The sequence below is a fragment of the Lactobacillus gallinarum genome (assembly GCF_002160635.1).
In the GTDB taxonomy this organism is placed as follows: domain Bacteria; phylum Bacillota; class Bacilli; order Lactobacillales; family Lactobacillaceae; genus Lactobacillus; species Lactobacillus gallinarum.
In genome coordinates this window covers 1-57,671 of record NZ_NFKZ01000002.1, presented here as the reverse complement: position 1 = coordinate 57,671, position 57,671 = coordinate 1, and the positions used below count along the sequence as shown (strand labels likewise).

Below are 57,671 nucleotides of genomic sequence, written 5' to 3'. Positions count from 1 at the left end.
GCTTATGGAAAACTACATTTTCAGGAACACCCTTACTGCGGGCAGTTCTAACGTAGTCTTCAACCTTGTTATCAACAATACCTGTTCTCAAGTACTGTACAGTACCAGTAGTAGCAATCAAGGCATACAAGATAGCTGGAAAAATCATGTGGTAAAGTCTACTGCCAAGTACACCCCAGAATCCTGAGGCGTTGGCTGAAACTGAACCTGAAATTGGGAACCAACCCAAGGTAAAGCCGAAGAGCCATAATCCTAAGATATAGAATACGAAACCCGGTGTAGCTAAAGTAATGTAGTTAAAGATTTGTACACCAGTATCTTGCCATTGGTCTTGGTGACGACCAGCAGTAATACCAAGAGGAATCGCAATACTATAAGTTAAGATAGTTGTCAAAAGTGATAACCAGAAAGTATTATTTGCACGGTCTGCAATTAATGATGTTACAGGTACGTGTTGAATATAACTTGTACCAAGATCACCATGGAATAAGTTGCCTACCCATCTAAAGTATTGAACATACCATGGATCATAAAGACCAGCAGCTCTTCTTAAAGCTTCGATTTGTTTAGGGTCGGTGTTAGGGTTAATTGATCCACTGAATGGGTCACCTGGCATCATCTTAGCAAGCAAGAAGACCAACAGACTCAAGATAATCAATTGTGGGATCATGATTAACAAACGCCGTAAGATTGTTTTCCACATGCTTAATCACTCTCCTTTTCTTCTCGTTCTTTGAGTTCAGCTTCTTGAGCCATATCTTCAGGCAATGCTACCCAGTGCTTAGGTGCAACCTGTTGCAATGGATATACACGTCCGTCCTTGTCATACCATTTGCCTTGGTTTTCCTCGAATTCTTTTTCTACTTGTTCACGGTGTTTCTTATGTTCTTCACGATGTTCAACGTCAACTTGAGGAATAGCAGAAAGAAGTCGCTTAGTATAAATGTGAATTGGGTGCTTGTAAATTTCTTCACGACTACCTAATTCAACCAAACGACCACGGTGCATAATAGCTAAGTTTTCTGACATGTGCTTAACAACACCTAAGTCGTGAGAAATGAAGAGATATGCAATGTTGTATTGTTGTTGAATATGCTTCATGAAGTTCAAAACCTGAGCTTGAACTGATAAGTCCAAAGCAGAAGTTGGTTCGTCGGCAACAATTAATTTAGGGTTAGTAGCAACGGCACGAGCGACACCAATTCTTTGACGTTGACCACCAGAGAATTCATGTGGGTACTTGTAAATTGCATCACTAGGCATCCCTACGATGTCAAGCAAGTCCTGTACACGATCACGTTCTTGATCGGTAGTCAAATTTTCAAAGTTTCTAATTGGTTCAGCAATGATGTCTTCAATTCTCTTACGAGGGTTCAAACTTGACATTGAATCCTGGAAAATCATTTGAACATCTTTGTTATAATCAAGCTTCTTACGATTGCTTGCCTTAGTGACGTCCAAACCCTTATACATGATTTGTCCGCCAGTAACTTTTTCAACCCCAACGATTGCTTTACCGGTAGTTGATTTACCAGAACCAGATTCACCAATCAAACCGTAGGTTTCACCTTCGTTAATTGAGAAGTTTACACCATCAACGGCACGAACATAATCTGTAATTCTGTTCCAAAAGCCGGAGCGAATTGGGTAATAGACTTTTAAATCTTTTATTTGGATAATTTCTTTTGCCATAAATTACTCCCCGCTTGCTGCTGTTGCTTTTTGCGTACTGTCTTCATCCTCAAAGTGGAATGTCTTCCAGCAGGTACATCTTACCCAGTGACCAGGTGCTACCTCATGAACACGTGGCTCCTCCTCATGGGCACTTGCAGGAATCCAAGGAATTCTTGCAGCAAATCGATCACCACTACGTGGCATATTCTTAAGAGATGGTACAGTACCCTTGATAACATGAAGGTCTTCATCAGTATCATCAGATTGAGGCATTGAATTAAGAAGTGATCTTGTATATGGATGAAGTGGATTTTCAAAAATTGTCTTAACATCTGATTTTTCAACAATTTGTCCAGCATACATAACCGCAACTTCATCAGCAGTCTCAGCCACAACGCCCAAGTCGTGGGTAATCAAGATAATACCTGAATGTGACTGTCTTTGAATATCTTCTAGCAAGTCCAAAATTTGAGCTTGAATAGTTACATCCAAAGCAGTAGTTGGTTCATCAGCAATAATTACTTCTGGCTTACATGCAATAGCCATCGCAATAACTACACGCTGACGCAAACCACCTGAAAGTTCATGTGGGTACATCTCGTACATTTCTTCAGGTCTAGGCATTCCTACTTGATTAAATAATTCAATAACTCGTGCGTGACGTGCTTTTTCATCCATATCAGTATGGTAATAAAGAGTCTCAGCAACTTGGTCACCAACACGCATTAATGGATTTAAACTAGCAAGTGGATCCTGAAAGATCATCCCGATCTTATCTCCACGAATCTTGTTGAACAATGATTCATTCAAACCAACAAGGTTCAATTCATTATAAAGAATGTCCCCTGTAACTTTAGTATTTTTATGGTCGTACAATCCAATAATACTTGAAGCGATAGTACTTTTACCACAACCAGATTCACCAACAATGGCTAAAATCTCGTCGCGCTTTAAAGTTAAATTAATATCGTCCGCAGCATCATAGAACTTCCCTTGCAAACGGTACGCCGTATGCAGGTGCTGTATATCTAGTAATAGATCACTCTGCTTTTCCAAAGGTCATTCCTCCATTTATAGCTTCTTTTATTAAAAGCTGTTTAATCTTTTCTATTTATTTTCTAATTATAAACACAAAGCCGGTCGTATGCAAATAACGACAGGGCTTTTTTTTAGGAAATTAACCTTGATGTGACTTAATATATAATACAGCGTCACCAACAGTCTTAATTTTCTCAGCTTCGTCATCAGGAATTTCTGAACCAAATTCATCTTCAAGTTGCAAAATAAATTCAACTAAGTCGATAGAATCAGCGTCTAGATCATTTGTAAAATTAGTATTTTCAGTAATTTTATCTTGATCAACATTAAAATTATCGGCAATTAAGGTTTTAATTTTATTGAAAATTTCTTCTTCTGTCATACAAATTCTCCTTTTTAATAAACTATTGTACTATTTTGTAGCGAATTCGTCTTTAAAATCTTGCACCAACTTTTCTTTAATCATTTTATCAACTTGTTTTAAAGTGAAATAAATTGGACGTTCATTAGAGCGGCCGTGAGTTTTAACCACTGGTGCATTAACTCCAAGCAAAACTGCACCGCCATACTTAGCTGTATCAAACTTTGATTTAAGACTTGATAAAGAGCCCTTTACCATCAAAGCTCCCAATTTGGTCATAACACCACCGTTTAACAAGCTATCTTTTAGCAAATGCAAGATTACGCTTGATGTACCTTCAATATTTTTAAGAACAGCATTGCCAGTAAAACCGTCTGTAACTACTACATCAGCTTTGCCTAGTAATAATTCATTCCCCTCAATGTTACCTTGGAAGTTAAGGTCACTATCTTTTAATAATTCATAGGCAGCTTGGTGAACCTCATCTCCTTTATCACTTTCAGAACCATTATTTAATAGCATGATGCGAGGAGTTTGAATGCCACGAATTTTTTCAGCATAATATGATGCCATTTCTGCCCATTGAAGTAAATATTCAGGTTTGCTCTTAGCATTGGCACCTACATCGACCATATTAAAGCCATCATCACTATTTTGAACTGGTAAGGTTGGCATTAAGCCTGGACGAGTAATGCCCTTAATACGACCGATGATAAAAATACCACAGGCTAATAATGCACCAGTATTACCTAAAGAAAGAAGAGCATCGGCCTTTCCTTCTTTAACAAAGTTTGCTGCTACAACCATTGAAGAATCTTTCTTTCTTCTAATTGCCTTAACGGGTTCATCTTCATCGGCAATCACTTCGGTGGTTGCAACTACGCCCAATTGATCATTAATTCGATCAGCAGGAATTAAATTACGTAATTGTTCTTTATCACCGAATAATAAAAACTTAGTTTCAGGCATTTCATCTTTTGCCTTTAAAACAGCTTCAACGATTGCTTCAGGCGCATTATCTCCGCCCATCGCATCAATAGCAATTGTTCTCAATATAATTCACCACAATCTTTTAAATTCTATTTTGTTCTAATTGTTTATATTCTAGCACTTGGTTAAGTGTCTGATGATCAGCTAATTTCGGATCTTGCTGAACTAATTCTCGTGCCACTTTTTGCGCAACAACCAAGGTATTGTAGTTATTAACTACATCTCCCACGCGAAATTCAGGCAATCCAGATTGAGCTTTACCAAAAAGATCACCCTCGCCACGCATTTTAAGGTCTTCTTCTGCTAATTTAAAGCCATCATTGGTAGCAGCAATTATTTTCATTCTTGCTTTACCAGAATCAGTTTTCGGATCAGCTATAAAAACGCAATAACTTTGCGTCTTACCACGTCCAATTCTTCCGCGAAGCTGATGCAGTTGACTTAATCCGAAACGATCCGCATTATAGATGACCATCATATTGGCATTAGCCACATCGACTCCAACTTCAATTACGCTAGTTGTAACCAAAATATTTATTTTTCCACTAGCAAAAGCGGTCATAATTTCGTCCTTTTTAGGACCGGGCATTTGACCATGAAGCAAAACCACATTTTGATTAGGAAAATCATGACTTAACTTAGCATGTAATTCCTCCGCATTCTTTAAATCCAATGTTTCAGATTCAGTAATCAGCGGCGTAACAGCATATATTTGAAAACCTTGTGCAAGTTGCTCCTGCATTTTCTGATAAACATCTTTCATCTGACTACTAGTCTTCCAAGATGAAATGATTGGTTTTCTACCGGCAGGCATATGATGAATTTCAGAAACAGTCATATCTCCATATACTGTTAAAGCCAGCGTTCGAGGAATTGGAGTGGCCGTCATAGCTAGAATATCAGGCTGATCACCTTTATTAATTAAAGCCTGTCTTTGTCCAACGCCAAAACGGTGTTGTTCATCAATGATTACCAAGCCTAACTTTTTAAAAATGACACTGTTCTGAATTAAAGCGTGTGTGCCAATTACTACATTAATCGTGCCATCAGTTAATTCACGATAAATTTCTCTACGCTCGAGTGTTTTGGTATTACCTGTTAATAGAGCAACTCTTACGCCCAAGGGCCTCAGTAATTCATCAATCTTTTTAAAGTGCTGTGTAGCTAAAATTTCAGTTGGCACCATCAGAGCTGCTTGATAACCCGCAGTAATCGCCGCAAAAATAGCATAAACTGCAACAACAGTTTTACCAGATCCTACATCCCCTTGTAACAGACGACGCATTTGACCTGATGAATGCATATCAGCAAAAATTTCATTAACAACTTCTTTTTGATCGTCTGACAATTCAAACGGTAAAGAAGAGGTCAATTGAGCTATTTCTTTTAAATCATAATTTTTAGGATAGCCTGCTTGTTTGCCATCATGGCTAGCCAAAAGAGCTAGCTGCAATTCAAAAATAAAAAATTCTCGAAAGATTGCACTTCTTTTAGCTAGATTTGCTTCAGTACTATTTTTAGGATGATGCATTTTTTGAATAATCTCTTGATCAGTCAACAAACGATATTTTTCTCTAATGCTCTGGGGAACAATATCTTGTACTTTATCTAAGAAACTATCTACCGCTAAATTAATCAAATTAACTAGCTTTTTTTGTTTAACATGACGATTAACAGGATAAATTGGCGCCATGCCACTATCCTTTTCTTTTACTGCAACAAATTTAAAGGCAGAAAGACTTTGACGAGCAACATTATATTTACCATAAATTGCTACTTCTTCGCCAATTTCAATCTTGCTCTTAAGCCATGGCTGATTAAAAAAATTGACCATGATTACATCATGGTCAATTCTCATTTTAAAACTTAGGCGACTCTTCTTATAACCAAAACGACTAACAAAAGGTTCGGTGGCTACAATTCCCTTTAGCATTACTTTTTGACCATCCATGATTTGATCTAAAGGCAATGTCTGCAATTCGTCATAACGAAAAGGAAAATAAAAGAGCAAATCATAAATACTATAAATGCCTAAGCTACCTAGATCAGCCGCAGTTTTTGTTCCTACACCTTTTAAATCCGTTACAGGAGCAAATAATGCGTTTTCTATCATTTTTTATTCAACTGATACTAAGAAGTGATATACAGGTTGACCACCATCATGAATTTCAAATTCAAGATCATCATGACTGGCTTCAAGAGCTTCAACAACCTGTTGTGCCTCATCTTCGCTTGCATCACGACCATACATAATAGTGATAATTTCTGAATCTTCATCAAGCATCTTTTCGATCATTTCGGTAGTAGTATTGATCAAATCAGCGTTATCAACCTTAATATTACCGTCGATGATACCAAGGTAATCATTCTTGTGAATTTCTACGTCGTCAATTTCAGTATCACGAGTAGCTTGAGTTACTTCACCTGAAACTACAGTGTCGAGATCTTCTGACATAGCTTCAACGTTATCATCAACGGAAGCATCTGGGTTAAATGAAAGCATTGCAGTAAGACCTTGTGAGATAGTCTTGCTTGGTACGATACCTACTGGAATGTCACTAACTTCTGCAGCTTGCTTAGCAGCCATCACGATATTACCGTTGTTTGGCAAAACAATTGCCTTCTTAGCACCTGACTTCTTGATTGCATCAATAAAGTCTTGGGTTGATGGGTTCATTGTTTGACCACCAGAAATAATTCTGTTTACGCCTTCGCTTTCAAACAATTTTCTAATACCGTTACCAGAAGCTACGGCAATAACAGCAAAGTCAACTGATTCTTGTTGTTCTTCATCTTGATCAACGATGCTTTCGTGTTGGATACGCATGTTGTCGATCTTGATCTTGCCTAATTGACCGAATTGACTACCGTACTTGAAGACATCACCAGGGTGTTCGGTGTGAACGTGAACCTTAGCAATTTCACCATCAGATACAGCTAAAAGTGAGTCGCCCAAACCTGACAAGTGCTTTCTGAATTCTTCCAAATCGAATTTCTTCTTGTTTTGCACGTCAGCATTAAGGTCAACCATAATTTCAGTACAGTAGCCGTTCTTGATATCTTGAGTAGCTAGTTGACTTTGTACAGAAGATTGGTGGTGCATTGCGTTGATCATTTCATCCATTTCAGTTTCGTCAGGTTGATATTGATCAGCAAAGTTTTCACCAAGAAGACCTTCTAAGAAGCCTTCATAAATGAACAAAAGTCCTTGACCACCTGAGTCAACAACACCAACTTGCTTCAATACTGGAAGTAAATCTGGAGTTGATTTAAGAGCCTTCTTAGCACCTTCAACAACTGCCTTCATTACTTCAGTAACATCATCAGTGTCATTAGCCTTAGAAGCACCTTCTTGAGCAGCAACACGAGCTACAGTCAAAATAGTACCTTCGACAGGTTTCATTACTGCCTTATAAGCAGTAGCTACACCATTTGAAAAGGCGTTAGCCAATTCTTGTGCAGTTAAGGTCTTCATGCCTTGAGTAGCTTTGTAAAAGCCGCGGAACAACTGTGAAGTAATAACACCACTGTTACCACGTGCACCCATCAACATTCCTTTAGCTAAGCTTTCAGTCAAATCACCAACATTGCTGCTAGGATTTTCAGAAACGGCTCTTGCCCCACTTTCAATAGTTAAATTCATGTTGGTACCAGTATCACCATCAGGAACTGGGAACACGTTCAATGAGTTAACAAACTCAGCGTTCTTACCAATTCTGTGGGTGGCAACACGCACCATATCTCTAAATTGCTTACTATCTATTTCATTTAAAACCACTATTTAAAACCTCCGCTTACGTTATTCGTCAAGTACCTTTACACTTTGAACGATTACATTAACGGCTTTAGTGTTAATTCCTAATTGATTAGAAAGATTAAATTTAACACTATCTTGAACATTCTTACTTACTTCAGAAATCTTAAGCCCATAGCCTACGATAATGTACACATCAACAGTGATTTCGTTATCTTCTGACTTGACAACAACACCGCGCTTATAGTTGGCACGATTAAGAATTCCATCGAATCCATCACGAATGGCATTTTTTGAAGCCATTCCCACAACGCCATAATTAGACGTAGCTGCGCCACCAACAACAGTTGCGATTACACCGTTTGAAATATCAATCAAACCATCTTTTGTCTTGATCTTAACAGCCATGTTCTTCCTCCGTCTTATTATCTACATATACGATTATTATTTTATCATAGTACTGCCGTAATCAATAAATAAAATACGTCCTAAAAAAAGTTGAATTGCGACAAAACATATGATAACCTAATTAAGTATGACACCATATATAAAGGAGGTTTAGCAAATGGCTAAAGATTACGTAACAGGTAAGAAGACCACATTCGGTAACAAACGTTCACACTCATTGAACTCAGCTCGTCGTGCTTGGAAGCCAAACCTTCAAAAAGTTCGCATTCTTGTTGACGGTAAGCCAAAGCGCGTATGGGTTTCAACCAAGGCTTTAAAGTCTGGTAAAGTTACTCGTGCCTAATAACCAGCCTTGCAGATTTATCTGTAAGGTTTTTTGTTTGCTAAAAATTTTGTACATCAAAAAAGGACAGCTGAAAAATCAGTTGTCCTTTTTTGAATTATTTCATAATATTATGATTTTTATCATCATCTGAAATTTCATCAGCCATTCTCTCCTTAATTGGAGTATAGGCATATTCAGTAATCATTTCGCCCAATTTAGTTGGCAAGCCCAAGTCTTGGTAAGTAACGTTTCTAGCAAGGCCATTAATAGTTGCTACTTCCTTCTTCTTTTTCTTATCAAAAACGTGAACATGGTTTTTGTGCATTTAATTTTCTACATTTTGTTTTGCGCGATCAAGTCTTGCTTCATAGCGACCATCTTCAAAAGCGGCCACATTCTTTTCAAAATCAATATATTTCATAATTAATCCTTGATTCTTTTTCCTCTGTTTTAAACCAATCATTAAAGATTATGAAAGCGATTAACATCTTTTGAATAAATCGCCGCAAGCATCCCTTTTTCAAAATTAATTTCAAATTGAGAAGTATTCGGCAAAAATTCATTTGAAGAAAACACTCGTGGATAATCTCCAGAATAATGGTGCAACTCATAACGGGCACCTAAAATATTAAAATCTTTAATTGCAGTTAAAGCAGCAAAACCAATATATGGGTACTCTGATACTTTCTTTATTACATGACGTCCCGGATTGAAAAAGACAATTTCATTTTGCTTATCCATTATTGAGACCTGTTCAGCGAATTGTCGCAGAGATGGATCGAGCAGCATTAATAAATTAATTAAAAAATGATCTATTCTGCCCCCTGTTGCACCCAAAATATTTAAATTATCAATCTGATAATCATCAAAAACTGTATGCAGCATCAATTCAGAATCAGTCAAATCTTTAACCGGATTTGAATAACGAATATCTCTTACATTACTTTCAATTTCCGCTAGATCTGCTTTTTTTAATGAGTCAAAATCCCCCAGCGCTACATCAGGAGTTATTCCTAATTCTTCTAAGTACAAAGAACCACGATCTACTCCAACAATAAGATTATTCGTATTTCTTGCATCTTTAAGTATTTCTTTGATGTTAACAGGCCACAAATCTGTTGGTCCACCTAATAATGCATATGCTTCCATTACTTAATAATTTTTTCTAATTTATGTACTTGATTTGCAATATTACCATTTTCATATAAATAAGAGCCAACTACAAAGACATCAGCACCTGCATCTTTGGCAATTTTAATCGTACGGTCATTAATGCCACCATCAACTTCAATTGCCATGTTTGGTCCTACAATTTCTCTGACTTGCTTAATCTTCTCAGCTGAATCAGCAATAAAGCTTTGACCACCAAAACCAGGATTGACGGTCATGACTAAAACTTGTTTAATTTTTGGCAAAAATTTTTCGACAACGTCAGCTGGAATATCCGGTTTAATTGCTAAAACAGCCTCAACTCCATTAGAAGCCAAATAATCAAGCCAATAATTCAGCTTGGATTCACTCATCGCACCATAATGCAGCTCCATGATATCTGCTCCGGCTTCAACAAAGGCTGGAATAAGATCATCAGGATTATTACTCATAAAGTGAATCTCAGCATCTGTCATGGGAAATTCACGTTTAAAATCACTAATTAATTGTGGTCCAAAAGATAAATTTGGCACAAAATGTCCATCCATAATATCAATATGGAAACGATCAATGCCTACTGCAACAGCATCTTTAATATTTTCTTTTAAATTTAAATTATCTGCGTTCAAAATTGATGGCGCAATAATCATTTTCTTCTCCTATCATTTTAAATATTCGGGTAATCGGCCTTCACTAATTTCTGTCCGCATTGCCAGATAATCATCATAACGATGAGGCATTATTTGGCCTTCTTCAAGCAATTTTTTAACTTCACAGCCAGGTTCCTTTAAATGTTGGCACCCTCTAAATTTACATTTGCTGCTAGCACGTTTAAATTCAACGAAATAGTTACATAATTCATTCAATTTGATCGGTGTTAAATCAATCGAAGAAAAACCTGGTGTATCAGCTAAGAAACCTTCACCTAATTTAAATAATTCGACTTTTCTAGTAGTATGCTTACCACGGTTTAAACTAGTAGAAATTGCTCCCGTTGCCTGATTAGCATCCTTCTTCAACTGGTTAAGTAAAGTAGATTTACCTGCACCAGATTGTCCTGCCAATGTCCAAATTTGCCCTGCTTTAATCATTTGAGGAATTTGAGCTTCTACATCATGATAATCAGTAAACACTGGATAACCAATTTCTTGATAATATGATAGTTCTTCTTTAATTTTAGCTAACTTGTCACCTTTTAATAAATCGCTTTTAGATAAATAAATAGTGACTTGTACTTTTTGCCAAGAAAAGAAAGTTAAAAAGCGATCCAATAATTCTAAAGAAAAATCAGGTTCAACCGCAGAAATAACTAACAATACATGGCTGACATTTGCTACAGCGGGACGACCAATTCTGTTGAGTCGCGGTAAAATCTTTACCAAGTAACTCATACCCTGATCATCTATTTGAATTTCTACATGATCACCTACTGCAGGTTTTTGCTTTTTTTGACGAAAAACGCCGCGAGCACGCGTTCTAACGATACCCGCAGCAGTTTCCACATCATAATAACCAGCAATTAACCCGACAACGGTTCCTTCTGCTAGTTTCATTTATTTTGTCACCTTTTCATTCAAAACAGTTTCTCCGTTACGAACTACGCGCAACTGGCCTTTTCCATCCTTAATTGAAAATGGAATTGAGAAACTCATATCACGTTTAATATATAAGTCACGATAGATATTACTCAAGGAGTGATCATCATCTTTGATATAAATCTGAACATGGTCGCCTTTACTATTGTCTTCCTTAGTGTAAGTTTCTCCACTTTTACCATCGAATTTATCATCCTTTTTCAGATCGCTGCCAACATAATTAACAGTAAATGTCTTCGTAACAGTAGTATCTTTTTCTTCTTTTGGACCGCGTGAAACTTTAATGGTTACCGTAGATCCACGATCAACCTTAGTACCCGCTTCCGGCTGCATTGAGATAACCAAACCTCGCTCAATTTCATCAGAATATTCTTGATTAATCTGTAAAGTTAAGCCATGTTCCTTAGCATAATCTTGCGCACTCTTTAATGAGTAATTGTGCAAATCTTTTAAGGTAACGGTATTTATCTTTGGCTTTATCTGTTTTCCTCGAGAAACCACCAAAGTAATTGTAGTCTGCGTTGGTTTTACTTCTACACCAGCAGCAATACTCTGAGAAATGATGTTGCCTTTAGCCATTTTATTTGAATATTGATCTTCTCTAACAACATCGAAGCCTTGATTTTCTAATTTTTCTGCAGCTTCATCGTAATTATCCCCGACTACATCAGGTACCTTTACCATGCTGGTACCACTAGAAACAATTAAAATGATAGCCTTTCCTTGATCCACTCTATTACCGGCTGCTGGTTTAGTACCAATTACATGACCTTTTTTAATGTCATCAGACTGGCGTCTAATTACTTTTCCCACTTGTAACCCGGCGGCTTCTAACCGTTTTTCAGCACGCTTTTCAGTTATATTAGTTACATCAGGAATATGAACTTGACGTGGTTTATTATTATTGCCACTTAGTGCGAAAATCATAATAAAAATAATTAATCCAGCGGCAATAACTGAAAAAATCCACCACCATTTATGACTTTTAACATTTTGCCAAAAGTCTTTTTTCTTTTCCTTTTTATCAGGTTTATTTTCCTCTTCAGATTCTACAGTCTGCTCTTTTTCAGGGGCTTTAAAACCTGGCAGAACGATTGTTTTATCATTATTGTTACCATGATTAGGCACAAAAACCGGCTCATCTGCTCTTTCGGGATCTAAGCTACTATCTAGGTCAGCCTGCATGGCTTGTGCTGTAGCATATCGATCTCGTGGATCCTTAGCAGTTGCTTTTAACACAACATTTTCTAATGCTTGCGGAACACTTTGATCCTTCTTTCTAATAGAAGGTATTGGTTCCTGCGCGTGTTTTAACGCAATTGAAACAGGAGTATCACCATTAAACGGCACAGTGCCTGTAATCAATTCATACAGAATAATCCCTAAAGAATAAATATCGGACTGCTTAGTAACCAATCCGCCTCTAGTTTGTTCAGGTGACATATAATGAACTGATCCCATGACAGAATTAGTCTGCGTCACAGAGCTCTGATTCAAGGCAACCGCAATACCAAAATCAGCAATCTTAATATTGCCTCTCTTGTCCATCAAAATATTTTGTGGTTTAAGATCACGGTGGATGACATTATGTTTATGAGCCAAAGCAACTGCACTCAGAATTTGATCCATAATGCGAATCACTTCATGCAAATCCAAAGGAGCATTTTGACGAATATACTCTTTCAAATCTGGACCATCAACATATTCCATTACCATATATGGCAATCCATGATCAGTTCCTACATCAAGAACAGAGACAATATTAGGATGACTTAATTCACTAGTGGCTAAAGCCTCTCTTTGAAAACGAGCTTGTGTTTGAGGTTCATTTTGTAAATCTAACCGTAATATTTTAACTGCTACTTTACGTTGCAGAATAATATCTTCAGCCAGATAAACATTGGCCATACCGCCTTCGCCTAAAGTATCAATAATGCGATAACGTTCACCAAGCAGATAACCCTTATCGATCACTGCTCTCGTCCTCCTTATTCCAAATTAGGCAAACGGTAATATTATCACCACCACCTAATCGATTGGCTTCACTAATTAATTTATTGCATCGTTCTTTTAAGCTTAATTCTTTTGTAGCTAAAACTTGTTGTATTTGTGGATCACTGAGTGAGTTCGTTAATCCATCAGTACATAGCAAAATGATGTCGTCATCATCAAGCTTAATTTCCTTAACTTCAGGATCAATTGTACTAGATACACCTAGGGCTTGAGTAATAATGTTCTTTTGGGGATGATGCTTAGCCTGTTCCTTAGTAATTTGCCCCATTTTGACTAGCTCATTAACTAAAGAATGATCTTCAGTTAATTGGACAAACTTTCCCTCGGAATAACTATAAGCACGTGAATCGCCCAAATGAGCTATCAACGCATTATCCTTAAATGCAAAAGCTAAAACAATTGTCGTACCCATTCCATTTAAGTCAGGAAATTTATCAGCTGTTTTTAAAATTGTTTCATTTTCAGAATTTAATTGCACATCTAGCCATTTTCGAGCAATATTAGCATCAGTAAAATCTGTTATGCCAAAATTATGTCCTAGGTGAGTGACAGCCATTGTAGAGGCCACATCGCCGCCTTGATGGCCACCCATACCATCACAAACAATTGCTAAGGTAATTCCCTTACGATTCTCAAAAACTTGTACAAAATCTTGATTGCTTTTTCGTACCTTGCCGATACTTGAAGCGTATGCTGTTTCAATCAAAAATCTAACCTCGTAATCTAAATTTTGCAATGAAAAATCCATCATTGCCATCTTGATCAGGCATTATTTTTAACATTCCTGTCTTGGACTCAAGCTTGCTTAATAAAAATGGTTTTAATTCAAAATCAGGATGAGTTCGCAAGAATTGCTTAACTACTTCTTCATTTTCTTCCATTGAAATTGAACAAGTTGAGTATACTAATTCTCCCTCAACTTTTAACAATGTGCTAACAGAATCTAAAATCCCTAACTGAATTTTTTGTAAGCTCTTCAAATCTTGCAAACTCTTGGTATAACGAATCTCAGGCTTGCGTCTTAATAGTCCCAAACCTGAACATGGAGCATCAACTAAAATTTTAGTGAACTCACCTGCATTAAACATTTCTTGCGCTTTTCTAGCATCACATGCCTTAGTTGTTACTTTGTCCGACACATGCATGCGGCGAGCATTTTCTTTTACTAGACGTAATTTCTTTTCATGAATGTCTAGTGCAGTTACATCACCAGTGATATTTTCAGCAATCTGGACAGTTTTCCCGCCAGGTGCACTACATGCATCTAAAACATGTTCAGCTTGATTTTTATCAAAATCAAAAGCTTCTACCACTAAGCTAGCGGCTTCATCTTGAATTGTCAACTCTCCTTGTTCAAATAAATCACTTTCGCTAATGCCACCATGACTTAAAACGGCGTCATTAAGAGATAAATTTGACCATTTCGGTTGATATCCTTCTTTTGTTAATTGATCAAAAACTTGATTTTTATCTGCTAGTGATGAAATTCGCACACTATTTTTGGCTGGTTCATTAATACTGCTTAAAACTGATTTTGCTTTTTGCATTCCCCAATTGTCAATTAAATACTTAACTAACCATTTAGGAACGCTTTCTTTAATACTTAAATATTTAACGGTATCCTTTTCATCAGGTAAAATCACACCGCGTCTAATAAATGCACGCAAGATTCCGTTCACTACTCTATAGCCTGAAGAATGATGTTTGCCAAACTGTTTAGCTAGTTTATTAGCTTCATCTAGTACAGCACGGTTAGGAACCTTGTCTAAGAATATTATCTGATAAAGTGACATCAACAAGAGCGGCTTCAAATATTTTTCAGTGATTTTTGTTTTAAGCAAACCGGTCAATTGATATTCCAAAAAAAGGCGATATTGAATCGTTCCGTAAACAATTCTAGTTGCTAAATTTTGATCAGCAATCGATAAATCAGAATGCTTTAAACTATTGTTCAAACTAATATTTGAATATGAGCCATTTTTTAAGACTTTAATTAAAGTATCTAAGCTAATTGCACGGGCACTTTTATTTGTCGACAATTTCTTCTCCTGGGGCAAATTTACTACCTTGACCATTTAAAAAGTTCTTAATATCCATTTTCTTCTTGCCGCTTGGTTGTACCTCGAGCAAGTTTAAAACAGTACCATTAGCAAAGCTAATTGCAAAGCGGCCCTTATTAGCTACTACGCAACCTGGCTTTAAATCAGTACTATCCTTAGCAACTTCTGCTTTCCAAACCTTGAAGCGCTTGCCTTCAAGCATCATATAAGCACCTGGATCTGGATTAAGAGCACGGATCATATTGTTAGCTTCAGCAGCTGTCATAGTAGGAACGATGCGTTCTTGTTCTTTAGTAATATTAGGTGAAAAGACTACCTTATCTGGATCTTGAGGAATCTTTTTAACGCTGCCATCAATAATCGAAGGTAAAGTCTCCAAAAGTAAGTCTCTACCTACAATTGATAATTTATTAAATAAAGTTCCCGCATTGTCATCTGGCTCAATCTTAATTGCTTTTTGAGAATAAATATCACCAGCATCCATTTTCTTTACCATTTCCATAATGGTGATACCAGTTTCTGCATCCCCATTAATGAGTGAATATTGAATTGGTGCACCACCACGATATTTTGGCAAAAGTGAACCATGGACATTAACAGCAGCAATTTTTACTGAGTTTAAAAACTTAGTTGGCAAGAACTGACCGTATGCGGCGGTGACGATTAAGTCAGCATGCATATCAATCAATTGTTGCATTTCTTCTGAGCCAGACAATTTCACTGGTTGAAAAACAGGTAAATTATGCTTTTCTGCAGCAATTTTAGCTGGGGTCTTAGTGATCTTTTGTTTACGACCAACCTTTTTATCAGGCTGCGTTACAACAGCCTTAATTTCATAATTATTTTTGATTAAGCCTTCTAATACTGGAACTGAAAACTCTGGTGTTCCCATGAATATTACTGATGTCATTAAAACAACTCCTTACATTACTCTTTCTGGTTCATTATCGATAAAAATACTTAAACCATATTTCTTAGCTTCTTGAGCAGAATCTTGAACATGGTGCAATAGTTTATTTAAATTTGGTTCTTTTTTATATTTTACCAGTATTTGGTAATAATATTGATTTTTTACTCTAGAAATTGCACTTGGCGATGGTCCTAAAATTATTACTTGATTATTTAAATGCTGCAATAAATATCTTTTTATCTTGAATGCTTCTCTAGCCGCATTTTGCTCTTTTTTAGCAGCAACTGATATTAATACTGTATAAAAATATGGTGGGTAATTGCCAGCATGACGCATATGCATTTCATAACCATAAAATCTTTCATAATCCTGCGTTTGTGCCAATTGAATGGCATAGTGTTCTGGATTATAAGTTTGAATTAAAACTTCGCCTTCCTTGTCAGCACGACCTGCACGTCCTGCGACTTGCGTCAGCAACTCAAATGTTTTTTCTGATGCATTATAATCCGATAACCATAATCCCGTATCTGCGTTAATTACGCCAACTAAAGTTACATTTGGAAAATCTAATCCTTTAGCAATCATTTGAGTTCCTAACAAAATATCCGCCTCATGGTTACCAAATGAATCCAAAATCCGCTTATAACTGCCTTTTCTCCTAGTTGTATCAACATCCATTCTTAAAATTCTAGCTCCTGGTAAAAGTTCTTCAAGTTCTTCTTGAACTTTTTGGGTTCCAGTACCTAAAAAACGGATTTTTGAACTTTGACAATTAGGACACCGAGTAGGAATTGGCTCTGTATGTCCGCAATAGTGACATTGCATGCTATTAGTATCTTTATGCAAATTAAGTGAAACATCACAATTAGGACATTTCAAAACAAAACCACATTCCCGGCAAAGCATGAAATTAGCAAATCCTCGCCGATTAAGCATCAAGATGACTTGCTCTTTTTTCTCTAGTCTTTTCTTAATTGCATCGACTAATTCAACAGACAAGTCAAATTGCCCACCTGCAAATTGAACATGCTTAAGATCAATCAAATTAACTTTAGGTAATTTTTTATGATTTGCACGTTTAGTTAAACGTAATAGATGATATACATCTTTTTGAGCACGTGCTCGACTTCCTAGTGATGGAGTAGCACTTCCTAGTACTAATGGACAATGGTGATATTTACTACGCCAGAGTGCCACATTTTTAGCATTATAACGAGGATTGGTCTCTTGTTTATATGATGATTCATGCTCTTCATCAATTATGATTAATCCAATATTATCTAGCGGAACAAAAACTGCACTTCTTGCTCCAACTACTACTTGAATTTCACCACGACGAATTCTACGCCATTCGTCATATTTTTCCCCTTCAGATAAAGCACTATGTAAAACGGCCACTTTATCACCAAAACGTGCCTTTACTTGCTTTACCATTTGCGGTGTTAACGAAATTTCTGGCACTAGCATCAAGGCATTTCTTCCTTGAGCTAAAGCTTGTCCAATTGCATGCAAATATACTTCTGTCTTCCCACTACCAGTAATTCCTTCAAGTAAAAAGGTCTCTGCATTACGCTGATCAATTGCGCTATTAATTTGGTCCAACGCAGCCTGTTGTTCATCATTTAAAGTCACTGGAACTGGCTTTTTTTCATCTTCAAAACCAGCTAAGGGATTACGATAAACTTCGACAGCTTTTCTTTTTAACCAACCTTTTTTAACAGCTGAATTTAAATTAGCAGCCGATAAGCCTAACCCTTTTATCAAATCACTTTGACTTTTAGGATAATCATCTTTATTTTCAATAATATCCATCATCAATTGCTTTTGCTTAACCGCATTTTGACGCAAAGTATTGTAAATCTTGGTGTATTCTGCAGAATCTAGCGCTAATTCATACTGATTTTCTTTTTTCTCTTTAGCTCTATTTTCTACAACATATTCTATTTTGGCATCATCATTTTTCAGCAATTGATGAACTTTTTTTATTTGCTTCAGATCCGTCATTTTAGCTAAATCAATGGGATTACCTTGAAAGAACGGCATCTTTTTAGCTTTTTTATTTGCAGGTACTAACAGTTTACGATAGCCTGCCCGCATTACCCATGGCAACATTGCTTGTAAAATGGTAATTCGATATGAAAAAATATTTTGTGCCAAATTTTCAGACAATTTTATTAATTCTGGTGTAAGTGGTGGCATTTCATCCACTGTCACTAAAAGATCTTTTAACTTACCTGTAAATTGACTTTTTGCCTCTATGCCTACTACAAAACCTTGCACTTTTCTTCGACCAAACGGTACTATTACTCTTGAACCAATTTTGACATCTTTTTCTAATTCAGCCGGAATATGATATTCAAAAATACGATCTGTTTGCTTGGTTGCAACATCAACAATAACCTGAGCAATCATCTAATCACCTGTAAAAAAGACCTCCACCCAAAGGATGAAGGTCAGTAAATTAGTCTTCGAGGTTAACCTCGGCATGAGCTGGGTCAACCGTTACTTTACCAGCGGCAATTTCTTCAAGTGCCTTACCAACTGCCTTATCACACTTGAAATGATCTAAAGTTGGTGGATCGCCAGCTTCAAGTTCATGTGCTCTCTTAGCAGCAAGTACAGATAATGAATAACGTGAATCAACACGTGACAACAATTTATCAATTGATGGATAAGTAATTCTCATGATTAATCCTCCTTGACCATCTTACGATAGTCATCAATTACACGCTTAACACTGACATGCTCTGCATCAACAATTGCCTTGATATGGTCTACTGCATTAGCAACTGTATCATTTACAACTGCATAATCATATTCTTCCATTTCCAAGATTTCATTTCGAGCTTGTTTAATTCTACCACGAATTACATCTTCTGACTCAGTACCACGATGTTCTAATCGCAGGTGCAATGTATGCAAATCTGGTGGAGTTAAAAAGATGAACACGCCATCAGGCATTTTCTCACGGACCTTAGCGGCACCGTTAACGTCAATCTCCAATAAAACGTCTTTGCCATCATGTAACATCTTTTTTACAGGACCTAATGGCGTACCATAATAATGTCCAACGTAATTATTATATTCTAATAACTCACCATTTTTAATAGCTTCTTGAAAACGTTCTTCACTTACAAAGAAATAATCTTTTCCATCGACTTCGCCGGGACGAGGCTTACGAGTAGTCATTGAAACTGAATACTCAAATGGAAAGACTTTGTTTTCAACAATAGCACTTTTTACAGTTCCTTTACCAACACCTGAAGGACCCGAAAGTACTAATAACAAACCTTTATCTGCCATGCTGAACTCCTCTTAGTAACTATTAATATATCTAGTTTGCACTAAAATCAATAGTTTTTCAAGTTTTCTCTTTATGTAGTTCAACCGTAGACGTCTCAAGGCATCAAAAAAGTAGACTGATAGCCTATTTTTTGCCTCAATCTACTTTTTCAAAAGTCTCACAAACTACTTCAGTATTTTCACTAAAAATAGTGTTTAAATTTTCTCGACATTCCCATGCAAAAAAATTTTCATGAATTTTTCGCCAATAATCATATGAGCGATCTCCTTCACCCTCTAAATATGCATGTTCAGCAGAAACATTTTTAAATGGCATAATTTCCACGGTTTTATTTCGAATTACGCACACTGGTTTATTTTCTCCATTTAAAACAATAGCATATTGACCGACTGTGGGAACATCTTCATCTGGATCATATACGCTTGTAGTAGCGGTTTTAATGCCACGATTAATTAAATCGCTTAATACATCAGCATCTTGGCTATTTCCGCCAAATGCATAAGCACCTTCTAATTCTCCCGGATTAACATGATGTTTTTGACAAAAATCCATCCAAAACTTATTGATACTATTCATCTTTAATACTCTTAATCAAATCAGCAGCGTTCTTTTTAGCCGCATCTGTTACATCTTGTCCTGCCATCATTTGAGCAATTGCAGTAATAGTTTCTTCCTTGCTTAAAGGTCCTATTTGAGTAAACGTAGAACCATCTTTTACTTGTTTTGCAACTAAATAACGTTGATCACCTGCAGCTGCAACCTGTGGAGAGTGGGTTATAGCAATTACCTGCTTGTCTTGACCAATAGAATGCATCTTTTTACCGATTGCGGCAGAAACACGTCCTGAAACACCTGTATCAATTTCGTCAAAGATCATCGTTCCAACAGGTTCAACATGACTAAAGATAGCCTTCAATGCCAATATTAATCTCGATTGCTCACCGCCTGAGACAATTTTTACTAACGGCATTAGATCTTCACCTGGGTTAGGTGCAATCAAGAATACAATTGCATCTGTACCTTTAGCCGTAAAAGTTTTGGTTTCTTCAAAATTAATAGAAAAGCGGGCCTTTTCCATATAAAGATCTGCTAATTCTTGTTTTATTTGCTCTTCTAGTGAATGGGCAACTTTTTCTCGAATTAGGTGCAATTGTCTAGCTTCTTTGGTCATCTTTTCTTCAACTTGTGCCACTTCTGCTTGCAGCTTTTCTTCATCTAAACCGCCAGTTTCAAACTGACCAAGTTCTTTTTGCACTTTAGCGTAAAAAGCAAAGACATCTGCCAACGTTGGACCATACTTTTTCTTCAATGAGTTCAACGTATCTAAACGATTAGTTACATATTGGAAACGTTCTTCATCAAAATCCATCTGATCCATCAAATTAGACAACTCACTACGAGCGTCGTTTAAAGCATACACTCCGTCATCAACAGTTTTAGCAAAATCTTTAAATTTTGAACCAAATTCCGTTAAATCTGTCGCTGCATTTTGTGCATCCCCTAATAACGTTGCAATTCCGTGCTCGTCATCATCGTACAGCTGCATAAAATAATTGGCAGTATCTGCAATTTTTTGATAATTATTTAATTCGTTAAATTCTTCCTCTAATTTTTCATCCTCATCAGGATCTTCCAAATTAGCAGACTCTAACTCATCATTTTGAAATTGAAGAATATCTTGTTTTTGGGCCAATTCTTGTGCATCTTGACGCAAATGACGCAGTTGATTAGTTAACTTTTGCCAATGGCGATAATCCTCTTGATACGCTGATAATTCTTCTTTAAAAGAATCAGATGCATAATCATCAACTAAATCAATTTGACGATCTTGATCCATTAATATTTGCTGATCATGCTGACCATGAATATCAACTAAATAATTGCCGATTTCACGTAAAACATTGATAGTAGTTAATTGACCATTAATACGTACTATATTTCTACCCTTGATGGCTAATTCTCGGCTAATCACTAATTGATCGTCATCATGAGGCAGACCATACTTTTCACAAAGCTCCGCAATCTTTTCTTTTTGATTATCAAGTACAAACAAACCCGTAATTACAGCCTTTTGTTCTCCAGAACGGATCATCTCTTTTTGACTACGGCTTCCCATCAATAATGAAACCGCATCAATGATTATTGATTTACCAGCACCAGTTTCACCGATAATCACGGTCATTTTTTCTTGAAAGCGAACTTTTAAGCTTTTAATAATCGCAAAATTTTTAATATCTAGTTCAACTAGCATTTTTCCACTCCTAGAGACTATTTACAGCACGTTCTACTACTTCTGCTGGGGTACTTGACCACAAATTACGACCACCGTTAGCTTCGTCTTTTTGCAAATGAATCAAAAATTCAATGTTTCCTTTACCACCTTTAATTGGTGAATAATCAACATCTAAAACATTAAAACCAATTTCCATTGCCTTTTGCATAGTATGTTCAATTACATTTTTATGGACTTCATGATCGTGAACAATACCATGCTTACCAACGTTTTCTGGACCTGCCTCAAATTGTGGCTTAATTAGACAAACAGCATCACATTGATCCTTTAGGATTTCATACATTGGCGGCATGATCAAATCAAGTGAAATAAACGAAACATCAGTCATCGCAAAATCAGGTAAGCCTTGATTAAAATCTTCAGGTTTAGAATAACGGAAATTCTGCTTCTCCATTACTACTACACGTGGATCATCTCTTAATTGCCAAGCTAATTGATTGTAGCCTACATCTAACGCATAAACCATCTTGGCCCCGTTTTGCAGAGCAACATCGGTAAAGCCACCAGTTGAAGCTCCAATATCTAAACAAATCTTATCTTGTAAGTCGATGTCAAAAACCTTCAATGCTTTCTCAAGTTTGAAACCACCACGAGAAACATATTTTTTACCATCATCTTTGACGTAAAACTTCTCGCCTTCAGGGAACTTAGTTCCGCTCTTATCAATTCTTTGATGATTATGATCTGAAACTAAGCCCGCCATAATTGCTCTTTGCGCAGCAGAACGAGAATGAAAGATTCCTTGTTCAGCTAATAAAACATCTGCTCTTTGCTTTGCCATTTACAACACCTTTTGATATAGATTCAAAAAACCAGCTAATACTTCTCCATTCAAGCCATGCAAATCATCTTTAGCTTGATCAATCAAATCCTTTAATTCCTTCCGGCTTTGATTAATTCCCAATAAAGTTAAAGTATTATTTTTGCCTTCTTCTTTATCCTTATGAGTAGCTTTGCCGGCTTCTTCACTTGTCTCAACCACATCAACTAAGTCATCATAAATTTGATATGAACGACCAAATGCTTTGGCAAAATCGATTAATTTAACTTGTTCAATATCGCTAGCCTTAGCATAAGTAGCTGCCATTTCCACACTGGCTTGAATTAAACAACCGGTTTTTAGCCATTCCATCTTGTTGATAAACTTAGCGTCATCAGCCACACTTGCATTATTAGTGGAATCAATATCAAGATATTGACCACCAACCATACCGTTAGGCCCAACTGCCTGTGTAATGATGGCAACTAACTTGGCAGAACGACTGCCTTCTGCTATCCATTGAATGCCTAATGGTAAGAGTGCATCCCCAGCTAAAATAGCCTCAGCTTCACCCCATTTTTTATGACTAGTTAACTTACCACGACGATAATCATCATTATCCATTGCAGGTAAGTCATCATGAATCAAGGAATATGTGTGAATTAATTCAATCCCACAAGCAATTCTAATTTCAGGCTCTTCTATTTTGCGTCCTAATGTATTCAAGATTGCCAAAAACAAAAGGGGTCTTAATCTTTTACCACCAGCCATAACTGAATAAGCCATGATCTGACTAATTTTCTTGTCATCAACTTCTGAAGCTAAATGTTTAGCTAGATAATCATCAATTACTGGTGTCCAATCTTCTTTAAAATATTCAAATGCTGTCATATTAATCCTCTGGAGCTGCTGCATTATTTGGATCTAGTTCATGTTCAGTACCATCACTATCAATCAACTTGGCTACAGTTTCTTCTGCACTAGTCAACTTTTTATCTAGTTCACGACTAATCTTTACTCCTTCTTGAAATTCCTTTAAAGCATCTTCAAGTGGTACATTTCCGTTTTCAAGATTAGTGACAATTTTTTCTAAACTATTTAATTGTTCTTCAAAATTATTTTTCTTTGTTGGCATATTTATTTCCTTACCTCTGTAACTGTCGCTGTAACTTGTCCATCTTTAAAATGAAGATTTAAATGATCATCTTTTTTAATTTGATTAACTGAACTAATAGTTTCTCCATCTTCATTAGTAGTATAAACAAAGCCACGTTCTAAAGTTTTAAGTGGACTATAATCATCAAGTTGTTGAACTACTTTACTAAAATCACTACGCTTACTCTTTAGATAATGACGCATATTGTCATTTAACTGTTTAGTCAAAAAATTTTCTTGTTGTTTCATTCCTGCAATTTGCTTATCAGGACTAACGCTGAGCAAACGCTGTTTTAATAAACGATAATTTTGCAAAGAATTATTCACTTTATTTTGAATACTATTTTGCAGGCGCTGCTTTAATAAATCAACTTGTTGAATTTGTTGATCATAAAGTCGGGTAGGTTCTCTCATAATTACAGAGTTTTTAATTCGATTTAAACGATCTCGTTTTTGGCTAATATTATTTTGCATTCCTGCAATTAACCGACTCTGTAATTGATGAATTCCTGCCAATTCATCTGCCAAATTAGGCGTCGCATACTCAGCGGCTGCAGTTGGCGTAGCCGCCCGTGCATCAGCTACTAAATCACATAAAGTAGTATCTGTTTCGTGTCCTACTGATGAAATAACCGGCATTGGCATTGCATAAACTTGCCGTACTACTTCCTCTTCATTAAAAGGCCACAAATCTTCTAGTGATCCACCACCACGACCAATAATCATTACATCATATTTATCGCCTTGTGCAGCAATCTGGCGCATGGCTTTAACTAATGAATCAGCCGCAGTATCGCCTTGTACTTGTGCTGGGAATAGATCAATTTCCGCATGAGGAAAGCGGCGGTTAGCTGTCACCATAATATCATGAATAACAGCTCCAGAAGCACTAGTTACGACTGCGATCCTATCAGGAAAACGTGGCAGTTTTCTTTTATGCTCTGGATTAAATAAGCCTTCCTTAGCTAATTTAGCTTGAAGTTGCTTTAATTGTTCATAAAGCGCTCCAAGTCCGGCCGGTTCCATATTCTCCGCATAAAACTGATATGAGCCCTGTGGTCCATAAACGCTAACATAGCCAACTACATATACCTTCATTCCTTCTTCAGGCTTGAATTTCACCTTATCAAAGTAGGACCGAAACATCACCACATTAATTTTAGACTTTTCATCTTTTAATGAAAAATACTGATGTGAATTTCGACGATAACGAAAGTTAGACAATTCACCTTGCAAAAACACCTTATGCAAGTAAGGATCATTTTTAAATTTTTGCGTAATATAATAATTTAAATCTGTAACCGTTAAATACTTATTATCGGTCATTTATTTTGTCTCCTAGTCAATTTAACTACTGCTTCCATCAAGAATTGCACAGTTAAGGGACCTACACCACCTGGAACAGGAGTAATATAACTGGCCTTTTCTTTTACTTTATCAAAATCTACATCACCGACTAATTTACCATCAACGTGGTTCATACCAACATCAACCACAACTGCACCATCTTTAACCATATCTGCTTTAACTAAAAATGCCTGACCAGTTGCAGAAACTAAAACATCTGCCTTTTTAGTAATTTCACCCAAATTCTTAGTTCTTGAGTGCGCAATCGTAACTGTAGCATTTTGTTCCAACATTAAAGCTGCTAAAGGCTTACCTACAATATTGCTGCGGCCAATAATTACAACGTTTTTACCTTCAAGTGGAATTTCATAATGCTTAAGTAAAGCAATGATCCCTTCGGCAGTAGCTGGTTCTACAAAATGGTTACCCATCCAAAGATGACCAATATTAGCTGGAGTTAATCCATCTACATCTTTATTAGGATCAATTCTTTCTAGCAAGGCATCCGCATCAATTTGTTTAGGAGCTGGCAATTGTACCATTAAACCATTGATTGCTGGATCTGCATTTAATTTATCAATTAAAGCTAAAGCTTCTTCTTGCTTTGTATCAGCCGACATTTGATAGATGTCTTGGATAATACCCATTTTTTCAGCACGACGCTTTTTAGTTCGAACATAGATTTTGCTTGCAGGATCGTCCCCAATATTTATTACGCAAAAATGTGGCGTTATTCCCTCATCTTTTAATTTCTTAACCTTTTCTTTAAGATTTTGACCTAATAAATTTGCAAATGCCTTACCATCAAGAATTTTTCCCATTATTTTTTCTCCTTATTACTAAAAAATAGCCGGCAAAGCTGCCGGCTATTCAATCGTTATTAAACAAAGTTTGCTAACATACCATTAATAAATGGTTTTTCTTTTGGCTCAGCAAATTCGTCACATAAATTTAAAGCTTCATTAACTGCTGCCTTAGGATCAATTTCATCACTATTCTTAATTTCAAAAAGTGCAACTTCCATAATAGCAACAACTATTTGACTTACACGTTCAAGACGCCAGCCCTTTTTCAAATGACTAGTTAATTCAGACTGCAAATCTTCACGATTTTCAAGTACGCCTTCAATTAGTTTCTTTGAATAGGCAGAAAGCTGTTTTAAATTAAGAGTTGCGACGACTTTTGCTTCCACATCTTCAGCAGTTAAATCTGGCTCTTGATTAGCCAAATATACTGCTTGCATAGCAACTTTTCGACTTTCGTGTTGGTTCATTATCTCTCTATTCATCCTCCGGAAACAGCTCTGAGGTGGTTTGACTTTCTTCAGCGTCATTTTCATCTTCTGGGAAAGCTAAGCCTACCACATGAACATTGATTGACTTAAGTTCAAGGTCAGTCATTTGTAACAATTGAGCCTTCAATTCCTTTTGAATTTCCATTCCCACTTTAGGAACATTAACGCCACTTTCAAGGTAGACATAAACATCAGCAATTAATTTATTATCTTCGTCAACTTTTACGTTAACGCCCTTACCGTGATCTTCACGGCCAAGAACCCAATTAAGTCCTGACTTTAAGCTACCACGCATTCCAGCAACGCCATCAATTTTTTCAGCAGCAATCCCCAAAATAACTTCTAGAACACTTGGATCAATTTTAATTTGTTCGCTGTTTTCTTCACCACTTAAGAGAATTTTTGAACTATCTGCCATTTTGTTACCTCAAAAAACTACTTATTTGCACGTGATACGTATGTACCATCAGAAGTGTTGATAGTTAATACGTCACCTTCGTTAATAAAGAATGGTACGTTAACTACCAAACCAGTTTCCATAGTAGCTGGCTTACCACCACCTGATGAAGTATCACCCTTGATGTTTGGTTCAGTCTTAGCTACCTTCAAATCAACAGTATTAGGTAATTGAATACCTAAAGTTTCACCTTCGTGCATGATTACGTTAACTACCATGTTTTCTAACAAGTAGTTAGCTTCATCCTTGATTTGTTCATTTGGAATAGCTAATTGATCGTAAGTTGAAGTATCCATGAATACGTAACTTGAACCGTCATTGTACAAGTATTGCATTGACTTAGTTTGAATATCTGCAGTTTCAACCTTTGCAGTTGAACGGAAAGTATATTCTTGGACAGCACCGGTTCTCAAGCTCTTAAGCTTTGAACGTACGAATGCACTACCCTTACCTGGTTTTACGTGTTGGAATTCAACAATACGCCATAAATCGTTATTGTATTGAATAGTTAAGCCATTCTTGAATTCGTTTACTGAAATCATTGTCATAATAAGTCCCTCATTTCTACAATTATTATCTTACCAATCTTAGACCGTTTTGGCTATAACTTCGGCCTATTAAAATATTAACTATAATGAAATTAACTCATCTTTAGGCAAAGTAGATAAAGTTTCAGGCGCTTGATCATGAATCAAAATATCATCTTCGATTCTAACGCCGCCTTTATCAGGTAAATAAATCCCTGGTTCAACAGTGTGAACCATATTATTAACTAGTTTAGTTGTCCTAAAAGGCAGAGCAGGTTGACATAATTCATGGATTTCAAGACCAATTCCGTGACCAATACCATGACCAAAGTATTTACCATAACCTTGCTCAGTTATATAATCACGAGCTGCCTTATCAACATCGTGGCCTGTATTTCCTACAACGGCTGCTTCAATACCTCGGCGCTGTGCTTCATGGACAATATCATAAATCTTGTGCATTTCCTCATCAACGTCACCTAAGGCAACCGTTCTAGTAATATCAGCTGCATAACCATGATAAAAACTACCAAAATCAATGACGATCATATCGCCTTCTTCAAGTTCCTTGTTACTAGCTACGCCGTGAGCCCAAGCCGAGCGCACACCTGAAGCAACAATTGTCTCAAAGTCTGGGCCGTCTCCACCATTTACTTTAAAAAGATAATCTAGTTTAGCACCAATTGCACGTTCCTTTACGCCAGGCTTGATCATTGGCAAAATACCTTTGAAACTTTCCATTGATATATCAATAGCTTTGCGTAAAGCAGCAATTTCAAGTTCATCTTTTACATTTCTGACACGTTCGACTAGTTCTTCAACCATTTCAAAATTAAGATCTGGATTTAATTCCTTTAATTTTGAAAATTCACTAGCTGAAACAAATTCACCTTCTACCAAAACCTTTTTGATATTCATTTTCTTAAGGGCTTTAGTCAATTCTTCATAGTCACTTGAATGTTTCATTATTACATTCATTTCACCTGGAGCTTGCGCCTTAATTTGCCCTGCAAAACGTGAATCTGACAAAAGAATTCGCTCACCACTGGCCGTCAATATTAATTGTGCCTCTTCGCCAGTAAAATTAGTAAGATAACGATAATTAGCTTGATTAAAGATAATCATAGCATCTGCGTTATGTTCCTTAATCAAAGCTGTAACTTGATTAATACGATGGTTAATTAATGTAAGTAATTCCTCTTTATTTTCCATAATCAGATACCTTCTTTGCGTAATATATTTATTAATTATACTAAATCTGCTATGGAAAATACCATAAAAAAAGACGGGTGGCACTAGCTACCCGCCTTATTTTATATCTGAATTACTTAGCTTCTTCAGCTGGGTATACAGAAACTTGCTTCTTGTACTTGCCAAGACGTTCAAACTTAACAACGCCGTTAACAAGTGCAAATAAAGTGTCGTCTCCACCTTGACCTACGTTCTTGCCTGGGTGAATCTTAGTACCACGTTGACGGTAAATAATAGTACCTGCGTGGATAGTTTGACCGTCACCAGCCTTAGCGCCTAAACGACGACCAGCTGAGTTACGACCGTTGGCAGTAGAACCGCCACCCTTGTGGTGGGCAAATAATTTCATACCTAAAATATTCATAATCATTTCACCTCTGAATTAAGCTTCAATCTTTTCAACTGTAACCTTAGTGTAAGGTTGACGGTGACCATACTTGCTGTGTGAGTGCTTCTTAGGCTTGTACTTGAAAGTTACAACCTTCTTTTCCTTACCTTGCTTTTCAACTTTAGCAGTTACCTTAGCACCATCTACTAATGGAGTACCAACCTTAACGTCGTCGCCATTAGCAACAAGGATAACTTCGTCAAAAGTTACTGAGCTACCTTCTTCAGCATCAAGCTTTTCTACAAATACGCTGTCGCCTTCTGCAACTTTGTATTGCTTACCACCGGTCTTAATAATTGCGTACATTTGTACACCTCCGAAAAAATACTTAGACTCGCCGAACTGAGGTGCTTCTTACTCAAGAAGACTTCTAACCCCGAGCCGTGCGGTTGCAGATGTGGAGGTCTCCACAAATACAACTCTTATAGTTTACTACCTAAAAAAGAATTTATCAATAAAAACAAAGCAGATATTAGTTATCTTTTGCTTCTTTATAGTCAATTGTTTGTGTTCCCTCGTAAGCAGGTAATTTATTTTCCGCACGATATAGTGCTCTTTCAAATGACCTATAACCTTTTGATGACGAAACTGCAAATTTCACCCCATATTTTGAAGCAAATTCTTGAATATTCCAAGTCGCATCATGAGCAGCATATGCTGTCATCAAAATCACAATATCAAGATCTTTAATTTGGCGTTCCATGACCTTCTTTTTACCTTCAAAGGCATCAATTGGAATCGGAATGCCATTATAACGATTAACTATTCCCTCTAAAACTCCTTCGTTTTGATTATCACCAATTGCAATACCTACTCGTTGATAGTGCAGATTCATATCTAATTTAGTTAATTCTTCTGCTGCTTTATCTTTGCTCTTGTCTTTCTTCTTATAAGAAAGGTCTGATTGTTTAGGTGGATCTACTTGATAAATCCAGCGAATTTGTACGGCATCAGCAGGATTTTTCTTAATGCGAACATCCCCAGTATACCAAGCTAAATCAACAATTGAGCCATCTTCCAAATGAATATTTTCACCTTGATAATAGCTTGAATCTACTGGAATGGTTATTGCCTTACCTCTGATGCGTAATTTTTGTCCTTTAATATTACGCGTAATTGCCAATTGTCCAGTTCGACCTTGCACAACCGCATAACGAAATTCCTCAATCGGATCATAATCTCGCGTACGTAATTTGCGATAGCCAACAACACGTAAAATTTCAGCTTCAAAATGAGGATTCTCTCGATCTTCTAGTGCTTCTACAATATCTCCGCTTTTCAAATTAAGCGAATGAATTTGTGATTCCTTAATGCGATAAACAATTTGACCATCATCATTAATTAAATTGCAACCAGAAAGTGCACGGATAACTGTATAGCGTCTACCTTTACGATAATCACGCTTAGGTTGCTCTTTAGGCTTCATCGCATCTTCAAAAATCTTTTTATTGATTGCCTCTTTAGTAGTCTTTGACTTTTGAATCGCTTGGTCTAGTTTGCCTAAAACATTGCCATAACGTTTACCCACACCAGGAACAAAAGTTAATTTATGTAGAGCTTCCAATGAAGTTTTCTTAGCTTTTTCATTCCCTGGTGTTTCGATTAAATTAGTTAATCCCATCAATAGTTGCTTAAATTGCTTCAAATCTGCATTTCGTTGGGCAATTGATTGAGTATTGGCATTTTTCTTTGGAGCGCTTTTTACTTTTGGTTTGTCCACATTTCCGCCATCAGCCATAGCAATAATTGCTTTGATGGCATTTAAACTGTTGGCTAAACTTTTGTCGTCTGCCTCCGTTTTATTTAAAATTACTTTGATATTATTACGATAATCGTACATATTTTCACCACTTTTTCAATTTAGCTATATTGTTTTATTTTTACTTACTTTAAGTATATATCAAACCTTTTGCTTTTTAAGTTAAGTCTCACTATAATCTAATAAAAATGATATTGAGACAACGAGGAGGACAATTATGGCTAAAACTCATCCCGAAGACTTAGACTGGAATAAACTCGGCTTTAAGTATCACGATTTGCCTTATCGCTGGGTTGATGAATTTAAAGATGGTAAATGGCAAGGCGGCCACTTAACCCAAGACTCATCAATTACCTTTAATGAAGCAGCTGAAGAACTGCACTATGGCCAAGAGGTCTTTGAAGGACTTAAAGCTTATCGCAGAAAAGATGATGGCATTAATTTATTTAGACCTGAACAAAATGCTAAAAGAATGGCTAACTCTGCAAAACGACTATTAATGGAGCCTTATCCTGAAGACGAATTTATTAAAGCCGTTAAGGAGGTTGTTAAAGCTAACCAAGACTTTGTTCCTCCTTATGGTTCTGGCGGAACGCTCTATATTCGCCCATTCATGATGGGGATGCAGCCAATTGTCGGCGTGTCACCATCTGAGACTTATCAATTTAGAATTTATGCCACTCCAGTCGGAGCTTATATTAAAGGACTTAAGCCAATGCCTTATGAGGTCAGCGATTACGACCGTGCAGCTCCAGCCGGTACTGGCCAAGCAAAAACTGCCGGTAATTATGCCAGCAGCTTAATGCCATCATTAATTGCCAAGAAAAATGGATTTGCGGATGCTCTTTATTTGGATCCTAAAGAACACAAATACATTGATGAATTTGGTGGTGCCAATTTCTTCGGTATTACTAAAGATGGTCAATTCCAAACACCTAAATCAGATTCTATCTTGCCATCTATTACTAAGCGTTCAATTTTAAAGATTGCGGAAGAGCTTGGACTTAATCCAATTGAAACAAAAATTCCAATCGATGATGTTGATCGCTTCGTTGAAGCAGGTGCAATGGGAACGGCCGCAGTTATTTCACCAGTCGGCTCACTTACCTACCAAGGTAAAAAGCATGCCTTCGGTGACGAAACCAAAGTAGGCCCAATTACACAAAAACTTTATGATACGTTATTTGGCATCCAAGTCGGCGATTTAGAAGACAAATATAATTGGATAGTTAAGTTAAGTTAAATTAATTTTATCAAGGATTTATCTCGATATTTTATCGAAGTAAGTCCTTATTTTTTATCCAAATTTTCATACAATGGCGCCAAGTCCATAATTGCCTGTGTAATAAAGTCTTCCATATTAACATCATGTTGCTGATCTCTAAAAATAAATTTCCCTATCAAAAACGTTGCATCTTTGAGATCTGATTTAAATTGTGTCTGAATATCGCTTTGCTTTAAATAATCATTTAATTTTGTATGCTTATCAAATTCAGAAGACATTTCGCCATTCCAAATATACCAGTCTTGCAAATCAATTTGCTTACTCCAACTAGGAATGTCAGCCAATAGTTTATTATATTGTTCAGGAGCCATTCTTCTTTTTTCACTCTTATAATGCTGAAACATCAAATACACTTGCAATTGTTTCTTATCCAGCATTACGCCAATACAAGGATTAGCATCTGCTAAGTCTTGCAAACGATATGAAGCCCAGTAATGATCGCGCAAATTCCAACCATTAGTCCAGCTCTCTACATGAACTTTAGCAAATTCGCCCGCTGGCATTTTTTTGCTACAGCCTGATTAACAGCCTTCCAAGTTTGCCATACGCCTTTAAATTTGTCCTTTAATTCTGCCACTTCTGCTTCAGTGTGCTGCATTTTGATCTTCTTAAAAGAAAATTCTGGTTGATCAAAAATTTGAAACATTTCATCAGTTAATTGCGTCATATTTATCCCCTAATTCTAAAACGAAAAAATAATCTTTCGCCGATGCAAAAGATTATCTTCAAATTATTAAGCCCTCCATTCTCCGCCTTGACCGTATGAATGCTTACCTAATTCATTAATAATGACATGAATATGTTCCTTAGGAGCGCCTGTATTTTTATGAACGGCTTCAGTAACATCCTTCATTAAGTTAGTAATTTGTTCGTCAGAACGACCTTTAATTAATTCAATGTGTACAAATGGCATAATTCATCCTTCTTTCTTTTTTCCTTTAATTATACAAGTTTTTTCATCGCTTTGTTTCTAAAATTCTCCGATTAAAAAGCACCTCCGCCGCTGCCGCTACCTACACCGCCGGAGGAGCCACCGGAAAAGCCGCCACTGCCGCCAGATGAGGACGACGAACCATAAGATACACCTTCAGAAAAACTACTAGTAAATTTTCTTTCAAAGCCATCACTACCCGTACTATAGAAAGAACTGCCAACGATGAAGCCAGTCGCATTCAATTCATCTTCAGAGAATTCAAGTCTTAATTGCTTTAAAACTTTTTTCGACAAACCAAAGGCAACCGCGTATGGCATAATATCTTCCCATAAAATCAGGTCACCGATATCTTTCATTTTAAATCTGCCAATGTCATCTAGCATCTTTTCAAATCCACGCACTTGACCAGTTTCAAGCGCGCCTTTTTTTGTATACAGACTAATCTTATTATTGCCGATAAAGAAAGCGATAAATTCAATGATAATTAGTAAAATTCCACCACCAACAACACTAGCTGTAGATGAACCAAGTTGGAATATTGCAATCGCCCAGGCAGCAATACTAATCATAATTCCTATGATAGCTAGACTACGATAGTGACTTCTAACCATTTTTAATCCATGATCTAAAAATCCATCTTTTTCGGTCTGTTTATATCTTTTCTTGCACCAGCTATCGAATTTTTTGCCTAATTTTCTGGAAGTATAATTCCTTAATCCCTTGGTTGTAAAAGATTTTCCATCTCCTACCTGTTTAAAGAGAAAATATAACAAATCATCATCTAAGATACTTTCATCTACAATAGAAATTCGATAATTGGTCTTCTTTAAGTGCTTTGTCTTAAACTCCTCAATTTTAATTTTCTTTTTACCAGCAAGTTGCATTAAATATGCTGTAAATGCCTTTGTATCTGGCCAGGTAGCATTATCTAAAACCTGAGCAGTTACTGGATCCACATTAGGAATTTCATAATTATGAGCAAGATCCCGCTCCTTTTTAGGTTTAAAACCTAATTTTTTACCAAAGAATCCCTTGATAATAACTGCTAACCCACTAATCAAAGAAACAAAGGCTAAGCCCCAACCAAAGTATGATTTTCTTTTTCTTCTTTCATTAGCTTCTTTGGCTAGTTGCGCCTCTTGCTTTTCAATCGCTGCTTTTTTATTCTGATCAACAAAATTTTTATTTGCTGCTGTGACAGCGGTAGGGAAAATCGCATGCACTTCGATTCCAACATCACCTGCTACGCCGTCTGCTTTCATAATGACTTTACCCTTTTGTGGCAAAACTTGAGTATAGCCATCTAACGAGCCATGAGCCCATGCTTTTAGCCCTTTTACCGGTTCAGGAAAAACAACTGTAGCTTGAGCATGATCAATGTCGGTATCCCAACCATTCCCAATAATTTTAAAATTTAATTCAGCAGTATCTTTATAATTAGTGATTAAATTTAAAATTTTATAAGAGTATTCAACTTTAATCCGGCTATCTTCCGAAATTCGATGAAAAACCTTAAACCTATAGGAATTATCTTTCTTGGTTAATTGATAAGTATTATTTTTCTCGTTATTTGCAGCAACCACCGGTTGATTATTTACCTTTACTTGAATATCCTTAATTTGCTGTTTTTGCGTTAAATTTTGTCGATAAAAAACGCCATGTGCATCGCTGTCAAAATCATAATATATCTTTCGATGGATCATAACTGAACCATCACGATTAACCTTAGCAGTAACATTCATATCAGTAATGTCATAATCAACATCAGCCTTTACAGGTTGAGTCCAAATTACAAAAATACTTATTAAACTAAGTATTCCTATTAAGTTTAGAAGTTTCTTTTTCATTATTTCCCTCCTTACTTTTTCCAACTTATTTGAAATAATCATATCTTGCCAACACAAAAAAGCGCAAGCAAATTCTGATAAACGAATTCACTTGCGCTTCTATTTATTTTTTATTAATTAAAAGTTACCACACTTAACATACATGTTTTTACCAATACGGTAATAGCTCTTACCATTAATGTGGAATTTTGAACCATATGTCTTAATTGGAGTGCCTTTTCTTAATACACGCCAGCTAGCACGAGAATAACCATTATTCTTATAAACATAAGCATTATGCCTTAAGACACGAGAGTTACCTAAAACATTGCTTGCCATAATGTAACGGTCTGTGCCAACTCTAATAGCGGTCTTACCATTATCAAGCTTAGTTGCTCCACCATAATAATTAATATTGGTATATGCAGCATATGAACCACTTACACGTTCACCCTTCTTATTGTAAACGTATGACTTCTTCATAATGTAGCCAGTAGTTGTTGGTTCATTGTTAGCTGGTTTTGAACTAGTAGCAGGCTTACTTGGAGCTTGAGAAATAGCACCATTGTTTGAAGTTACATTTCCATCAATTGACAATGGAAGAACTGCAACATTACCGTCAACGTTTAAGCCACGCCAGTTATCAGTAAATTGCCAAATTGATACACCGTCCATTGATGGGAAGTAATTAAAGTTAGGATTATCAATTCTACCTGAAATAGCATATGAAGCTACCCATAATGAGTTAGGGTACTTAGCAATTACGCTGCTGGTATCAATGTTGTTTTGCAAAACTGATGAACTTGCATAGAGAAGTGGCTTATAGCCGGCTGCTTTAATTTGATCCATAAATGCAATGATTGCGTTAGCAGTTGGCGTCTTACCACCATAAATATTATTGCCTTGACCAGTTTCATAGTCACAAGCAATATATGAACCCTTTGGCAAACCAAATGCTTGAGCTGCCTCAATAGCGTAATTTGCTTCAGCAACTGCTGCATTAGCATTTGAACTAAATGTAGCAAAATGATATGCCATTGGCATCATATTATTAGAAATAGCTGTTGAGATTTGGTTAGATGCTTTTGGATTACGATAAGAGGTTCCTTCACTTACCTTAACAATAGCAAATTGTGAACCAGCTTGAGCGTGACTTGATAAATCAGCACTTTGGTAACTAGCAACGTCAACCCCAAGAGCACGAGCTGCTACAGAAGTAGTTGCAGCATTAACAGTAACTTGTGGTCTATTTACTTGAGTTACTGCTACGCCAGCCGCACCAAGAGCTGTTGCACATGCCAGTTTCATAATAATCTTTTTGGTAGTAGTCAATCTTCTTTCCCCCGTTATGCGAAAATAATATAAATTCACACTTATTTTTTAAGAAATCAAATTTAGAATAATATCGTTAGCAAATTTAGTCAACAGATTAAGCTTCAATGTAAGAATAACTTAATTATTGTCATGAATTTGTATTATACAATTTTTAGTGGTCAAATGGTGATTAACTTATTTTAAGCACAAAAAAAGCAATACACGCAGTATTGCTTTTATCAGTGATCCGGGTGAGATTCGAACCCACGACCCACAGTTTAGAAGACTGTTGCTCTATCCAGCTGAGCTACCAGACCATTTCGTATGTTTGTATGTCCTCAACAGAACATAAATTATTATAGGTAATATCTTTTAAAAATGCAAGCATATTTTTCAAAAAAATATTTTTTATTTTTAGTTTGAGTATAATTAATTGTGAAAGCGTTTGTTTTTAGAAAAGAGAATAAGAAGATGGAACTTACAAATAAAATTAAAAACTTCCTTCATGAGTATCGCAGTAGTTGTAAGAAAAGCGATGATCATCGTGACAGTGATCTGCCTCATGACATCCCAGAAGTTGAAAGAATCGACAATTTACCTTACGGTCCAGACGAAAAATGGCATACATTAGATGTTTATCTTCCTAAAAAAGAAAGTGCACCCTTCCCTGTCATTATTAATATCCACGGTGGCGGTTGGGTTTATGGTACCAAAGAAACCTACCAATACTATGGCATGGGGTTAGCCAAGCGTGGATTTGCATTTATTAATCCTAACTACCGTTTAGCCCCAGAACATGCAGAATTTCCAGATGAATTAGACGATGTTGATCGTTACATGCACTGGGTCGATGATCATGCAGAAGAATATCGCTTAGACAGAAATAATGTCTTCATTATTGGTGACAGTGCAGGCGGTCAAATGGCAGAGCAATACGTTACCATTTTGGCCAATCCAGATTATGCTAAATTATTCTCATATAAGCCACTTAACTTAAAATTTAGAGCAGTTGGCTTAAACTGTGCCGCATCCTTCGTCTTAACGCCAGACAGCCTTGCAGGCGTGGAAAGTCTTTACTTTACTAAGAATGCAGTTAATAAATATCATGAACAGTTGGATGTAGAAAAATACATTGACCACAATTTCTTGCCTACGTTTTTAATTACTGCCAATAACGACTTTTTACACGACATGCAATTTACACTTTTCGGCTTTTTGCTTGGTCGCGGCGTTCATGCTATTTGTAAATCTTATGGTGATGAAGATAATCCTCGTGGTCACGTCTTTTTCGTTAACCAAAAAGACAGAATCGCAGATATCGCTAACGATGAAGAAATCGAATTTTTCAGACAACACATGAGTAAATGAGGTAATTTATGATTAAATTTTACGGTTATAAACGTTGCTCCACTTCTAGAAAAGCACGCAAATGGATGGACGACCATCATGTTCAGTATGAATTTCAAGATTTAGTTGCAGAGCCGCCTAAAAAAGACGATTTGATTAAATGGATGACTAAGTATCAAGATCGCGGTTTGAAATACTTCTTTAATACACACGGTCAACGTTATCGTGCGGACAATTTAAAAGAAAAAGTACCAACGATGACCATTGAAGAAGCAGCAGAAATGATGTCACAAGATGGCAAGTTAATTAAGCGCCCTCTTGTCGTAGATGACAAGCATCTAACCTGCGGCTTTAAAGAAGATATATTTGAGCAAACTTGGCTATAAAAAATAACCCCTACAAGACTCTATGAAATCTTGTAGGGGTTTCTTTACATTAAATCAATTTTACACATTTACTATGTTTATTCTTCATCTTGGCCCAGTTATTGAAAAACAATACTCCAAAGCCAAGGACCATCACAACACCTAAAAAGATAATCGCATTAGTGGAATTAGCTACAACTAATTCATGTGCAGCGTTAAAATCTGCTGCTTCGTTCATTTGAATAATCAGTCCTGAAAACAACATGGCTAAGCCGTTTAAGGTTAGCAAACCACACAAGACTGTTAGGATTTTCACTTTAATAAGCTTCATAAAACCATGTCCTTCCTTAAATATAATTAGACAAATATTATACACGGTCTAACTTCATAATCAAGAAAAAGACATTGTTAAAAATTATATTTTCAGAATTTGCTTCTTTTTAGCTTGAAATTCTTCTTCAGTTAAAATTCCTTGATCCAGCAATTCTTTCAATTTTTTGATTTGCTCAACCTGCTGATCAAAATCATCATCTTTACCCTGAGCAATTTTGGACCACTTCTTAATGTTATCGGCTAAAATCTCGGCGGGAACTTTATTAATTGAATTAATATCTAAGCTCCGATTACCGACAATTAAAGATAATTCACCGTACATAAGCTGATTCTTTAAGATGACACTTTTAACCTGCTTTAAATCAATAATCTGAGGTTCATCGCTACGTTTTTTCTTCAATATAATCAAATTACGATTGCTGCAAACAAGCATTACATTTTCACTATGCTCATTAATGCCAATCGCTGCATATTGAATTATTTCTTCATCTTTAATAGCTGCAGCCAGCGGTGCTAAATCCTCATCGTTAAACCAAATATCGAATACCCCAGCATCGATCATTTGCTTTTTCAAGCGCTCAGGCAAAGCTAATTTATTAATTTTTGCAATTGCTTGTTGTCCGCGCTGCTCAGCAAAAAATGATTGATTAGCATTCTTTTGTTTTTTACTAAATAAATCGAACAGTCCCATAAAAATATCCTTATATCAATAAAATCTAATTACTTATATTATGGACTATTTTTACTTTACTTAAAATATTTCTTTATTGATTTCATTTTTATTGGTTCTCTCACTTCAAACGGGTAAACTATAAGGTAATAATACTGACAAAGGAGAAAAATATGAAATATAACCAATACGCTTATGTTGAAACTGATTTTCAACAACAAGTTAAAGAATTAATCGATATCAACTTCTTACCAAAAAATTATCAAGACTGGGACTTCAGTAGTCTTTTAGCCAAATTAGTTAAAAATGCGATCGCTGAAGCTAAAACCGACGCTGCTAAAAATGCCAAACTTGCTGAATTTGCAGTTTCCGATCACCAGACCTTGGCTGATTTTCTTAAAGAAAAGCCAACAGAAATCGGCACCGAACAATTCTACAACGTTGCTTTGCAACTGCTCGGCTATCACGTTCACTACGACTATCAATTTGATGACCCAACTCGCTTTATGCAAAAAAATGCTTTGCCATTTATGCAAGACATCAGCGACAATCACAAATTGATCTCAGCCTTCTACCGTTTGCTCAACACTCGTAGTAAGAATGGTCAAATCTTGCTCGATGTGATGGCTGGTAAAGGCTACTTCACTCAGTTCTGGGGTCAAAACAAGTTCAAATTCTTCAATGGCAAATCTATCCCTGTTTTTGACACAAACAAAGTCATCCGCGAAGTCGTTTATGTCGAAACTGATCTTGACACTGATCATGACGGTAAGAGCGATTTAATCCAAGTTACTGTTTTCCGTCCTGCAGAAACCAATAAGGGATTAAAAGTACCCGCACTTTACACCGCATCCCCATACTTCGGTGGCATCATCGCCAACGAAAAACGAAACCACAACGTTGATGAAAACTTGTCCGATGCAAGTACTTGGAACGACCCACAATATGAACACTCACCAATCGTTAAGGCAGAAAAGCCAGATGGTTCAAGCCACCCAGCAACTGAAGAAGCAGTTCACAAGTCATCTTACCCATTAAACGAATATATGCTTGCTCGTGGTTTTGCTAGCGTCTTTGCTGGTGCCATCGGTACGCGCGGCAGTGACGGTGTCAGAATTACCGGTGCACCTGAAGAAACTGAATCAGCTGCAGCTGTCATTGAATGGCTGCATGGCGATCGTATTGCCTACACTGACAGAACTAGAACTGTTCAAACTAAGGCTGACTGGTGCAACGGCAACATCGGGATGACTGGTCGTTCATACTTGGGTACTTTGCAAATCGCTATTGCAACTACTGGCGTCAAGGGTCTGAAGACTGTTGTTTCTGAAGCTGCGATTTCATCATGGTATGACTACTACCGTGAACACGGTTTGGTTATTGCTCCTGAGGCTTGCCAAGGTGAAGACCTCGACCTTTTGGCTGAAACTTGTCAATCTAACTTGTGGGATGCAGGTTCCTACCTCAAGATCAAGCCAGAATACGACAAGATGCAAAAGGAATTACTTGAAAAAGAAGACCGTGAAACTGGTCAATACTCTGACTTCTGGGAAGCTAGAAACTACCGCCACCACGCTGATGGCATCAAATGTTCCTGGATCTCAGTTCACGGTTTAAACGACTGGAACGTTAAGCCAAAAAACGTCTACAAGATCTGGCAGCTAGTATCCAAGATGCCAATGAAGCATCATCTCTTCTTGCACCAAGGCCCTCACTACAACATGAACAATTTTGTCTCAATCGACTTCACAGATTTAATGAATCTTTGGTTTGTTCATGAGTTGCTCGGTCTTGAAAACAATGCCTACAATCAATGGCCAACAGTCATGATTCAAGATAACCTGCAAGCTGATAAGTGGCATGAAGAAAAAGACTGGAGCGATGAATTAGGTCAAGAAAAGATCTACTATCCAACAGATGACCATGAACTTTACCAAGATGGTAACGGCAAGGCAAAGATGAGCTTCACCGATGTTGGTGGCACTGAATTTAAGAAATCTGGCATCTCAGAAAGCGACTGGCAATACAAGTTTATCTGCGGCGACGAAAAATGGACTAAACCAAGTCTACGTTTTGAAACAGATGAATTTATTCATCCTACTACGATCGTGGGTCGCCCAGAAGTCAAAGTAAGAGTCTCTGGTAGCCTTCCAAAGGGTGAAATCTCCGTTGCTTTAGTTGAACTTGGTGAAAGACAACGATTAACTGCTACTCCTAAGTTCTTAATGCGCGGCGGACAAGAATTAGGCTACCGTTTTGGCACTGACACTTTGCAAGAATTTGTTCCAGACAAGAAGACCAAGGCTAAGTTGATCACTAAGGCCCACATGAACATGCAAAACTACAAGGACATGAAGAAGCCTGAAGCAATTGAAGCTGACAAGTTCTACGATTTGGACTTCTTGCTTCAACCTACCTACTACACTATCCCATCTGGTAGCAAACTTGCTTTAATCATCTACTCAACTGATCAGGGCATGACTAAGCGTCCACTTGAAGATGAGACCTACACCGTTGATTTAGCTAATACCGAGATTAAGTTTTACGAAAAATAATTAATAGTAAATAAAGAGACAGATATTCGTATTGGAATACCTGTCTTTTTTATTATTTAAATATTTTTTTATATTCTCCGTATCCAGCCTGATCAAGCTTATCATACGGAATAAATTTTAACGCAGCCGAATTAATGCAGTATCGCAATCCGCCTTTGTCAACTGGTCCATCAGTAAAGACATGGCCCAAATGTGAATCAGCTTCGGGGCTTTTCACTTCTGTTCGCTCCATTCCGTGAGATTGATCACGATGATATGTCAATTTCTTAATCGGTTTAGTAAAGCTAGGCCAGCCGCACCCTGCATCATATTTATCTTCACTAGAGAAAAGCGGCTCACCGGACACCACATCAACGTAGATTCCTTTGTCATAAAAATCATCATATTTTCCTGTAAAAGGGTACTCGGTCGCAGCTTTTTGGGTAACGTTGTATTCTTCTTCGCTTAACTTTTTTAACGCTTCTTCTTTATTAAACATGTTCCGTTCCTCCTGGAAAGAAATTATCGATTTTCTTTTCATAGATATCGAAACGATATCTAGTCAAAAATTCATTAGCAGGATCATAGATTCTTACTTGCAGCATTTCATCTTTGCCATTCATATGTACTTCTTTATTTGGCATATCTAAAAATGGCTTAAAGGCGGCAATCACATTTTGATATGAACTATAAACATGGACGTTTTGTTCAATTACTTCACCATTTTTAGCATATCGCCGTGCACAGATTACATATACAACGTTGTCATTCATAGAAGAGGCTCCTAACTTTTACTTTTCTTGTTTCTTACTATTTTAATTCATTTGCTTACTAAGTAGATAAAAAAAGCAACAGATATCTAAATTAGACATCTGTTGCCAATTTATTAAAATACTGAAGTTAAGACAGCACCAGCTACAATTAATACCAAACCAATTGCAGTATAGATGTAACCCTTCTTGGTCTTTTGTTCATGTAAGAAGATGATACCACCAAGAGTTGAAATAACCACGCAAAGTTGTGACATGACGAAAGCTAAGTTAACACCGTTCATCTTTACTGAAACGATATATGCAAGTGCAGCTACGGCATAAATCAAACCTGCAGGAATAACTTGGTAGCTTTCCTTTTCTTTAACAACGTCAATTTTCTTAGTTGCAAGTAAGTAAATCACAGTGGTGATCAACATACCAATGGTTTCACCGAAGAAAATCATGGTGTTATCGCCCTTCAAAGCCTTAGGAATTGAGCTTGATGTGATGTAACCCAAAGTAGTCAAAACCAAAACGATCATAGTAGTTGTTTGGTTCTTCTTGCCACCTTCGGCAGTACCCTTATCAGTCAATGAAGTACATGCAACACCGATAATCAAGGCCAAAATTCCTAAGAAACCAAAGATCTTAGATTGTGTACTTGCCCATTCGCTGAAGATTAATACTCCGACAAGTGGTACACCAATTAATTGCAAACCGGTTGAAATTGGCATTGTTTCAGAAACACCAACTTTAGAATAACTGTAATACTGTCCGACCTGACCAATTACCCAGGCAGCTCCAGCAAGCATTGCTAACATAAATGTTGTGCCATCAAATGTTGGACGTTTAATGAGAGTCATTACAGCACCAAAGATAAATGCACCGAGCACAGTACCTAAAATTTGGTGGTAAATGTTACTCTTCTTGACCCCAGCAACGAACATCGGCATAAGTCCCCAGCCGATTGCTGGAATGAATAGAAATAAATAACTCATTATTTTTCTCCCCTATATTTGTAAAAAAGTTACAAGGAGCATTGTATCAATGAAAGCGGATACGTTGCAAACGAAAAACAAGTGCGAGTTAAAAAAGATGATCTTTCGATCATCTTTTTTACTTCTTATTTACCTTTAATCCAAACTCTTAGTCGCAAATGATATATTTTCTAGCGATTTAAGCAAGGCATCCGCAGTGTCCAAAGCTGTTAATAACGGAACGTTTTGTTGGATTGCCATTTGTCTAATAATGAAGCCATCTGAATTCTTTTCAATATCATGTCCCATCGTATTGATCACTAAATCAATTTGACCATCGCGTAATTCGTTCAGGATGTTATCGTCAGCATGCTCATCATCATGTACTTTCGTCACGAGTTCTACGTGCAAGTCGTTCTTTTTAAGGAAGTTGGCTGTACCCTTAGTTGCAAAGATTCTGTAACCAATTCGTGCAAAGCGCTTCGCAATTGGCAAAATCTTTTCTTTATCTCTATCTTCAATAGTAAGAAGAACATTGCCATTCTCAGGTAGTTTCATCTTAGCACCCGCAAATGCCTTGTATAATGCCTTGGCAAAAGTATGATCACTACCCATTACTTCACCAGTTGATTTCATTTCTGGTCCAAGGTATGAGTCAACATCAGCTAACTTACTAAAGCTGAAGACTGGTGCCTTAACTGAGATCATATCAGGTTCTGGTGCCAAGCCATCACTGTAGCCTTGTTCAGCCAAGGTTTCACCCATAATTACACGCGTAGCAACTTGAGCCATTTCAATACCAGTAATCTTACTCAAGAATGGAACAGTTCTACTTGCTCGCGGATTTACCTCAATTACATAGACATCCCCATCGCGCACAATAAACTGGATGTTCATAATTCCCTTACAGTTCAGAGTCAAAGCCAATTTTCTAGTTACGTCGGTAATCTTTTCCTTAACTTCTTCAGTGAAGGTTTGTGGTGGGTAAACTGCCATTGAGTCACCTGAGTGAACACCAGCGTGTTCGATGTGTTCCATAATACCTGGTAAAAGCACATCCTTACCGTCACAGATCGCATCAACATCACATTCACGACCATCCAAGTAGTCATCGACCAAGATCGGGTGATCAGCCGCAATATCTACGTGGTCTTGCAAGTATTCTTCAAGTTCATCCTTGCTGTAGACAATTTCCATTGCCTTACCACCCAAGACATAACTTGGACGAACCAAAACTGGGTAGCCTAATTTTTCTGCAGCTTCGATAACGCCTTCGTGAGTAGTTGCAGTTAAACCCTTTGGTTGGTTAAGCTTCAAGTCCTTGATGATTTCATCGAATAACTCACGGTCTTCTGCACGGTTAACGTCCTTAACCTCGGTACCCAAGATCTTAACGCCATGCTTTTCAAGACCAGCTGCCAAGTTGATTGAAGTTTGACCACCGAATTGAACGATTGTACCTACTGGCTTTTCCAAGTCACAGACGTTCAAAACATCTTCAAGAGTCAATGGTTCAAAGTAAAGCTTGTCAGAGACTGAGAAGTCAGTTGAAACAGTCTCAGGGTTTGAGTTAATAACAATAGCTTCATAACCCATCTTTTGTAAAGCCTTAACACAGTGAACAGTTGCGTAGTCAAATTCTACACCTTGACCGATTCTGATTGGGCCTGAACCAATTACGACAACTGATTTCTTACCTGACTTATGTGATTCGTTTTCTGCATCATAAGTTGAGTAGAAGTATGGGGTCTTTGATTCAAATTCTGCGGCACAGGTATCAACCATCTTGTAGACTGGAATGATGCCGTTAGCTTTTCTGAAGTTTCTTACATCATCTGCGGTTTCGCCCCACAAGTTGGCAATGGTTGGATCGCTGAAGCCGTATTTCTTAGCAAGGCGCAGTGTATCTACATCGTCTTTGTTTTCTTGCAAAGTCTTTTCCATTTCGACCATGTGCTTTACGATATCCAAGAAGTAGAAGTTAATCTTAGTTAATTCATGCACATCTTCCAATGTATAGCCACGTCTGAATGCTTCAGCTAAGTAGAATAAACGGTCGTCTTGTGCTTTTACTAGTTTTTGTTCAAGCTTATCATCACTAGCTACATGAGCTTCTTCAGAGTAAAGATCCTTTTCATCGATTTCAAGAGATCTAACAGCCTTTTGCATAGCTTCTTCTGCAGTTCTACCGATGGCCATAACTTCACCGGTAGCCTTCATTTGAGTACCTAAAACTCTGTCAGCCTTAGGGAACTTATCGAATGGCCAGCGAGGGATCTTGCAGACAACATAATCAAGAGCTGGTTCAAATTCGGCATAAGTAGTACCAGTTACAGGGTTCTTGATTTCGTCCAAAGTCATACCAATAGCAATCTTGGCAGCCATCTTAGCAATTGGATAACCAGTAGCCTTTGAAGCCAAGGCACTTGATCTAGAAACTCTTGGATTAACTTCGATAACGTCATAGTTAAAGCTGTTAGGATCAAGGGCAAGCTGTACGTTACATCCCCCTTCAATCTTAAGCGCACGAATCAAACGGAGTGAACAATCACGAAGCATTTGGTATTCCTTGTCTGACAAGGTTTGACTTGGTGAGAAGACAATTGAGTCACCGGTGTGAATACCAACTGGATCGAAGTTTTCCATACAGCAGACTATCATCGCATTGTCATCGTGGTCACGCATTACTTCAAATTCGATTTCCTTGTAACCAGCAATGGATTTTTCAATCAAACATTCAGTTACTGGTGAAAGTTCCAAACCGTTCTTTGCAATTTCAGCTAATTCTTCACGGTTGTGACAAATACCACCACCAGTACCACCCATTGTGAAGGCAGGACGTACAATGATTGGGTAGCCGATTTCGTCACCAAATGCCAAAGCATCTTTAACTGTATTAACAGTCTTTGATGGTGGCACAGGTTCGCCTAACTTCTTACATAATTCCTTGAACTTCTCACGGTCTTCAGCTTGTTCAATTGAATCAAGCTTAGTACCCAAAAGTTCAATGTGAAGTTCATCCAAGATACCAGTTTTTGCAAGAGCTAATGCCATATTTAAACCTACTTGACCACCCAAGGTTGGCAAAATAGCATCTGGGTATTCTTGACGAATGATTCTTGAAATTGATCCAACAGTCAAAGGTTCAATGTAGACTTTGTCAGCGATTGTCGTATCAGTCATGATAGTTGCTGGGTTGGAGTTAACCAAAACAACTTCGTAACCTTCTTCGCGAAGAGCCAAACAAGCCTGAGTACCAGAATAGTCGAATTCTGCGGCCTGACCAATAATAATTGGACCAGAACCAATCACCATAATCTTATGAATATCTTTTCTCTTAGGCATGACGCTCTTCTTCCTTTCTTTGGTCAATCATTGACATAAAGTCATCAAATAGTGAAACCTCATCGTGTGGTCCTGGAGTTGCATCTGGGTGGAACTGTACTGAAAATGCTGGATACTTTTTGTGGCGAAGACCTTCAACAGTACCGTCGTTTACTTCAACGTGAGTAATCATTAAGTTGTCTTTATCAACTGAGTCAGCATCTACAGCATAGCCGTGGTTTTGTGAAGTAAAGCCGATGTTGCCCGTAGCAATTTCACGAACTGGATGGTTGAAACCACGGTGACCGAACTTCATCTTGTAGGTATTAGCGCCGTTGGCTAAAGCAAAGACTTGGTGTCCCATACAAATACCCATCAATGGCACATATTTTTCTACTTCACGAACCATGTTTGTAGCACCATTTGCGGCCATTTCTTCTGGGTCACCAGGGCCGTTTGAAAGAAGAACACCATCTGGATGAAGGTTTAAGACTTCTTCAGCAGTTGCAGTATATGGCAAGACGATACAGTTACAGTCACGTTCGGCAAGTTCACGTAAAATACTGTGCTTGATACCAAAGTCGATCACTACGATGTTGCGCTTTGAACCTGGAACCGGATATGGACTCTTAGTTGATACGCGGCTGATTATGCCTTGAGTTACATTTTCAGTTTGTAAAATCTTGGTGATCTTTTCTGCATCTTCCTTAGAATCTACAATCTTACCTCTTAAAGTACCGTGAACACGGAGCTTTTTAACTAAGGCACGGGTATCAATTCCTTGAATACCTGGGATATCCAAATGCTCTAAGAACTTAGGCAAAGTTGTTTGCATTCTCCAGTTGTCCGGATGGCGGGCAACTTGGTGGCAAATCACGCCCTTGATCTTTGGTTCAAGTGATTCATAGTCGGCTAAGGTAATACCGTAGTTGCCGATCAATGGGTTAGTGAAAACCAAAATTTGGTCTGCATAACTTTGATCAGTAATTGCTTCTTGATAGCCGGTCATCCCTGTTGTGAATACAACTTCACCGGTTGTTTCACGATCGGCGCCAAAGCCTTCACCGGCATAAACACTGCCGTCTTCTAAAATTAAATAGCGCATTGACATTTACTCTGCTCCTTCCTGGTATACAACCTTACCATCAACCATTGTCATCACAGTTGAGCCATAAACCTTATGACCAGTAAATGGAGTGTTAACTCCCTTAGACTTGAAGTCTGCTTCCTTGATTTCTTTTTCATGTTCCAAATCAAAGATTGCGATATCAGCTGGCTTGCCTGGTTCAAGAACGCCGGCGTCTTTAAGACCAAAGGTCTTAGCTGGTCTATCGCTAAGCCATGACAATAATTGTTCGAGAGTAAAGACCTTTTCGTTTTTTACAAACTTAGTATATAGCGTACTGAAAGCAGTTTCACTACCTGTGATACCAAAAGCCGCACCTTTCATTCCGCCTTGCTTTTCTTTCTTAGCATGAGGCGCATGGTCAGTAGCAATCAGATCAATTGTGCCATCAAGAAGTCCTACTAAAAGTGCTGCTTGATCTTCCTTAGTTCTTAGTGGTGGATTCATCTTGAAGTAGCCGTTGTCTTTTGGAATATCGTCACCAGTTAAAAGAATGTGGTGAGGAGCAACTTCACAAGTAACATTGATTCCGCGAGCCTTTGCCATGCGGACAAGTTCAACGCTAGTCTTAGTTGAAACGTGGCAGATATGGTAGTGAACGCCAGTCTTTTGAGCCAAGAGCAAGTCACGAGCAATCTGCGTGGTTTCAGCAAGTTCAGTGACAGGTGGTAAGTTCAATCTTTCTGCAGTCTTACCTGCGTTAACGGTACCGTGATTAAAGAGTGAATCGTCTTGTGCGTGGGTCGCAACGATCAAGTTATTTTCCTTAGCTTTTTGCATAGCCAAGTACATGGTTTGAGCTGTTTGTACACCGTGGCCATCGTTACTCAAAGCAAAGGCACCAGCTTTTTTCAAGGCTGCATAGTCAGGAATGACATCGGTTGTCTCATCATTGGTGATTGGACCATATTGGAAAATGTGAACTACGCCTTTTTCCTTGTTTTCCTCAACCATTTTCTCCATTAATTCTGGAGTGTTAGGCACAGGAGTTACGTTAGGCATAGCACCTACTGTGGTAAAGCCGCCGCGGGCAGCTGCTTCACTACCTGTTCTAATATCTTCCTTATATGTTTGACCAGGATCACGGTAGTGAACGTGGACATCAACTAAACCTGGGCTGACCAACTTGCCTTTGGTATCAATTACTTTATCGCCTGTTAAATCAGTACCGATTGCCTTAATTTTGTCATTTTCAATTAAAACGTCTGCTTTAACTAAGTGACCATTTTGATAAACGGTACCGTTCTTAATTACTGTTGTCATTATTCGAGACCTCCGAGCTTTCTTCCGCGTAATACTGCTTCAATCATGGCCATTCTCATAAATACACCATTTTGCATTTGACGGACAAACATGCACTTGTCGCTTTCTACCAAGTCACCGCTAAGTTCAACGTCGTGGTTGATTGGACCTGGATGCATGATGATTGTGTCAGGCTTTAATTCGTTGTAGCGTTTATGGTTGATGCCGTATTTTTCATGGTAAGCTTTAGCATCAAATTTCTTTTCATTAGGATCACCTGCGTGACGTTCATGTTGTACTCTTAAAAGCATCATGACATCCATGTCAGGGATTAATTTATCTAATTCTTCATACTTACCGTATTTATCAAATTTTTTGTCGTACCAGTAGCTTGGACCTGAGAAGTAAACTTCTGCACCTAATCTAGTAAGAAGTTCCATGTTACTCTTAGCCACTCTTGAGTTAGTGATGTCGCCGACGATGGCTACCTTCAAGCCCTTAAAGTGGCCGAAGTGTTCGTGAATAGTCATCATGTCGAGCATACATTGACTTGGGTGTTGGCCGCTGCCATCACCTGCGTTGATCACACCGATGTTTAAGTGTTGGTGTTCTTTCAAGTTGATCAAATCGTTGTAGTATTCATTTTGTGAGTGGCGGATCACTTCAAGATCGACGCCCAAAGCGTTCATGATTAATGAAGTGTCGTATAAAGTTTCACCTTTGTTAACAGATGAGTGAGCTGGATCAAATGGGATAACTGTTAAGCCCAATTTTCTTTCAGCCATTTCAAAACTCGTATGCGTTCTGCTTGAGTCTTCGAAAAACATGTTGGTTACGTAAACCGGCTTAGTTAAGCGAGGTGTTGCGCCGCCCTTTTTGAAGTATTCAGCTCGTTTGATTAAAGCTTCAACTTCATCGACATGCAAATTTTCAACACTAACAAAATGTGGTAAACTGACAAGATTTAAATTTTCCATTTTCTATTCTTTCTATCAAAAAAGCCTGAAGCATTTAATTGCTCCAGGCTTTTTCTTCGCACTTTTGTATACGAAAAACTAAGCAACCCTTCTGGCCCTCTCTGGAGTCAATTAAATGGTTGAATTATTTACTTTTTCTATTTTTTATTTTGGCAAAGCCTTCAATTCAACTGAATCTTTGCCGTCCTTTTCAACTACATTAACAGCGACTTGTTCGTCGGCAGAAGTTGGAATGTTTTTACCAACAAAGTCGGCACGGATTGGCAATTCACGGTGACCACGGTCAACCAAAACTGCCACTCTGATCGAACTTGGTCGACCAACGTGCATCAAAGCATCCATCGCAGCTCTAATTGTTCTACCAGTGTAAATAACATCGTCGATCAAGACAACGTGCTTGTCATCGATGTTAACACCAACTTGATCAGAGTTAACAACTGGATCTTGCTTTAAGGATGCATCATGACGATCATCACGGTAAAGGGTGATGTCAAGTTGACCAACTGGAACATCAACACCTTCAAGTTTTTGAATTCTGTCATGGATGCGGTTAGCCAAGTAAACGCCACGCGTCTTAATTCCAACTAATACTAGATCATCGGTACCCTTATTTTGTTCGATGATTTCGTAAGTAATACGCGTAAGCGCACGCTTCATTGCAAGTGCATCCCAAATTTCTTTTGCCAATTTAATAGCCTCCTAATTTTTGCCCATTAAAAAAGCTCCCATTCTTCTCTGAGACTAGGAGCTTTCTGTAAAGTCGAAACTTAATTTAAGCCTGCCTTGCTAGCCTCACGGGACTAATTTTAAAGGACATTTATTGCTTTAAAGTTACTGTAAATGACAGCGTTTGTCAAGGGATTAATTGAGTTTAACTTGTCCAACTAAATCATTGATATCATCGACGCCTAATTCTTCAAGTTCTGCAGGTAAACTATCAGCGATATGCTTGGATGCGATGCTGTCGTGGAAGTGTGCAGTACCTACTGCTACGGCACTTGCACCGGCAAGCATGAATTTAACGACGTCTTCAGCTGAGCTAATTCCACCCATACCAATGATTGGTAAATCGACTGCTTGGTGAACCTGCGCAATCATGCGAAGAGCAACCGGTCTCACAGCTTCACCTGACAAACCGCCCATGTTGTGACCAAGGACTGGCTTTCTAGTTTTCACATCGATTTCCATGCCAAGCAAAGTGTTGATCATGGAAATACCATCTGCACCGCCCTTTTCGGCAGCTTTTGCGATAGTAACGACATCAGTTACGTTTGGCGTTAATTTGACGTAGATTGGAACGTTAACCACGTTTTTGATTTTTTTGGTTAATTCTTCAACTACGTCGGGATGCACACCAAAACTCATGCCGCCGCGATCAACGTTAGGGCAAGAAACGTTGATCTCTAGTGCGTTGACTAATCCTGAAACAGATAACTTCTTTGCAACTTCAACATAGTCATCTTCACTGTCGCCACCCACACTAGCCATAATTGGCAAGTCTGGATATTGCTTTCTAAGCGGTGTTAATTTTTCACTAATTACTGCGTCAACACCAGGATTAGTTAAACCAACTGAGTTAAGTACCCCATCGTCTAAAACAGCGATCTGAGGTTGCGGATTACCTGTTGTTGCGTGTGGCGTGGTTGTCTTAATTACCATTGCACCTAAGTCATTCAAATCGAACTTCTTAGCTGCTGGCACATCGCCAAAACCAAAGGTACCACTTGCTGGCATCACCGGGTTCTTCAAATTTAATCCTGGTAACTTTACGCGTGTATTTGTCATAATTTTCCTCCAAAAATGAATGCTCACGGACATTCGCTTATTTTTTAGAACAGATTGTACACGCCTTTTTTGATTTTTAAAAGTCTAAAATTTTATTTGTATTTTATTTTCGATGGTGTTAAACTTCGTTTTGATCAAACTTTAAACGGTACAGAGAGACCGCAAGTTCAAAATATTGACTTAAATTATCTGGGGAAAGTCTATACCTGGTGTCTCTCTGCGCCACGTATAGACTTTTTTTGTGGAGGAAAAATGACTAGACCTGTTATCGTTGCCCTCGATTTGGACAATGAAGAAAAATTACACGAAATTTTGGCAAAACTCGGCAAACCGGAAAATGTTTTTATCAAAGTTGGCATGGAATTGTTCTATAATGCCGGCATTGATGTAGTTAAAAAATTAGCTGATCAAGGCTACAAGATCTTCTTAGACCTTAAGATGCATGACATTCCAAACACTGTTTATAACGGTGCAAAGGCTTTGGCAAAACTCGGCATCACCTTTACTACGGTTCACGCACTTGGTGGCAGCCAAATGATCAAGGCCGCTAAAGATGGTTTAATTGCAGGAACACCTGCTAGTCACAGCGTACCAGAACTTTTAGCCGTAACTGAATTGACTTCAATTTCAGACGAAGTTTTAGCTCACGAACAAAACTGTTCTTTATCAATGGACAAACAAGTACTCAGCCTGGCCAAGATGGCAAAAGCTGCTGGTGCAGATGGCGTTATCTGTTCACCACTTGAAGTCAAAGAATTGCACGAAGCAATCGGTGATGACTTCCTGTACGTAACTCCTGGTATTCGTCCAAAGGGCAACGCCAAGGATGACCAATCAAGAGTTGCAACACCAGCAGATGCTAAGGAATGGGGTTCAAGCGCAATCGTCGTTGGCCGCCCTATCACTTTAGCCAGTGATCCAGAAGCTGCTTATGAAGCAATCAAGAAGGAGTTTAATTAAAATGCATAAAGATCAAATTATTTCTCAACTTATCCAAGAAAAAATCATCACTATCTCACCTGACAAACCATTTACCTATGCAAGTGGGATGCTTTCACCAATCTACACTGACTTGCGTTTGACTGTATCTTACCCAGAATTACGCGACATGATTGCCAGCGATTTAGCCAACTTGATTGCCAAGGAATTCCCTGAAGCAACCATTATCGGTGGTGTTGCAACTGCCGGCATCCCTCACGCAGCTTGGGTTGCTGACAAGCTTCATTTGCCAATGATCTACGTTCGTCCAAAACCAAAGGATCATGGCAAGGGCCGTCAAATCGAAGGTTGCTTTTCAAAAGACGACAAGATCGTTTTAATTGACGACTTAATCACTACTGGTGGCTCAGTTTTGAACGCTGTTAAGGCAACTGAAAAAGACGGTGGCAACGTAATCGGCGTATCTTCAATCTTCACCTACTACTTGCCAGACGCAAAAGAAAACTTTGCCAAGAGCGGCGTTAAATATGCTCCACTTCTTTCTTACCCAGAAGTTCTTAAGAAGGAAAATGAATCAGGTCATATCTCTAGTGAACAATACGATGTATTGAAGACTTGGCACGAAGACCCATGGGCTTGGGGCAAGAAGTTTGAAAAGTAATAAATAATTACCCGTTGCCAACCAGACATCAATGAAATAACCGCTAAACAGCCAGAGAGTTATCCAGCGAGTAATCTCATGATTAAGCTTGCTAGGATTTTTACGCTTAAATTGAACGTAAAAATTTAAACCAATGACTAAGCATAAGAATACTAACTGAAAAATATTACCTGCAGTGTGTCCTCGCTTAGGAATCATTTCTAAAATTGTTACGATTAGTGCAAAAATCATTTGCACGTTAAAGATCTGTTGCCAGCGTTTGCGCGGCAAAATCACCTCATTCATATTTTCCCCTCCAATTCATGATTTTTAATTACGCCGATTGTAAAATTAAATTGAACACTTGATAAAAAATAAAAAGTCCATTCGGACCTGTTTGATAGAATGTTAATAACCACAAAAACTTCTATTGGAGGTCACAAATGGACTCTTTATATTCTACCATGAATCAGCGCATTAAAGGCAAACACTTATCATTCGAAGAGCGGGTTATTATCCAAACTCGTATCAAAGACGGCTTATTGCACGTGAACTTGGTTGTTCCCCGTCTACCATCAGCTATGAAGTCAAACGCGGTACTGTTTCTCTTTATCATGGCAAACAGAGGCGGTACAAGGCTGATCACGGTCAAAGCGTTTATCAGGCTAATCGATACCATTGTGGCCGCAAATCAGGCTTCTTGAAGAAATCTGATTTTATCGAATATGTTAACAAGCATTTCTCTGAAGACGACTGGTCGCTTGATGTATGTGCCAATCGCAGTTTGGCTATAGGAGAATTTTCTAGTAATCAAACGGTTTGTACTAGAACCCTGTATAACTATGTCGAACAAGGATTAATGGATATCAGAAACTGTGATTTGCCCGAAAAGTTAAAACGCAACACTAAAATTCATCGCATCCGCAAAAATAAGAGAAAGCCTGGCCGAAGCATTGAAGAACGTCCACAAGAGATCAACGATCGATAAGACCGCTGCCAGTGTCATGCATGCTTTTAGAACGCTTCAAAAACAATACAGCGAGCACTGGAACGACATCTTCAAGACATCATTAATATTGAAACCTGGTGCAATTTACTGCCGAGAAAGATCTTAGCATATCATACCCCAGATGAAATCTTTGAAAAGAAGTTGGACAAGTCGAGGAAGTTAAAAATGTTGACGTAGAATTCGTTTGGTACCCGGTCTGGTTACCTAATAAGATGAGCGACGCGGCTAAAAAATACTTTGGCATAGAATAAAGAGAAGTAATTCCAAGTTTGAATTACTTCTCTTTTCATTTTTGATTTACTTTAATAAAATGTCGCTAGGCACAATTCCTTTACCAAAGTATGGTTTAAGTTCAATTTGGTAATCTTTCTTGAAGAAACCTTCAGCAGTCAAACGATTGATTTGTTTATTAGTCCACTTCAATAAAGATTTGTTACCCTTCTTAACAGCAGGTGCAATAAATTGGTGAGGACCAATTGATCTAATTCCTACTACATATTGCGGATTCTTTTTAATCCAGGCATATAAGTAGGAGTTATCATCAGCTAATGCAGCTCCTCGCTTATTTTTCATTGCATTAAATTGCTGGGTTTCTGAATCAAAACGTAAAAGCTTTGTTCCAGGACGCTTAGCAAAGTAGTTTTCACCCGTTGATCCTTTCAAAAGAATCAATTGTTTCCCTCGCAATTGCTTTTCACTGGTAATCGGGTGACTCTTAGGTGAAACGACACCAGTTGATACTTTCATGTAAGGATGGGCAAAATCTACTACTTCTGCTCTTTCTGGAGTCTTGGTAAAGTTGGCTAAGACCATATCTACTTTATTAGAATTCAATGCGTCAACCCGGTTATTTCCGTTAAGTTGGGTAAATCGTGGTTTCACACCTAATTCTTTAGCTAATTCTCGTGCAAGTCGCAAATCAAAACCAACCCGTTTACCTTGAGAGTTAACCCAACCATATGGTGGTAAGTCGCCATAAACACCAATTCGAATATAACCTCGACGCTTAATTTGAGTCACACTATTATTGTTACTCCAACCGCTACCACCAGCAGAACGAGCTAGATATGGTTTAGTTAAACCCATATAAGCTGAAGCTAACACTACGACAGCGGCAATTACACTAATAATAGTGTTGAATATCTTTCGTCCACTCATAGTTTCATCCCCCTAGAAGTCCATATCAGTGAGGAATTGCTGAGCTCTTTCAGATTGTGGTTCAGTAAAGAACTGTTCACAAGGAGTTTTCTCAATAATCCTGCCTTTTTCCAAAAAGAGGACTTGATCAGCGACACGTTTAGCAAAGTTCATTTGGTGAGTAACTAAAATCATTGTCATATGATCATTTTCTGAAAGTTTTTTAACAATATCTTCAATACCACGAACCATTTCAGGGTCAAGAGATGCAGTAATTTCATCAAGTAGAATAACTTCAGGCTTCATAGCTAAAGTACGGACAATTGCCACTCTTTGTTGTTGACCACCAGATAATTCTCGAGGATACGTGTCAGCATATTGATCCATATTTACCCGTTTTAACAAATGATGTGTTTCTTGTTCTACTTCTGCTCGATCCCGTTTTTGGACCTTTGTAGGTGCCAAAAGAATATTTTGCATTACTGTTAGGTTTGGAAAAAGATCATATGATTGAAAAACCATGCCAATCTTTTGTCGAATAGCTTGCCATTCTTTTGGAGAGGACTGGACCTTTTTACCATGAAAGACAATCTCACCATTTTTATAATTTTCCAAACCATTCAGTGTTCTTAAGAGTGTTGATTTACCTGAACCTGAGGGACCCAGAATCGCCAAAACTTCACCCTTTTTCAAATTAAAGCTAATATCGTGAAGTGCTTGCCAGTCACCATAAAACTTGTTTAGATGTTCCACTTTTAAAATTTCTTCAGTCATTTTTCTCACCTATTTTTGCTTTGCCATTAAACTCTTTGCCCATACTGATAAAGGATAATCCAGGATAAAGTAAAAGAAGAAAATCAAACCATAAACCCAGAAAACACCTGTTGGGAATTTTTGATTATTTGCTTCAATAATTTGTTGTCCCACATTGATAACATCCATTACACTGATCAACATTAAAATAGAAGTTGTTTTAATTACTCTTGTTGCTAAGTTGATCGTAGCTGGCAACTCTAATTTGAATGCTTGAGGTAACAAAACATACAAGAAAAGCTGCATCTTACTCAAACCCAATGCCAAGCCACTTTCCTTTTGAGCTAATGGCACGGATTGCAAAGCCCCACGAACAATATCGCTGAACTCTGCTGCTACCCAAAGCGAAAAAGCTAAGACTGCCATCCAAGTACCCGGCCAATTAATATGCAAGCTACGAGGCAAAATATAATAAACCAAATAAAGTAGAACTACACTAGGTAAAATCCTAAAGATCTCCATGTAGACTCTTAAAATGCAACGAATTATTTTATTCGGCATTGTCCGAAGAACACCGAATATAGTTCCAATAAGCAATCCAATGATAATTGACAAAGCAGCAATCCAAATAGAGGTCCATAAACCAACTAATAGCCGATCAAAGTTGCTGCCGCTAAATAAGACATTAATCCCCGAATGCGCCATAACGAACTCTCCTTTCTAGCCAGTTTAAAAGTAAAATTACTGGAATCATAATAATCGCATAGCCGATAACCAACATTAAAAGATATTCGTTAGACCGGTAATACATTCCTATTAGGTCCAATGCGGTATTAGTCAATTCTGGAATCGCAATCACTGTAAAGATAGATGTTTCCTTAATAAGAAAAATCACATTAGCTGCCAAAGCTGGCATACTTAAGGCAAATCCTTGCGGGAACACAACGTATCTTGCTAATTGAAAGCGATTCATTCCTAAAGCTTCGCCAGAATTGATTTGACTATCCGTTACCCCTTGGAAGCCACCGGTGAACCCTTCAGCCATGTAGCCTCCCCCAAGGAAAATCAAACCGATAATTCCGGCAGTAATTGATGACATTCGCCAACCAATTACTGGAAATGCATAATACAAAAAGAAAAGTTGAATTAAAAGCGGTGTATTGCGTGCTAATTCGACATAAGCTGTTGCAATCTGACTTAAGATCGGGGTCTTAAAGTATTGCAGCAAACTTGCAATGACCCCAACAATGATTGAGCCAATAATCCCAACCAATGAGAGCCAAACAGTAAGAACGAAGCCATGCCCATATGCTGGCAATGCCTGCTGTATAATAGTCCAGTCCATTTATATACCTCTCATTCATGAAACATCATACTTTAGTGTGAATAATAATAGACTTGAAACTGTCAAATCTTTTGTGTAAATAGATCTTTCTCATAGATTGATTTTTTATTCTTTATTTAATCAAAATAAGATTCTAAGGTGTCCTGAACCTGACCAAAGCCTTTGTGAATTCGGTTGAAGTAGCGGTCATTGTAACTCATTGCTTGAATGCCAATAAAAGTATCAAGCGACTGTTCAGTCGGAAA

The 57,671-nt window shown here is 37.7% G+C and carries 59 protein-coding genes, 1 tRNA gene, 4 pseudogenes and 1 other annotated feature (1 of these 65 running past the window's edge); of the genes and pseudogenes, 9 read left to right on the top strand and 55 right to left on the bottom strand.

The window, feature by feature from the left end:
- From opp4B to B5E95_RS01435, 8 genes are all read right to left on the bottom strand, one after another.
- Nucleotides 1-703: the 5' portion of an oligopeptide ABC transporter permease gene (gene opp4B / locus B5E95_RS01470; protein ID WP_025005833.1), read on the bottom strand. Its footprint begins 257 nt before the window's first position; only the first 703 of its 960 coding nucleotides appear in the window; its start codon is at nucleotides 701-703; the stop codon falls past the left edge of the window.
- Nucleotides 704-705: 2 nt separating this feature from the next.
- Nucleotides 706-1,692, bottom strand: a complete 987-nt coding sequence (locus B5E95_RS01465; RefSeq protein WP_087176444.1) for an ATP-binding cassette domain-containing protein — start codon at nucleotides 1,690-1,692, stop codon at nucleotides 706-708.
- A gap of 3 nt (nucleotides 1,693-1,695) precedes the next feature.
- Nucleotides 1,696-2,730: an ABC transporter ATP-binding protein gene (locus tag B5E95_RS01460; protein WP_087235454.1), complete on the bottom strand. Its 1,035-nt coding sequence runs from the start codon at nucleotides 2,728-2,730 to the stop codon at nucleotides 1,696-1,698.
- 121 nt (nucleotides 2,731-2,851) lie between these two features.
- Complete coding sequence (gene acpP / locus B5E95_RS01455; RefSeq protein ID WP_025005836.1) at nucleotides 2,852-3,094, bottom strand: acyl carrier protein; 243 nt, start codon at nucleotides 3,092-3,094, stop codon at nucleotides 2,852-2,854.
- A 30-nt stretch (nucleotides 3,095-3,124) separates the two neighbouring features.
- Entirely contained in the window at nucleotides 3,125-4,126 is a 1,002-nt protein-coding gene (gene plsX, locus B5E95_RS01450) for a phosphate acyltransferase PlsX (RefSeq protein ID WP_087235453.1), read from the bottom strand.
- Nucleotides 4,127-4,145: 19 nt separating this feature from the next.
- Entirely contained in the window at nucleotides 4,146-6,176 is a 2,031-nt protein-coding gene (gene recG, locus B5E95_RS01445; protein WP_025005838.1) for an ATP-dependent DNA helicase RecG, read from the bottom strand.
- 3 nt (nucleotides 6,177-6,179) lie between these two features.
- Nucleotides 6,180-7,841, bottom strand: a complete 1,662-nt coding sequence (locus tag B5E95_RS01440) for a DAK2 domain-containing protein (protein ID WP_087235452.1) — start codon at nucleotides 7,839-7,841, stop codon at nucleotides 6,180-6,182.
- A gap of 21 nt (nucleotides 7,842-7,862) precedes the next feature.
- Nucleotides 7,863-8,225, bottom strand: coding sequence for an Asp23/Gls24 family envelope stress response protein (locus tag B5E95_RS01435; protein ID WP_003547910.1), 363 nt, complete (start codon nucleotides 8,223-8,225; stop codon nucleotides 7,863-7,865).
- Nucleotides 8,226-8,382: 157 nt separating this feature from the next.
- On the opposite strand from B5E95_RS01435, the gene rpmB reads away from it, so the two are divergent.
- Nucleotides 8,383-8,568, top strand: a complete 186-nt coding sequence (rpmB, locus tag B5E95_RS01430) for a 50S ribosomal protein L28 (protein ID WP_025005840.1) — start codon at nucleotides 8,383-8,385, stop codon at nucleotides 8,566-8,568.
- 97 nt (nucleotides 8,569-8,665) lie between these two features.
- Here the strand turns inward: rpmB and B5E95_RS01425 are convergent, their stop codons facing one another.
- The 25 genes from B5E95_RS01425 to B5E95_RS01305 all read right to left on the bottom strand — a co-directional run bounded on the left by B5E95_RS01425 (nucleotide 8,666) and on the right by B5E95_RS01305 (nucleotide 30,893).
- Complete coding sequence (locus B5E95_RS01425; RefSeq protein WP_087235451.1) at nucleotides 8,666-8,875, bottom strand: hypothetical protein; 210 nt, start codon at nucleotides 8,873-8,875, stop codon at nucleotides 8,666-8,668.
- Nucleotides 8,876-9,012: 137 nt separating this feature from the next.
- Complete coding sequence (locus tag B5E95_RS01420) at nucleotides 9,013-9,699, bottom strand: thiamine diphosphokinase (protein WP_087235450.1); 687 nt, start codon at nucleotides 9,697-9,699, stop codon at nucleotides 9,013-9,015.
- A complete protein-coding gene (gene rpe, locus B5E95_RS01415; protein ID WP_056945477.1) occupies nucleotides 9,699-10,349 on the bottom strand; it encodes a ribulose-phosphate 3-epimerase in 651 nt (216 codons plus the stop codon). Before rpe ends, B5E95_RS01420 begins: the two co-directional genes overlap by 1 nt.
- 12 nt (nucleotides 10,350-10,361) lie before the next feature.
- Nucleotides 10,362-11,252 carry a ribosome small subunit-dependent GTPase A gene (rsgA, locus tag B5E95_RS01410; protein WP_025005843.1) on the bottom strand — a complete coding sequence of 297 codons (891 nt, stop codon included), beginning with the start codon at nucleotides 11,250-11,252 and terminating at the stop codon, nucleotides 10,362-10,364.
- Nucleotides 11,253-13,268, bottom strand: a complete 2,016-nt coding sequence (gene pknB / locus B5E95_RS01405; protein ID WP_087235449.1) for a Stk1 family PASTA domain-containing Ser/Thr kinase — start codon at nucleotides 13,266-13,268, stop codon at nucleotides 11,253-11,255.
- Nucleotides 13,258-14,013 carry a Stp1/IreP family PP2C-type Ser/Thr phosphatase gene (locus B5E95_RS01400; protein ID WP_025005845.1) on the bottom strand — a complete coding sequence of 252 codons (756 nt, stop codon included), beginning with the start codon at nucleotides 14,011-14,013 and terminating at the stop codon, nucleotides 13,258-13,260. The genes pknB and B5E95_RS01400 overlap by 11 nt, the downstream gene beginning before the upstream one ends.
- A gap of 4 nt (nucleotides 14,014-14,017) precedes the next feature.
- On the bottom strand, nucleotides 14,018-15,382 hold the full coding sequence (gene rsmB, locus B5E95_RS01395; protein WP_081776568.1) for a 16S rRNA (cytosine(967)-C(5))-methyltransferase RsmB: 1,365 nt from the start codon (nucleotides 15,380-15,382) through the stop codon (nucleotides 14,018-14,020).
- The gene (gene fmt, locus B5E95_RS01390) at nucleotides 15,333-16,277 is read right to left on the bottom strand and encodes a methionyl-tRNA formyltransferase (protein ID WP_087235448.1); all 945 of its coding nucleotides are present in this window, start codon (nucleotides 16,275-16,277) and stop codon (nucleotides 15,333-15,335) included. The genes rsmB and fmt overlap by 50 nt, the downstream gene beginning before the upstream one ends.
- A gap of 12 nt (nucleotides 16,278-16,289) precedes the next feature.
- Nucleotides 16,290-18,689, bottom strand: coding sequence for a primosomal protein N' (gene priA, locus B5E95_RS01385; RefSeq protein ID WP_087235447.1), 2,400 nt, complete (start codon nucleotides 18,687-18,689; stop codon nucleotides 16,290-16,292).
- Nucleotides 18,690-18,738: 49 nt separating this feature from the next.
- Nucleotides 18,739-18,963: a DNA-directed RNA polymerase subunit omega gene (gene rpoZ / locus B5E95_RS01380; RefSeq protein ID WP_003627587.1), complete on the bottom strand. Its 225-nt coding sequence runs from the start codon at nucleotides 18,961-18,963 to the stop codon at nucleotides 18,739-18,741.
- Nucleotides 18,964-18,965: 2 nt separating this feature from the next.
- Nucleotides 18,966-19,580 carry a guanylate kinase gene (gmk, locus tag B5E95_RS01375; RefSeq protein ID WP_025005848.1) on the bottom strand — a complete coding sequence of 205 codons (615 nt, stop codon included), beginning with the start codon at nucleotides 19,578-19,580 and terminating at the stop codon, nucleotides 18,966-18,968.
- A gap of 136 nt (nucleotides 19,581-19,716) precedes the next feature.
- On the bottom strand, nucleotides 19,717-20,157 hold the full coding sequence (locus B5E95_RS01370) for an ASCH domain-containing protein (RefSeq protein ID WP_025005849.1): 441 nt from the start codon (nucleotides 20,155-20,157) through the stop codon (nucleotides 19,717-19,719).
- On the bottom strand, nucleotides 20,150-21,832 hold the full coding sequence (recN, locus tag B5E95_RS01365) for a DNA repair protein RecN (protein ID WP_025005850.1): 1,683 nt from the start codon (nucleotides 21,830-21,832) through the stop codon (nucleotides 20,150-20,152). Before recN ends, B5E95_RS01370 begins: the two co-directional genes overlap by 8 nt.
- Nucleotides 21,833-21,842: 10 nt before the next feature.
- Nucleotides 21,843-22,655, bottom strand: a complete 813-nt coding sequence (locus tag B5E95_RS01360) for a TlyA family RNA methyltransferase (protein WP_056945479.1) — start codon at nucleotides 22,653-22,655, stop codon at nucleotides 21,843-21,845.
- Nucleotides 22,656-23,525, bottom strand: a complete 870-nt coding sequence (locus B5E95_RS01355) for a polyprenyl synthetase family protein (protein WP_087176431.1) — start codon at nucleotides 23,523-23,525, stop codon at nucleotides 22,656-22,658. It lies immediately after the preceding gene.
- A gap of 1 nt (nucleotide 23,526) precedes the next feature.
- On the bottom strand, nucleotides 23,527-23,769 hold the full coding sequence (locus B5E95_RS01350; RefSeq protein ID WP_025005852.1) for an exodeoxyribonuclease VII small subunit: 243 nt from the start codon (nucleotides 23,767-23,769) through the stop codon (nucleotides 23,527-23,529).
- A 2-nt stretch (nucleotides 23,770-23,771) separates the two neighbouring features.
- Nucleotides 23,772-25,115, bottom strand: coding sequence for an exodeoxyribonuclease VII large subunit (gene xseA / locus B5E95_RS01345; RefSeq protein WP_087176430.1), 1,344 nt, complete (start codon nucleotides 25,113-25,115; stop codon nucleotides 23,772-23,774).
- Nucleotides 25,112-25,957, bottom strand: coding sequence for a bifunctional methylenetetrahydrofolate dehydrogenase/methenyltetrahydrofolate cyclohydrolase (locus B5E95_RS01340; RefSeq protein ID WP_087235446.1), 846 nt, complete (start codon nucleotides 25,955-25,957; stop codon nucleotides 25,112-25,114). The genes xseA and B5E95_RS01340 overlap by 4 nt, the downstream gene beginning before the upstream one ends.
- A 59-nt stretch (nucleotides 25,958-26,016) precedes the next feature.
- Entirely contained in the window at nucleotides 26,017-26,409 is a 393-nt protein-coding gene (nusB, locus tag B5E95_RS01335) for a transcription antitermination factor NusB (protein WP_025005855.1), read from the bottom strand.
- Between the two features lie 7 nt (nucleotides 26,410-26,416).
- Complete coding sequence (locus B5E95_RS01330) at nucleotides 26,417-26,848, bottom strand: Asp23/Gls24 family envelope stress response protein (protein ID WP_025005856.1); 432 nt, start codon at nucleotides 26,846-26,848, stop codon at nucleotides 26,417-26,419.
- Nucleotides 26,849-26,865: 17 nt separating this feature from the next.
- Nucleotides 26,866-27,435, bottom strand: a complete 570-nt coding sequence (gene efp, locus B5E95_RS01325) for an elongation factor P (protein ID WP_025005857.1) — start codon at nucleotides 27,433-27,435, stop codon at nucleotides 26,866-26,868.
- Nucleotides 27,436-27,516: 81 nt separating this feature from the next.
- Complete coding sequence (locus B5E95_RS01320; protein WP_087235445.1) at nucleotides 27,517-28,626, bottom strand: M24 family metallopeptidase; 1,110 nt, start codon at nucleotides 28,624-28,626, stop codon at nucleotides 27,517-27,519.
- Between the two features lie 112 nt (nucleotides 28,627-28,738).
- Nucleotides 28,739-29,029 (bottom strand): 50S ribosomal protein L27, encoded by a 291-nt coding sequence (gene rpmA / locus B5E95_RS01315; protein WP_007125344.1) that lies wholly within the window; start codon nucleotides 29,027-29,029, stop codon nucleotides 28,739-28,741.
- Between the two features lie 18 nt (nucleotides 29,030-29,047).
- Complete coding sequence (rplU, locus tag B5E95_RS01310; RefSeq protein WP_003627604.1) at nucleotides 29,048-29,359, bottom strand: 50S ribosomal protein L21; 312 nt, start codon at nucleotides 29,357-29,359, stop codon at nucleotides 29,048-29,050.
- A 14-nt stretch (nucleotides 29,360-29,373) separates the two neighbouring features.
- Nucleotides 29,374-29,454 (bottom strand) — a sequence feature (ribosomal protein L21 leader region).
- 71 nt (nucleotides 29,455-29,525) lie between these two features.
- Nucleotides 29,526-30,893 carry a DUF2325 domain-containing protein gene (locus tag B5E95_RS01305; RefSeq protein WP_087235444.1) on the bottom strand — a complete coding sequence of 456 codons (1,368 nt, stop codon included), beginning with the start codon at nucleotides 30,891-30,893 and terminating at the stop codon, nucleotides 29,526-29,528.
- Between the two features lie 133 nt (nucleotides 30,894-31,026).
- Here B5E95_RS01305 and B5E95_RS01300 point away from each other — a divergent pair, with 133 nt between their 5' ends.
- Entirely contained in the window at nucleotides 31,027-32,055 is a 1,029-nt protein-coding gene (locus B5E95_RS01300; RefSeq protein ID WP_289569738.1) for a branched-chain amino acid aminotransferase, read from the top strand.
- A 47-nt stretch (nucleotides 32,056-32,102) separates the two neighbouring features.
- On the opposite strand, the pseudogene B5E95_RS01295 reads toward B5E95_RS01300, so the two are convergent.
- The 5 genes and pseudogenes from B5E95_RS01295 to B5E95_RS01275 form a co-directional block, all read right to left on the bottom strand.
- Nucleotides 32,103-32,764, bottom strand: a pseudogene (locus tag B5E95_RS01295) (HI_0552 family protein).
- 66 nt (nucleotides 32,765-32,830) lie between these two features.
- Nucleotides 32,831-33,010: a 2-hydroxymuconate tautomerase gene (locus B5E95_RS01290; protein ID WP_003547962.1), complete on the bottom strand. Its 180-nt coding sequence runs from the start codon at nucleotides 33,008-33,010 to the stop codon at nucleotides 32,831-32,833.
- Nucleotides 33,011-33,081: 71 nt separating this feature from the next.
- Entirely contained in the window at nucleotides 33,082-34,878 is a 1,797-nt protein-coding gene (locus B5E95_RS01285) for a DUF2207 domain-containing protein (RefSeq protein ID WP_087235442.1), read from the bottom strand.
- Between the two features lie 117 nt (nucleotides 34,879-34,995).
- Entirely contained in the window at nucleotides 34,996-36,189 is a 1,194-nt protein-coding gene (locus tag B5E95_RS01280; protein WP_087235441.1) for a GH25 family lysozyme, read from the bottom strand.
- A 225-nt stretch (nucleotides 36,190-36,414) separates the two neighbouring features.
- Nucleotides 36,415-36,488, bottom strand: a tRNA-Arg gene (locus B5E95_RS01275).
- Between the two features lie 154 nt (nucleotides 36,489-36,642).
- On the opposite strand from B5E95_RS01275, the gene B5E95_RS01270 reads away from it, so the two are divergent.
- Together B5E95_RS01270 and B5E95_RS01265 are read left to right on the top strand one after the other, a co-directional pair.
- Nucleotides 36,643-37,539, top strand: a complete 897-nt coding sequence (locus tag B5E95_RS01270; RefSeq protein WP_087235440.1) for an alpha/beta hydrolase — start codon at nucleotides 36,643-36,645, stop codon at nucleotides 37,537-37,539.
- Between the two features lie 8 nt (nucleotides 37,540-37,547).
- A complete protein-coding gene (locus B5E95_RS01265; protein WP_087235439.1) occupies nucleotides 37,548-37,904 on the top strand; it encodes an arsenate reductase family protein in 357 nt (118 codons plus the stop codon).
- A gap of 49 nt (nucleotides 37,905-37,953) precedes the next feature.
- Here B5E95_RS01265 and B5E95_RS01260 read toward each other — a convergent pair whose 3' ends face one another.
- Nucleotides 37,954-38,214 (bottom strand): hypothetical protein, encoded by a 261-nt coding sequence (locus B5E95_RS01260; RefSeq protein WP_087176582.1) that lies wholly within the window; start codon nucleotides 38,212-38,214, stop codon nucleotides 37,954-37,956.
- Between the two features lie 84 nt (nucleotides 38,215-38,298).
- Nucleotides 38,299-38,907, bottom strand: coding sequence for an SHOCT domain-containing protein (locus tag B5E95_RS01255; RefSeq protein WP_087235438.1), 609 nt, complete (start codon nucleotides 38,905-38,907; stop codon nucleotides 38,299-38,301).
- Nucleotides 38,908-39,059: 152 nt separating this feature from the next.
- Here B5E95_RS01255 and B5E95_RS01250 point away from each other — a divergent pair, with 152 nt between their 5' ends.
- A complete protein-coding gene (locus B5E95_RS01250; protein WP_087235437.1) occupies nucleotides 39,060-41,441 on the top strand; it encodes a Xaa-Pro dipeptidyl-peptidase in 2,382 nt (793 codons plus the stop codon).
- Between the two features lie 52 nt (nucleotides 41,442-41,493).
- On the opposite strand, the gene msrB is transcribed toward B5E95_RS01250, so the two are convergent.
- The 9 genes from msrB to B5E95_RS01205 all read right to left on the bottom strand — a co-directional run bounded on the left by msrB (nucleotide 41,494) and on the right by B5E95_RS01205 (nucleotide 51,603).
- A complete protein-coding gene (msrB, locus tag B5E95_RS01245) occupies nucleotides 41,494-41,919 on the bottom strand; it encodes a peptide-methionine (R)-S-oxide reductase MsrB (RefSeq protein WP_087176579.1) in 426 nt (141 codons plus the stop codon).
- Nucleotides 41,912-42,193, bottom strand: coding sequence for a hypothetical protein (locus B5E95_RS01240; RefSeq protein WP_056945464.1), 282 nt, complete (start codon nucleotides 42,191-42,193; stop codon nucleotides 41,912-41,914). Before B5E95_RS01240 ends, msrB begins: the two co-directional genes overlap by 8 nt.
- Nucleotides 42,194-42,306: 113 nt before the next feature.
- Nucleotides 42,307-43,170, bottom strand: a complete 864-nt coding sequence (locus tag B5E95_RS01235) for a GRP family sugar transporter (protein WP_087235436.1) — start codon at nucleotides 43,168-43,170, stop codon at nucleotides 42,307-42,309.
- Nucleotides 43,171-43,305: 135 nt separating this feature from the next.
- Entirely contained in the window at nucleotides 43,306-46,494 is a 3,189-nt protein-coding gene (carB, locus tag B5E95_RS01230; RefSeq protein WP_087235435.1) for a carbamoyl-phosphate synthase large subunit, read from the bottom strand.
- Nucleotides 46,487-47,578, bottom strand: coding sequence for a carbamoyl phosphate synthase small subunit (locus B5E95_RS01225; protein WP_087235473.1), 1,092 nt, complete (start codon nucleotides 47,576-47,578; stop codon nucleotides 46,487-46,489). The genes carB and B5E95_RS01225 overlap by 8 nt, the downstream gene beginning before the upstream one ends.
- A gap of 6 nt (nucleotides 47,579-47,584) precedes the next feature.
- Entirely contained in the window at nucleotides 47,585-48,862 is a 1,278-nt protein-coding gene (locus B5E95_RS01220) for a dihydroorotase (protein WP_087235434.1), read from the bottom strand.
- On the bottom strand, nucleotides 48,862-49,818 hold the full coding sequence (locus B5E95_RS01215) for an aspartate carbamoyltransferase catalytic subunit (RefSeq protein ID WP_056945465.1): 957 nt from the start codon (nucleotides 49,816-49,818) through the stop codon (nucleotides 48,862-48,864). The genes B5E95_RS01220 and B5E95_RS01215 overlap by 1 nt, the downstream gene beginning before the upstream one ends.
- 144 nt (nucleotides 49,819-49,962) lie before the next feature.
- Nucleotides 49,963-50,505, bottom strand: coding sequence for a bifunctional pyr operon transcriptional regulator/uracil phosphoribosyltransferase PyrR (gene pyrR, locus B5E95_RS01210; RefSeq protein ID WP_025006322.1), 543 nt, complete (start codon nucleotides 50,503-50,505; stop codon nucleotides 49,963-49,965).
- 174 nt (nucleotides 50,506-50,679) lie between these two features.
- Entirely contained in the window at nucleotides 50,680-51,603 is a 924-nt protein-coding gene (locus tag B5E95_RS01205) for a dihydroorotate dehydrogenase (RefSeq protein ID WP_087235433.1), read from the bottom strand.
- A gap of 252 nt (nucleotides 51,604-51,855) precedes the next feature.
- Here B5E95_RS01205 and pyrF point away from each other — a divergent pair, with 252 nt between their 5' ends.
- Nucleotides 51,856-52,563 (top strand): orotidine-5'-phosphate decarboxylase, encoded by a 708-nt coding sequence (pyrF, locus tag B5E95_RS01200; RefSeq protein ID WP_087235432.1) that lies wholly within the window; start codon nucleotides 51,856-51,858, stop codon nucleotides 52,561-52,563.
- Nucleotide 52,564: 1 nt separating this feature from the next.
- A complete protein-coding gene (pyrE, locus tag B5E95_RS01195) occupies nucleotides 52,565-53,203 on the top strand; it encodes an orotate phosphoribosyltransferase (RefSeq protein WP_087235431.1) in 639 nt (212 codons plus the stop codon).
- Here pyrE and B5E95_RS01190 read toward each other — a convergent pair.
- Nucleotides 53,117-53,488 (bottom strand): hypothetical protein, encoded by a 372-nt coding sequence (locus tag B5E95_RS01190; RefSeq protein WP_241146304.1) that lies wholly within the window; start codon nucleotides 53,486-53,488, stop codon nucleotides 53,117-53,119. The two genes, pyrE and B5E95_RS01190, sit on opposite strands and share 87 nt — an antisense overlap.
- Nucleotides 53,489-53,625: 137 nt before the next feature.
- On the opposite strand from B5E95_RS01190, the pseudogene B5E95_RS01185 reads away from it, so the two are divergent.
- A pseudogene (locus B5E95_RS01185) lies at nucleotides 53,626-54,368 on the top strand (IS30 family transposase).
- Nucleotides 54,332-54,442 (top strand): annotated as a pseudogene (locus B5E95_RS10815) (DNA methyltransferase); the annotation flags it as partial. The pseudogenes B5E95_RS01185 and B5E95_RS10815, both read left to right, overlap by 37 nt.
- A 46-nt stretch (nucleotides 54,443-54,488) precedes the next feature.
- On the opposite strand, the gene B5E95_RS01175 reads toward B5E95_RS10815, so the two are convergent.
- From B5E95_RS01175 to B5E95_RS01155, 5 genes and pseudogenes are all read right to left on the bottom strand, one after another.
- The gene (locus B5E95_RS01175; protein WP_087235430.1) at nucleotides 54,489-55,349 is read right to left on the bottom strand and encodes a transporter substrate-binding domain-containing protein; all 861 of its coding nucleotides are present in this window, start codon (nucleotides 55,347-55,349) and stop codon (nucleotides 54,489-54,491) included.
- A 12-nt stretch (nucleotides 55,350-55,361) separates the two neighbouring features.
- The gene (locus B5E95_RS01170; protein WP_087235429.1) at nucleotides 55,362-56,102 is read right to left on the bottom strand and encodes an amino acid ABC transporter ATP-binding protein; all 741 of its coding nucleotides are present in this window, start codon (nucleotides 56,100-56,102) and stop codon (nucleotides 55,362-55,364) included.
- Between the two features lie 9 nt (nucleotides 56,103-56,111).
- Nucleotides 56,112-56,786, bottom strand: coding sequence for an amino acid ABC transporter permease (locus B5E95_RS01165; RefSeq protein ID WP_013438314.1), 675 nt, complete (start codon nucleotides 56,784-56,786; stop codon nucleotides 56,112-56,114).
- A complete protein-coding gene (locus B5E95_RS01160) occupies nucleotides 56,767-57,426 on the bottom strand; it encodes an amino acid ABC transporter permease (RefSeq protein WP_087235428.1) in 660 nt (219 codons plus the stop codon). The genes B5E95_RS01165 and B5E95_RS01160 overlap by 20 nt, the downstream gene beginning before the upstream one ends.
- A gap of 116 nt (nucleotides 57,427-57,542) precedes the next feature.
- A pseudogene (locus B5E95_RS01155) lies at nucleotides 57,543-57,671 on the bottom strand (IS256 family transposase); the annotation flags it as partial.

Bases quoted from the DNA above. Each gene is read 5' to 3' on its own strand.
- B5E95_RS01465 (WP_087176444.1), bottom strand. From the start codon at position 1,692: ATGGCAAAAGAAATTATCCAAATAAAAGATTTAAAAGTCTATTACCCA.
- acpP (WP_025005836.1), bottom strand. From the start codon at position 3,094: ATGACAGAAGAAGAAATTTTCAATAAAATTAAAACCTTAATTGCCGAT.
- recG (WP_025005838.1), bottom strand. From the start codon at position 6,176: ATGATAGAAAACGCATTATTTGCTCCTGTAACGGATTTAAAAGGTGTA.
- B5E95_RS01435 (WP_003547910.1), bottom strand. From the start codon at position 8,225: ATGGCTGTTAAGATCAAGACAAAAGATGGTTTGATTGATATTTCAAAC.
- rpmB (WP_025005840.1), top strand. From the start codon at position 8,383: ATGGCTAAAGATTACGTAACAGGTAAGAAGACCACATTCGGTAACAAA.
- B5E95_RS01425 (WP_087235451.1), bottom strand. From the start codon at position 8,875: ATGCACAAAAACCATGTTCACGTTTTTGATAAGAAAAAGAAGAAGGAA.
- B5E95_RS01420 (WP_087235450.1), bottom strand. From the start codon at position 9,699: ATGGAAGCATATGCATTATTAGGTGGACCAACAGATTTGTGGCCTGTT.
- rpe (WP_056945477.1), bottom strand. From the start codon at position 10,349: ATGATTATTGCGCCATCAATTTTGAACGCAGATAATTTAAATTTAAAA.
- rsgA (WP_025005843.1), bottom strand. From the start codon at position 11,252: ATGAAACTAGCAGAAGGAACCGTTGTCGGGTTAATTGCTGGTTATTAT.
- rsmB (WP_081776568.1), bottom strand. From the start codon at position 15,382: ATGGTCAAGGTAGTAAATTTGCCCCAGGAGAAGAAATTGTCGACAAAT.
- fmt (WP_087235448.1), bottom strand. From the start codon at position 16,277: ATGACATCAGTAATATTCATGGGAACACCAGAGTTTTCAGTTCCAGTA.
- priA (WP_087235447.1), bottom strand. From the start codon at position 18,689: ATGATTGCTCAGGTTATTGTTGATGTTGCAACCAAGCAAACAGATCGT.
- rpoZ (WP_003627587.1), bottom strand. From the start codon at position 18,963: ATGAGAATTACTTATCCATCAATTGATAAATTGTTGTCACGTGTTGAT.
- gmk (WP_025005848.1), bottom strand. From the start codon at position 19,580: ATGGCAGATAAAGGTTTGTTATTAGTACTTTCGGGTCCTTCAGGTGTT.
- B5E95_RS01370 (WP_025005849.1), bottom strand. From the start codon at position 20,157: ATGAATAGTATCAATAAGTTTTGGATGGATTTTTGTCAAAAACATCAT.
- recN (WP_025005850.1), bottom strand. From the start codon at position 21,832: ATGCTAGTTGAACTAGATATTAAAAATTTTGCGATTATTAAAAGCTTA.
- B5E95_RS01360 (WP_056945479.1), bottom strand. From the start codon at position 22,655: ATGGCAAAGCAAAGAGCAGATGTTTTATTAGCTGAACAAGGAATCTTT.
- B5E95_RS01355 (WP_087176431.1), bottom strand. From the start codon at position 23,525: ATGACAGCATTTGAATATTTTAAAGAAGATTGGACACCAGTAATTGAT.
- B5E95_RS01350 (WP_025005852.1), bottom strand. From the start codon at position 23,769: ATGCCAACAAAGAAAAATAATTTTGAAGAACAATTAAATAGTTTAGAA.
- xseA (WP_087176430.1), bottom strand. From the start codon at position 25,115: ATGACCGATAATAAGTATTTAACGGTTACAGATTTAAATTATTATATT.
- B5E95_RS01340 (WP_087235446.1), bottom strand. From the start codon at position 25,957: ATGGGAAAAATTCTTGATGGTAAGGCATTTGCAAATTTATTAGGTCAA.
- nusB (WP_025005855.1), bottom strand. From the start codon at position 26,409: ATGAACCAACACGAAAGTCGAAAAGTTGCTATGCAAGCAGTATATTTG.
- B5E95_RS01330 (WP_025005856.1), bottom strand. From the start codon at position 26,848: ATGGCAGATAGTTCAAAAATTCTCTTAAGTGGTGAAGAAAACAGCGAA.
- efp (WP_025005857.1), bottom strand. From the start codon at position 27,435: ATGACAATGATTTCAGTAAACGAATTCAAGAATGGCTTAACTATTCAA.
- B5E95_RS01320 (WP_087235445.1), bottom strand. From the start codon at position 28,626: ATGGAAAATAAAGAGGAATTACTTACATTAATTAACCATCGTATTAAT.
- rpmA (WP_007125344.1), bottom strand. From the start codon at position 29,029: ATGAATATTTTAGGTATGAAATTATTTGCCCACCACAAGGGTGGCGGT.
- rplU (WP_003627604.1), bottom strand. From the start codon at position 29,359: ATGTACGCAATTATTAAGACCGGTGGTAAGCAATACAAAGTTGCAGAA.
- B5E95_RS01305 (WP_087235444.1), bottom strand. From the start codon at position 30,893: ATGTACGATTATCGTAATAATATCAAAGTAATTTTAAATAAAACGGAG.
- B5E95_RS01290 (WP_003547962.1), bottom strand. From the start codon at position 33,010: ATGCCATTTGTACACATTGAATTAATTAAAGGTCGTTCTGACGAACAA.
- B5E95_RS01285 (WP_087235442.1), bottom strand. From the start codon at position 34,878: ATGAAAAAGAAACTTCTAAACTTAATAGGAATACTTAGTTTAATAAGT.
- B5E95_RS01270 (WP_087235440.1), top strand. From the start codon at position 36,643: ATGGAACTTACAAATAAAATTAAAAACTTCCTTCATGAGTATCGCAGT.
- B5E95_RS01265 (WP_087235439.1), top strand. From the start codon at position 37,548: ATGATTAAATTTTACGGTTATAAACGTTGCTCCACTTCTAGAAAAGCA.
- B5E95_RS01260 (WP_087176582.1), bottom strand. From the start codon at position 38,214: ATGAAGCTTATTAAAGTGAAAATCCTAACAGTCTTGTGTGGTTTGCTA.
- B5E95_RS01255 (WP_087235438.1), bottom strand. From the start codon at position 38,907: ATGGGACTGTTCGATTTATTTAGTAAAAAACAAAAGAATGCTAATCAA.
- B5E95_RS01250 (WP_087235437.1), top strand. From the start codon at position 39,060: ATGAAATATAACCAATACGCTTATGTTGAAACTGATTTTCAACAACAA.
- msrB (WP_087176579.1), bottom strand. From the start codon at position 41,919: ATGTTTAATAAAGAAGAAGCGTTAAAAAAGTTAAGCGAAGAAGAATAC.
- B5E95_RS01240 (WP_056945464.1), bottom strand. From the start codon at position 42,193: ATGAATGACAACGTTGTATATGTAATCTGTGCACGGCGATATGCTAAA.
- B5E95_RS01235 (WP_087235436.1), bottom strand. From the start codon at position 43,170: ATGAGTTATTTATTTCTATTCATTCCAGCAATCGGCTGGGGACTTATG.
- carB (WP_087235435.1), bottom strand. From the start codon at position 46,494: ATGCCTAAGAGAAAAGATATTCATAAGATTATGGTGATTGGTTCTGGT.
- B5E95_RS01225 (WP_087235473.1), bottom strand. From the start codon at position 47,578: ATGCGCTATTTAATTTTAGAAGACGGCAGTGTTTATGCCGGTGAAGGC.
- B5E95_RS01220 (WP_087235434.1), bottom strand. From the start codon at position 48,862: ATGACAACAGTAATTAAGAACGGTACCGTTTATCAAAATGGTCACTTA.
- B5E95_RS01215 (WP_056945465.1), bottom strand. From the start codon at position 49,818: ATGGAAAATTTAAATCTTGTCAGTTTACCACATTTTGTTAGTGTTGAA.
- B5E95_RS01205 (WP_087235433.1), bottom strand. From the start codon at position 51,603: ATGACAAATACACGCGTAAAGTTACCAGGATTAAATTTGAAGAACCCG.
- pyrF (WP_087235432.1), top strand. From the start codon at position 51,856: ATGACTAGACCTGTTATCGTTGCCCTCGATTTGGACAATGAAGAAAAA.
- pyrE (WP_087235431.1), top strand. From the start codon at position 52,565: ATGCATAAAGATCAAATTATTTCTCAACTTATCCAAGAAAAAATCATC.
- B5E95_RS01190 (WP_241146304.1), bottom strand. From the start codon at position 53,488: ATGAATGAGGTGATTTTGCCGCGCAAACGCTGGCAACAGATCTTTAAC.
- B5E95_RS01175 (WP_087235430.1), bottom strand. From the start codon at position 55,349: ATGAGTGGACGAAAGATATTCAACACTATTATTAGTGTAATTGCCGCT.
- B5E95_RS01170 (WP_087235429.1), bottom strand. From the start codon at position 56,102: ATGACTGAAGAAATTTTAAAAGTGGAACATCTAAACAAGTTTTATGGT.
- B5E95_RS01165 (WP_013438314.1), bottom strand. From the start codon at position 56,786: ATGGCGCATTCGGGGATTAATGTCTTATTTAGCGGCAGCAACTTTGAT.
- B5E95_RS01160 (WP_087235428.1), bottom strand. From the start codon at position 57,426: ATGGACTGGACTATTATACAGCAGGCATTGCCAGCATATGGGCATGGC.